Raw genomic sequence first — 57,671 nt, forward strand, 5'->3', positions numbered from 1 at the left:
GAACCAGATCCTGCGCGAGGGCGGGCGCCGGCGCATCGTCGTGCTGGCCAACACCTCCGGCGGGCGCGACGTGGCGGCGGTGGTGGCCGACATGCGTGAAGTGATCGCGGCGACCGCACTGCCGGCCGGCATCTCCGCGAGCCTCGAGGGCACCTTCGCCGCACAGGAGCAATCCATGCGCACCATCGGCGGCCTGTCCGTGGTATCGGCGCTGCTCGTCTTCGTGCTCCTCTATAGCCGCTACCGCTCGGCGCTGTTCGCCGCCATCATCATGGGGAGCGTACCGCTGGCGCTCATCGGCGCGGTGGTGGCGCTGTGGATCGCCGGGCAGCCCCTGTCGGTGGCGAGCATGATCGGCTTCGTGACGCTCACCGGCATCGCCGCGCGCAACGGCATCCTGAAGATCAGCCACATCATCAATCTCGCCATCGCCGAGGGCATGGCGTTCGGCCCCGCGCTGGTGATGCGCGGCAGCCTGGAGCGGCTGACGCCGGTGCTGATGACCGCCGCGTCCGCCGGCATCGCTTTGCTGCCGCTCATGAGCGGGGCCGAGGTGCCGGGCAAGGAGATCCTCCACCCCGTCGCCATCACCATTTTCGGCGGCCTGGTCAGTGCCACGCTGCTCGACGCCGTTCTCACCCCCGTCCTTGTCCTGCGCCATGGCCGACGCCCGCTGGAGCGGCTGGTGGCAGCGGCGTGGGAGACCGCCCCCTCCACCGCCGCCGCCCGCGCGGACGCCTTCTGACCGGAGCCTGTCATGATGTTTCGCCGCCTTCTGCCGGCCGCCCTCGCCATTTCGCTGGTTGCGCTGCCCGCCCTTGCCCACGAGCCCGGCGTGGGCGCAAATGGTGGGGTGCGGGTGGATGCCGGCCATTACCACGCGGAGCTGGTGGCCGACGGCACCCCCGCCGTCTCGCTCTATCTGAGCGACGGCGCCGACAAGCCGGTTCCAGCGGACGGCTTCAAGGCCAATGCCATCCTCGTGGTGGACGGCAAGGCCCAGCGCTTTCCCCTCTCGCCCGCCGGCGGCAACCGGCTTGCCGGTACGGCGCCGGTTGCCATCCCAAAGGGCGTGAAGGGCGTGGTCCAGATCTCCGCGCCCGACGGCACCTCCGCCCAGGCCAAATACTGAAGACCGCCCGAAACCCCTTCGCTTCGCCTCGTCTGCCCGGCGACGAGCCAAAGAGGCCGATCATGACCCGACCCATGTTCCAGTCTGTTCCTTCCCGCCGCGCCGTCCTGGCCGGTGGCGCGGCACTCGGCGCGCTCGCCCTCTCCGGCGGCTGGCAGCGCGCCCTTGCGGCTCCGCTTCTCACGGTGGAAAGCCTCACCCTCGACGTGAACGGCAAGGCGGCGAAGGTGTTCGCCGTTAAGGGGCCTTCCGGCGAGGGCCTCTTCGCCAAGGAGGGAGACCGGCTCACCGGCGCGGTGCTCAACGCCTCGCAGAGCCCTGCGGTGATGCACTGGCACGGCCAGATCTTCGCCCCGCCGGACCAGGACCGCGCCCGTCCCAATGGCGGCGAACTTGCCCCCGGGGGCATCGATCAGGTGGATTTCCGCCTTACCCCCGGCACCCACTGGATGCACTCCCACACCTTGAGCGAGCAGCAATTGCTCGCCGCGCCCCTCGTCACCCGCGAGGCGGACGCGGGCGATGTCCAGGACGTGGTGGTGATGCTGCACGACTTCTCCTTCCGCAGCCCGGAGGAGATCCTGGCCGAGCTCGGCGGCGCGAACGCACACGGCGGCCACGGTGGTCACGGCATGGGCCAGCAGATGCAAGGCATGCCGGGAATGGCGATGCCGGGAATGGGCCACTCCGGCCACGGCATGGGGGGAATGGGTGCCGGGCCGGGCGCTGGAATGGGCGCCGCGATGCAGGGGGGAGGTATGCAGGGTGGCGGCATGATGGTGCACGCCAACGATGTTGCCTACGACGCTTTCCTCGCCAACCGCCGCACCCTCGCCGATCCCGAGGTGGTGCAGGTGGAAAAGGGCGGCCGGGTGCGGCTCCGCATCATCAATGGCGGCACCGCCACCGCCTTCTTCATAACCGTGCCGGGCCTGAAGGCGACCTGCATCGCCGTCGATGGCACGCCCTGCGCCCCGTTGGCGGCGGAGGCCTTTCCGCTCGCCCAGGGACAGCGCATCGACCTCCTCGTGGAGATCCCGGCAGGGGGCGGTGCCTTTCCGGTGCTGGCGCAGGTGGAGGCCTCGCCCCGTCGCACCGGCCTCGTGCTGGCGACGGCCGGTGCCGCCATCGCCCGCCTCGAGGAGACGGCCGACAGGCCGCAGGGGCTTCTCGACCTCGCCTTCGAGGGGCGGCTTTCCGCCTTAAATCCTCTCGCGGCGCGGCGGGCGGACAAGGTCTTCCCCATCATGCTGGGCGAGGAGCCAGGCTACCGCTGGACCATCAACGGCCGCATCCATGGCGAGGATGTGCCCTTCACCGTGCAGCAGGGCGAGCGGGTGGAGATGACCTTCCTGAACCCCACCGGCATGAGCCATCCCATGCACCTGCATGGCCACCATTTCCAGGTGGTGGGCATCGGCGGGCGCCGCTTTGCAGGCGCCCTGCGCGACACGGTGATGGTGCCGCCGCACACGCCCGTGACCATCGCCTTCGATGCCGGGCAGAAGGGCGAGTGGTTCCTGCACTGCCACCACCTCTATCACATGGCCACCGGGATGATGGCGGTGGTGAAGGTGGCTTGACGATCGAGGTGGACGGGAAGCAGCAGGAAGCCTGGCGGGACGCTGCAGGTCCGCGCCGTCGGCCACGGGCACATGGACACTGCAGGAGACGCTGCAGCCTTGAGCAGGCTCAACGTGCGCGCCGACGAGGTCACGTGCGCATGGTTCCCGCTGAACCCTGATCAGGTGGGCAGGCGGGTCCTTGTTCGTCCTGCACGATCGGGCAGCTCTCGTCCTTCGCCCGGTCGGCGAAGCTCAGATAATGGACCCGGACGTCGTCATAGCCTGCCCGCAAGGCGGCGAGGGCCGAGTGAGGCTTTGTCTCACGCCAGGCGACGATTGCGTCCGGCCCCGCTCGCCGTCAACGCTCCTCCGGCGGCTTGATGTGCCGGAAGGCCCAGAGCAGCGCGAAGTCGTAGAGGATCTTCAGCACCCCGCAGAGGATGAAGGGCCATGCCTCGAAGCCGGCCTGGAACAGCGCGCCCGCGAGCACGGGGCTTACCGCCGAGGCGAGGCTGCGCGGCACGGCGGTGACACTGGCGGCCGCCGGGCGCTCGGGCGGCGTCACCACCGCCATCACGTAGGAGGAGCGCGCCGGCACGTCCATCTGCGAGAGCAGCCCGCGCATCAGCAGCAGGCCGAGGGCCACTTCGAGGTTCGGCACCAGCGCGGCGAGGATCAGGCACAGGCTGGAGGGGATGTGGGTGAACACCATGGTGTTCACGAGGCCGATGCGCCGCGACAGCCAAGCCGCCACCGGGAAGGAGAAGGCGGAAAGGACCCCCGAGGCGAAGAAGAATACACCGGCCGCCGATAGCGACAGGCCGAAGCGGGTGAACAGCCACAGGGCGACGAGGGATTGCACAGCGAGCCCACCGGCGAAGGCATCGATGCAGAACAACGCCGCCAGCCGGTAGACGATGCCCCGCGACGGGCCGAGCGCTGCCCGGGGCTTCTCCTTCGCATCAGGAGCAGCGCGCGGGATGCGAGCGTAGAACAAGCCGCCGGCGACGCCGAGCACCGCATAGAGCGCGAACATGCCCTCCAGGGCGCTCAGGCGCGAGATGCCGAGGGTTCCGAGCAGTTCCGGGCTCATGGCCGCGAGCGCTCCCAGGGCCGCAGCCAGCGCGCCCACCAGGCTGTAGCGGGCGAAGGCCGAGGTCCGCGCCTTGTCCGCCACGAGATGGGAAAGCACCGTGTGCTCCAGCGGCACGAAGATGCTGACGCTCCCGGACGAGGGATTCACGGTGCCGCAGAAGGCCACCAGCAGCACCGCGCCGAAGCTTGCCGACCGGGTGAAGGCGAGGCCCGTCGCCACCATCAGCGCGGAGGCGAGGATCAGCAGCTTGCGCTGGTCGATGCGGTGGCCGACGAAGCCGATGACGAGGGTCATCAATGCCGAGCCGAGCAGCGCCGTGGTCGCCACCACGCCGATCTCGAAGGCGTCAAGGCCGATGGCGGCGAGATAGACCGGCAGCAGCACGGCCACGAAACCATCGCCGAAATCCCTCATTGCCCGCGCCGCATAGATGGCGGAGACGGGAGAGATCGCCGTTGGGGCGGCTCCGCCCGACGGGCTCAAGGGCTGGTGCACGAGCGTTCCTCCGGGGTCATGCGGTGGCCGGCCACTTGGCGCCGGCCCCGCCGGCCCAGGCATAGAGGGCGTCGTAGATGACGAAGCCGCGCCTCAGGAGGTCGTGGTCGTCGGGCGTCACTTCGCGCAGTCCCTTGGAGATGGCGAGGAGGCCAGCGGACTGGGGCGTCAGATCCGGCCGGCCGGTGTCGGCCCCGCGCACGATCTCGGCGAGCGTGGCGACGGCGGGATCGCTCTGAAGGCCATACGCGCCCACGAAGGCGTCGAAGCTGCACTTCTCCCCCACATGGCCGAACGCCACGCCCGGCACGTCGAACGGCGTCGCTCCCGTCTCCTCGGCCCTGCGGGTCACCTCTTCGGGTGGCGCGAACAGGAATTCCGGCGCCGCGTCGATGAAGCGCGCGATCAGCCAGGGGCAGGCGATGCGGTCGATGACCGGGCGGGCGCGGGTGACCCATTTCATGAGCCGTCTCCTTGCCGGCCGCGGCGCCTTTGGATCTCCGCCAGCCAGGGGTGGACGCTACACCTGCATCACAAATGATACAATTGTTGCAATTCATATTATGGATGATACGGTTTCCTCATGAACGACGAGGACGCCACCGAACAGCGCTGGCTGCTGCTGATCCACCAGCTTCCCACCAAGCCGGCCTACTTCCGCGTCAAGATCTGGCGGCGACTGCAGGGCATCGGAGCGGTGGCGGTGAAGAGTTCGGTCTACGCCTTGCCGGCCTCGGCCGAGACCCAGGAGGATTTCCAGTGGCTCGTGAAGGAGATCGTCGCCGGCGGCGGTGAGGCCATGGTGTGCGAGGCCCGGCTCGTGGATGGTCTGAGCGACGCTCAGGTCCGCGCCTTGTTCGACTGCGCACGCGACACGGACTACAGCGCGATTGCAGAGGACGCCCGTACCATCGCCGCCGTGCTGGATGCCGACGGGAGCACCGAGAAGCGGGCTGAGGCGCGCTCCCAGAGCGGCCGATTGCGTCGCCGGCTCGCCGACATCGCCGCCCTCGATTTCTTCGGTGCCACCGGGCGCATCGTCGCCGAAGGGCTTCTAGCCGAACTGGAGGCCCGAACCGCGGAGGACAAGCCCATGATATCCCCGTCCGCACAACCGCCGGCCGATCCCGACCCGCTCGCCGCCCTCAGGGGGCATGTCTGGGTGACGCGGCGCGACGTGCATGTGGATCGCATCGCCTGCGGCTGGCTGATCCGGCGCTTCATCGATCCCGCTGCACAGATCCGCTTCGTCCCCGGCAAGGGCTATGGGCCGAAGTCCGGGGAGCTGCGCTTCGACATGTTCGAGGGCGAGATCACCCACGAGGGGGATCGTTGCAGCTTCGAGGTGCTGCTCCGCCGCGCCGGCCTGTCCGATCCCGCCCTTCAGGCGGTGGGCGAGATCATCCACGACATCGACCTCAAGGACGGCAAGTTCGGCCGCGAGGAAGCCGGTGGCATCGCTAGCCTCATCACCGGCATCACCTTGAGCGAACCCGACGATGCCCAGCGCCTCGCCAAAGGCGCCGGAGTATTCGACACGCTCTACCAGTATTTCCACGGCCGGCGTGTATGATCCGGAGGATCTCGACCATGGTCCATCTGGATCCCATGGGTGCGGTGGTGGCCCGGCGGGCATCTGGGCGGTGATGACGGGTGCGGTTTCGACGAATGGAGGGCCGGGTGGAGCGGCGTTGGCTCGACGTGGACGAGGGCTCGATCCGTTTTCCAGATACCAAAAGCGGCGCCCAAACGCGGGTCATCGGCCGCACTGCAATGAACCTTTTGCTGGAACAGCCGAATACAGCATCGCCATACTTCTTCCTGGCGGATTGGGGTGAGCACCACTTTATTGGCGTCGTTCGGGTGCTCGATCGGCTGTGTGCCAGCGCGAAACTCGACAATGTGACCCCGCACACATTGAGGCACACCTTTGCCAGCGTAGCGGCGGATCTGGGCTTTTCCGAACTGACCATTGTGGCGCTGCCGGGCCATACAGACCGGGGCTAACCCAGCGCTATATCCATATAGACGAGGCACTCAGGCTCGCGGCCGACAAGGTTGCCGGAGAGATTACCGCTATCCTGGACCAATCCGGACGCGCCGGCCGTCCGTCACGATCTGGGCATCAGGCCGAGCGCGTCGGGGACGATTGAAATCGGCAGGACGGTTCGATGAGGATGTTAGCGTTAAGCGAGGTCAGGGCGATGGCGAACGAAAGAAGGGCTTAGAGCGGGATTCTGGGCTCTGTCCATAGGACCACCGCCAGGCTTCACAAGGCCGGGCTGATCGAAGATGCGACCATGCGCGCGTTCGATCCCCTGTGCCTGACACCCGTCCAGCCGCTGACCCCGGAAGATATTCCCGCGGGAGCGTAAGCGGGTCACGCTGAGCGCAGCGCTTAGGATGCGTTTTTTCGCGGCCTGGGGCACCACTACGCCGCCGGCGCCGTGGGGATGGACCTCGTCTTCTGTGCGGCCATGAGCAGGTCCACGAAGGCTGTTACCTTGGGCGGGCGGAAGCGTGCGGTGGGATAGACCGTATAGATGCCGCCGGACGGCAGTTGCCACGCAGGCAGCACATGGATCAGTCGCCCGGCTGCCAGATCCTTCGCCACGAGAAAATCCGGCAGGATGGAAAGCCCACCGCCGGCCTTCACAGCCGCGAGCACGCCGGGTGTCGTGTCGATGGCAATTGTCGCCTGCATACGTGCGGTCTGCCGGTCGAGGTCACCGCGCGTGAAAGACCAGAGCAAGGGTTCGCGCAGGGCAAGATTGGCGATGAAGGGCAAGGAGCCCAGATCTTCCGGCGTGCGCAGCGATGCGGTGCGATCGGCGAAGACGGGGCTCGCGACCAGCAACTGATCGAACGAACCGATCTTGCGCGCCTGAAGACTGGAATCCACCAGCCAACCGACACGGATCGCCAGATCGATGCGGCCGGAGACGAGATCGACTGTGTCGTCGCTCAGCGTCAGTTCCACCCGGCAGGCGGGAAAGCGGGCGGTGAAGGCGGACGCGAGCGGGGCGACAAGGGCCGTGCCGTAGTCGTTCGGTGCCGTGATGCGTAGCGTGCCCGTCGGCGCCGCCGCGGCCTGCGCCAGTTCATCGAAGGCATCTTCCGCGTCGCGCAGGATCATCACGCACCGGGCGTGAAACAGCCGGCCGGCCTCGGTGGGCCGGACCTGCCGCGTGGTGCGCACCAGCAGGCTGGTTCCCAGATCCCTTTCCAAGTGCGCGACCTGCTGGCTCACCACCGCCTTGGTGATGCCGAGCCGCTCGGCCGCGCGGGTGAACGAGCCGGTGTCGACCACGGCGGTAAAATAGGCCAGCCGGTTGAGGTTCATGGGTTAGCAAGCTTTGCAGGTGCAGACGACTGTTCGTATTTAGCATACAGATTGTCATTTTTGTTGGTCTTTTATGGTCAGTTCTCCCGTGCCATTTCCTTGGCCCAGGAGACGGCCATGACCAAGCAGACCCGCATCACCTATCTGTTCGACCCGCTCTGTGGCTGGTGCTACGGCGCATCCGCGACGCTCGAAAGTCTGATGCGCGAGCCGGATATGGATGTTGAGCTGGCGCCCGCCGGCCTCTTCGCCGGGGCCGGCGGCCGCCCGATGGACGCGGGCTTCGCGGATTATGCGTGGAGCAATGACCAGCGCATCGCCCGCCTGACCGGCCAACCCTTCAGCGACGCCTACCGTCACAAGGTTCTGGCAGACCACACACGGCTGTTCGATTCCGGCCCGGCGACGCTGGCGATCATCGCGGTTGCCGTCGCCGCTCCGGAGCGGGCGTTCGCTGCGCTCAAGGCGATCCAGCACGCCCGCTATGTGGAAGGCCGCGACATCACCGACATCGCCGTCCTCGCTCAGGTGCTGCGTACCCTGGACATGCCGGAGATCGCCCACCGTCTCGAAACGCCCGACGAGGCGTTGATGGCGGCGTATCGCTCACGCGTCGAGACCGCACGCGGTGACATGCGACGCTTCGGTGCCGAGGGCGTTCCGGCTCTCATTGTCGGTGCGGGAGACCGCCGCCGGCTCCTGCGGGCCAACGCCCTGTTCGGCAGCATGGATATGCTGGTCACCGAACTGAAGGCGGCCTGAGCCTGCGCCATCGGCGGGGCGCCCATCTGCCCCGCATTTTCCATTCCAACGCCCCATCAGGAGACATCCATGCTCACCCGGAGATCCCTCATGAAAACCACCCTCGCGGCCGGCGCCGCCGCTGTCTTCGCGCCCGCAGGTCTTGGCCATGCCGCCGGCGGGTTGTCCTGGAAGCATTTCCCCGCCGGGGAAAAGGGCTTCTATCGCGCGCCCGTGCTCGTCACGGGCGCCTCTGAGGCGCTGCTGATCGACGGTGGCTTCACCTATGCTGACGGGCGGGCGGTGGCCGAGGCCATCAAGGCCAGCGGCAAGACGCTCACCACCATCTATGTCAGCCAGTCCGATCCCGACTATTACTTCAGCCTCAAGCCGATCAAGGAAGCCTTCCCCTCCGCGAAGGTGATCGCGGCTTCTGAGACGGTCGCCGCCATCAAGGCCAGCGTGGAGAAGAAGCTCGCGGTGTGGGGACCCCAGCTCAAGGAGAACGGCCCGCAGACGCTGGCCGACATCATCATCCCCGAGGTGTTTGATGGCCCCTCGCTCACCGTCGACGGCGAGACCGTCGAGATCGTGCCGGCCGAAGGGCTGGCTAACCGCCGTTCTCTCTTCGTGCCGTCGCTGAACGCGGTGTTCGGCGGCGTGATGATCTTCTCCGGCGTGTATGTCTGGACCGCCGACACCCCGACCAAGGAACAGCGCGCCGCCTGGATCGCCAATCTGGACAAGATCGCGGCCCGCAAGCCGGCCGTCGTCGTGCCCGGCCACATGGTGCCGAACGCCGCCACCGACCTCTCGGGCGTTGCTTATACCAAGGCCTATCTCCTCGCCTTCGAGGAAGAACTCGCCAAGGCTAAGGATTCCGCCGCGCTCAAGGCCGCGATGATCGCCCGCTTCCCGGGCCTGGGCATGGGTGTCGCGCTCGATATCGGCTCGAAGGTCGCCACCGGCGAGATGAAGTGGGGCTGAGATGGGCGCAAATCTCGATCTGATCCGCGCCACCTATGAGGGGACGTCGGAAGAGAACGGCCGGAATCTGCTGGCCGCTCTTGCTCCCGATGCTTCATGGACGGAGGCAGAAGGGTTCCCGTATGCGGGAACCTATGTCGGGCCGGAAGCGATCATCGCCGGCGTCTTCCGCCGCCTCGGCAGCGAATGGACCGGCTATCGCGCCGAGGTCCACACCTTCCTGGAGGATGGCGACCGTGTCGCCGCCTTCGGCGTCTATTCCGGCACCTACAACGCCACCGGCAAGTCCATGCGCGCTGCCTTCGCGCACCTCTATGAGGTGAAGGGCGGCAAGATCGCCACCATGACGCAATATGTGGACAGCGCTATGGTCTGGGAGGCACTTACGGCATCTGGATGACCATCTGATCCCTCGAGCCCCGACCGAGCCATCGCCCCAGAGCCCAGTCGTGGAAGCTCGTCTGCCGCATGGGTCAGATGCGGTTATCGCCCTTCGTCAAGGTTTGAACGGTCCGAGGCCAGTTCGAAATCGCGATCAGGGCCGATGGGTATGATGCCGCTAGGATTGAGCCATGCGTGGCTACCGTAATAGTGCGCCTTGATGTGATGGAAATCGACCGTCGGTCGGATGGCCGGATGTTGATACAACTCTCGCGTACAGGCCCATAGGGCCGGATATTCGGTCAGCGTCCGGCGGTTGCACTTGAAGTGCCCATGATAGACCACGTCAAATCGCACGAGGGTCGTGAACAGCCGAATGTCCGCCTCGGTCAATCGACCGCCGACCAGGTAGCGTTGCCGCGCCAGACGCGGCTCCAGCCAGTCGAGCGTCTGAAAAACCTCCCCGACAGCCGCTTCATAGGCGCCCTGCGTCGTCGCGAAGCCGGAGCGATACACACCGTTGTTCAGGGTCGTGTAGACGCGCGCGTTGAGGGCGTCGATCTCATCGCGATGGTCGGCGGGGTAATAGTCGCCGGCAGCCGCGCCGCAGCCGTCAAAGGCAGCGTTGAACATGCGCAGGATGTCGGACGATTCATTCGATACGATCCGGCCTGTCGCCTTGTCCCACAGCACCGGCACGGTGACACGTGACGTGCAGGCTGGATCCGACAGCGTGTAAATCTCGTGCAGGAACCTCGCCCCGTTGACCCTGTCGGGGACCACCCCGGCACCATCATCGAAGGTCCAGCCATCGTCGCCCATATGCCAATGGACGACGGAAACGCCGACCAGATCGCCGAGCCCCTTCAGGCTACGCATGATGAGGGTGCGGTGCGCCCAGGGACAGGCGAGCGAGACATAGAGGTGATAGCGGCCCGGAGCAGGCTTGAATGGACCATCCCCATCGGCAGTGATCCAATCGCGAAAAACCGAGGGGGGACGGCGCAATTCGCCATCGGTCAGCACACTTTCGACGCCGCCGCGTCGCCAGGTGCCGTTGATCAGCTCACCCATGGTCAGGCCTTTGTACCAGAACGGCTTTCACCGCAGGAGCAACCTCGGTGCCGAGCAACGCGATCGAGCGCTGCATGGCCTCGGTCTCCAGCATGGCGGAACTCATCTGGAAGGTCAGGCGCGAGATGCCGCCGAGCGCATCGTTTGCCGCGAGGATCTTGTCGCGCACCGTCTCCGGTTTTCCGATCAAAAAAGCGCCCTGCGGACCGCACATCGCATCGAATTGCGCCCGCGTCGCCGTCGACCACCCGCGTTCACGCCCGATCTCGGTGAACATGTGGGCCCAGCCGGGAAAGAACGCGTCTGCGGCGTTCCGATCGGTGTCGCCGACGAACCCCATGGCATGGATGCCGACCTTCAGCGTCTGCGGCGCGTGCCCTGCCCGCCGCCCGGCCTCGCGATAGAGGTCCACCAGCGGGCGGAAACGAGCAAAGCTTCCGCCGATGATCGCCACCATCAGCGGAAGACCAAGCACCCCCGCGCGAACAAAGGACTGCGGCGTGCCGCCGACACCGAGCCAGATCGGGATCCTGTCCTGATGCGGCCGGGGAAAGACGCCCTGACCGGTGAGCGCCGGCCGAAACCGGCCACGCCAGGAGATGGAGGTCGCCTCGCGCAGCTTCAGGAGCAGATCGAGCTTTTCGGCGAAGAGGGCGTCGTAGTCCTCCTTCGCAAACCCGAACAGCGGATAGGCCTCGCCAAAGGAACCACGCCCCACGACGATCTCTGCACGTCCTTTGGCGATGAGATCGATGGTGGCGAAGTCCTGGAAGACCCGCACCGGATCCGCCGCGCTCAGCACCGTAACCGCGCTGGTCAGGCGTATGTTCCTGGTGCGGGCTGCGGCCGCCGCCAGGATGACGGCCGGCGCGGAATCGAGGAACTCCTTGCGGTGATGCTCGCCGATGCCGAACACGTCGAGGCCGACGCGGTCGGCGGTTTCCACCTCCGCCAGCAAGGCCTCCATCCGGTCCGCCGCCGGCAGTGTCTGGCCGGTCGCCGGATTTGGGATAGTGGCCGCAAAACTGTCGATACCGATTTCCATGGTCATTCCATCCGGTTGCGACGGCCCCCGCCGTGGTCAGCGCGCGCGTTGGCGCCAGCCGTCGAGGCTGAGGGCACCTGCGCCGAATGCCGCCACCTGCAGGAGGCCGCCCGCAATGGCGACGTTCTTCAGGAAATGAATCATCTGATTCTGATCGGTGAAGTTGGTGTGGAAGATCACAGCAGTCGCCAGGGTGAAGGCAGCGAGTACAAGGCCTGTGATCCGGGCCTGATAACCGATCAAAATCACGATGCCTCCAGCCAGTTCGACAATGACGGCGATCAGGTAGGAGATCATCGGCAGCGGCAGGCCTGCCGACGCGATGTAGCCTTGCGTCGCACCGGGCGCGGCAATCTTGCCGAGACCGCTGGCGATGAAAATGAAGGCAATGAACAGGCGGCCGACGGCCGCAAGAAGGTTGGTCTGGGACATGGTCGTCGGCCTTGACGTCTGGAAAGGGGATGTCGAATACGTGGAGGATCAGGCCGCCAGCGCGGCGATCTGTGCCTTGGCGCCGGCCAGCGCCGCCGCCTTTGCTTCCTCGCCAAGGGCCAGGCCCTCGGCCCGGATGATCGTGACATCGGTCAGGCCGATGAAGCCCAGCGCGGTGAGCAGGTACGATTCCTGATGATCGAGAGCCGCCATCGGGCTTTCGCCGCTGTAGACACCACCGCGCGCGGACGCGAGCAAGACCTTCTTTCCGGTCACCAGTCCCTCCGGACCATTCGCACCATACTTGAAAGTACGGCCTGCCACGGCGACCCGGTCGATCCACCCCTTCAACTGTGTCGGGATCGAGAAATTGTACATCGGCGCACCGATGACGATGATGTTTGCGGCAAAGAGGTCGTCGATATAGGCGCCGCCGGTGGCAAGATCCTGGCCGAGCAGAGGATCGGTGACCTGGCCACCTTGAAACACCGCCATATGCGCACCCGACAGATGCATCGCCGCGTCGACGACGAGATCCCTCCGGATGACCTGCGCGCCCGGATGCAGCGCGAGCTGCCTGGCCACGATATCGGCTGTCAGGGAACGGGTGGCCGAATAGCCGCCGAGGATGCTGGAGTCGATATGCAGGATGGTGGTCATGGATTGATCCTCCGGCCGCCCGATGACGGGGGCTAAAGCAGTGCGGGAAAGCAACTTCTTGATCGCGTTGAGCATGAGGCGATGAGTGACATGGGCGGAAATGCCGGGGAAGCCGGTATATAACGATGCTATCCATCGGTGTGACCGATGGTAATCAATTGCGTCGCGGCGGATCGATTGTGCCGGGCCCTCGGTTCCCGACGGCAACGCGCCCCCGCGTGGCTCACGGTATTGGCCATCCGGATTTCCTGCGCGCAACAGGCCGGCGTCAGTGCCAAGCTTGTATAAACAGGGGCTGCCTTTATTTCTTGAGGGGATCCATCGGAGCGGTCGATGCAAGGAACAGGACATGCTGGACGGCGTATCGCTTGACCAATTGCGGACCTTCCTTGCCGCTGCCGACGAAGGAAGCTTTTCTGCCGCCGCACGGCGTCTCAGGCGCACCCAGTCGGCCGTCAGCGAATCCATCGCCAACCTTGAAGCCCAACTGGCGGTGGCGCTTTTCGACCGAAGCGCACGCTATCCGCGGCTGACACGCGAGGGCACGATCCTGCTCGCCGATGCCCGAGGCGTTGTCGCGGGCGTGGACGGCATGAAGGCCCGCGCCAAAGGGATTTCCGGAGGGCTCGAGGCGGAACTCGCCGCGGTCATTGATGTCTTCTTCCCCATCAGCGTGATCGCCGAAGTTGCCCGCGAATTCCGCGATCAGTATCCGGCCACGCCGTTGCGGCTCTATGTCGAGGCCCTGGGCGGCGTCGTGCAACCCGTGATCGATGGCCGTGCCAGCTTCGGCCTCGTCGTTTCCCTGCCGACGCTTCCCGCTGGGCTCGTGGCCGAGCGCGTCACCAGTATCGACTTCGTCATGGTCGCCGCCGCCGACCATCCGCTGGCCGCCCATGCCGGCCTCATTCCGCGCGAAGAGTTGGCGCGGCACGTCCAACTCGTGCTGACGGACCGATCCGACCTCTCGGCGGGTCGGGAGTTCGGTGTCATGTCGCCATCGACCTGGCGGCTGGCCGATCTCTTTGCCAAACACGCCTTTCTTCTCAGTGGCTTGGGCTGGGGCGGGATGCCGCTTCATGCCGTGGCAAAGGACATCACCGAGGGACGGCTGGTGGAGCTCTCGATCGAAGATGTGCCGCCTGGCGGATTGAAGCTGCCCATGTCCGCCGTCTACCGGAACGCGGCGCCGCCCGGTCCCGCTGGCCGGTGGATGATCGAACGGCTGAAACAGTGCCCCAAAAAAGCGCCAGACGGATAGTTGACAGGAATATATGTGTGTCGTAGTCATATCGACAAATAAAGGAAATTTGTAATGCCAACCAGTACGCGCTTTGTCGTCGCCGTCCATGTCCTGACGGCACTCGCCGTCAGCGACGGCAAGCCACTGCGTTCCGAGGATCTGGCCTATTCGGCAAACACGGGAGCGGTCGTCATCAGGGGGCTGCTGTCCCGCCTGAGTGATGCTGGACTGACACGTTCGCAGCTCGGCGCCGGCGGCGGCGCGTTATTGGCGAAGCCAGCGGAAAAGATACGGCTACTCGATGTCTATGAAGCTGTCGAAGACACCGAGCTGTTTTCCCTTCACAGAACGCCGCCTTGCGGGAACTGTGCCGTAGGTGGAAATATCATTGAGGCAATGCGGCCGACCTTGTTGCGGGCTCGCACGGCGCTCGAAGATGAGCTTGGCAAAACCACAATAGCTGACGTTGCTTCCGAGGTAGCCCGGCTCGGTAAATTCTCTATTCCGCTGGTCTGGTAATCGTTTTGCTTTTAATTGTCATAGAATCGACGACACATAATCATTTTGAGTTCCGCTGAGACCCGAAAGCGGCAGCGAGAGACCGCCCAGCCTTCGGGGGGGCACTGACGGTTCCCATCATCCCAAGCCCCCCAACTCATCAGGAGACCATCATGAGCATTGGTATCATCGGCGCTGGTGCCCTCGGCTCCAACTTCGCCCGCGCTCTTGCCCGCAAGGGGCTCACGGCCACGATTTCCAACAGCCGCGGACCGGATTCTCTGGCCGCTCTGGTCCAGGAGCTTGGGCCCTCCATCAAGGCGGGTACCGTCGCAGAGGCGGCCAGCGCCGACATCGTCCTGGCCGCCGTGCGCTGGGTCGACGCGGGCAAGGTGTTCGGCGCGTTGCCGGCCTGGAACGGACGGATCGTCATCGACGGCACTAACCCGGTGGAATTCATCGACCCGAATTCGCCGGCCGCGAAGGACCCCAGCAATCCCCTCGCGGCCTATGGTATCAAGGCGGTCGATTTGGGCGGAAAGCACTCGAGCGAGATATTCCGCCAGTACGTTCCGGGCGCTCGGGTCGTCAAGGCGTTCAACCACCTCGACGTCAACGTCTTGAATGAGCCCGAGGCGTCGGGTGGCAAGCGCGTGCTGTTCTATTCGGGCGATGATGCCGCCGCAAAGACCGAGGTTCGCACGATCATCGACGCCATCGGATTCTTCCCCGTCGATCTCGGCCCGCTCGATATCGGTGGACCGCTGGCGGCGCTGCCCTTCGGTTCGCTGTCGACCCACCAGTTCATCAAGATCTAGCTGTCCTCAGAAGGGACGTCCGCCGTCCTTGTCTTCTGGACGGCGGACGATTCCGTCACGAGGGGGAACCTCAAAAAACCCTATATCGCGCGTGCAATTCAAACGGCGATGGATGAGCGGGCGGCGCGAACAGGCGTGACGGCGGAGCGGGTGCTAGAGGAAATTGCGCGCATCGCGTTCTTTGATCTGCGCAAGGCGTTCAATGCGGACGGCAGCCTGAGGCTCATCGGCGATATGGACGGCAGCTTGGGTGTCGCTGAGCTTATGGACGCCGATGGGCTGCCCACTGGCCGCCTGAAAAAGATCCTTTTCGCCGACAAGCTCGGCGCACTGGCGCTGCTGGCGCGTCACCTGGGCATGCTGAACGACAAGGTGACCCTCAAGAGGGACGACGAGAACCCCTTGACGCTGCTGATCAAGGAAATCCAGGGCACGAGCATCAAGCCGGTCGCGACGCCAGCCACGCTCAAGACCTATGCCGAGCACTGAGCAAGGCAAGAGGTGAGTGGCTGTTTTTCCACCTTTCGTGAGAAAGATTTTTATCTTATCCTTTCTTGTGAAAGGAGGGTGCCGTGCCTAGCTTGCATGCTCATGTTCCGGTCCCAGATCGGGGGGCTATCTTAACCAAGGCGACCCTTCGCGCCGCCGAGCGTCTGGATATTTCCGGGCGTCTTCTTGCCGAAGTGTTGGGGATCTCCGAAGCGACTATCTCGCGTATGAGGAGTGGGGACTTCACACTTCCAGACGGCTCCAAGGCATTCCAGCTGGCGGCGCTTCTTGTGCGGGCTTTTCGGTCGTTGGACGCGATCACCGGAGGTGATGAAGCCGTTGCCCGAGCATGGCTGACGACATCAAATCTGGCTCTCGGCAATCGACCTGTCGAGCGCATAACCTCCGTTCAGGGTCTTGTGGATGTCGTTGCCTATCTGGACGCCCGACGCGCTCCGATCTGAAGCGCAGCCATTCAATGCGGCCGCATGGCGGTTCGTTGAGGCGCAACACCGCGTCTCGACGCTGAAGCTCGTCGATAGCCTCGTAGAACAGGAAGCGCTGGAAGACATCCTCGAAGAGGCAAAGCCACTCGTCCCCGAGGCGTGTCGCCACCTCGATTACTTGCTGTCTACGCCGTTCCGCTACCGCCCATATCCGAGTGGTTCGCGTTTTCGACGCGCCGGCCTGACGCTTGGTGTCTGGTATGGAGCCGAGCGGCCTGAGACTGCCGCCGCCGAAATGGTGTTTTACCGCTTCCTCTTTTATGCGGAGAGCCCGCAGACGCCGTTTCCGGACGATGCGGCAGATTACACAGCATTCTCGGTCGCGCTTGCTACCCCCCTAGCGATTGATCTGACAGTGGGCGCGTTTGCCGGCTTCGCCGAGTGCTGGACGCATTTGACCGACTATGGAGCCTGTCAGGCCCTAGCGGAGGCTGTCCGTCAGATCGATGGCGAGGTCATACGCTATGCTTCCGTTCGCGATCCGGAGCAGGGGGCTAACCTCGCAGTCTTGAGCTGCCGAGCCTTCCATAGCCATGTCCCCATGGAGCGCCAGACTTGGCGCATCCGTATTAGCTCGACCGGTGCGCAGGCAGTGCGTGAACATCCCCGGCTAGGAATCGAGTTTGGGCGAGACGCGTTTGCGCCGGACCCCCGCCTGCTGGACATGGCATGGGATCGGCGGCGCTCGTCGTGATCGCAGACCGCGGGGAGGGCAGTGGGGCAGCCCCGCTGTTCCCGTCCTGCATTCGGGAGGGCGCCGCGACCGGCAGCCGCCCGGCGAGGCCCTGAAGCCGTCGGCGGCACCAGCCGAGGGAGGGGTGGTTTCAGACTTTCCCTCTTCGTCGCCGGACCAGCGAGGCTCCATCGCGCAAGATGGCGATCAATTCATACTTTTTCCGTCGGGACCCACGGCTTTGCCGGCCACCGTCAATGGTTATTTCGCCGCCTCACTATGGGCCAGAGCATCGCCGCCGTCAGGCCCGAATGGACCAAGACGGCCGGCCAGAGCAGGAAGCCCGCCGCCTTGCCCGCCAGGCCGAGATAGGCAAGGCCCGCCGCAACGCAGACGCTATAGACCACCATCCCCGCCGTGGGCGGCCCGGGCCAGCAGGCGATACCGAGGCCGACGATGGCGATGCCGGCGACGCGTGCGATCACCAGCGCCTCGCCGGAAGGCACCGCGCCGAGCAGCAACCTTACGACCAGCGAGGGGGCAAGCAGCAGGGCAAGGCCCGTCGCCACCTCCCCGATCGCCGCCAACGTCAACGCCCTTGGCATAGCAACTTTCGCCCCAGTCTGCGGAGCCGCCGCCCGGAGCCTGTCTCCGGGCCGCCGCACCTATTGCTTGGCCTGAACCTCCGGCTGTAGCCGGAAGGTCAGCTTGTCGAGCTTGCCGGTGAACCTGAAGGGCACGTCGTAGCGATACTCGACCAGCGCAACGCCGGTGCGGGTATCGATCCCCACGTCGAACGTCTCATCCTCCGGGAAGGTGATGGGCGTCGTGTGCTCAAGGGTGTTGCGTGCCACTTCCTTGCCATCCACGAAGAGCACGCCCGTGCCGCCCTTGCCGAGGCCCGGCTCGCTCGGCTTGAAGTCGAACACAATGGTGTGCTTCCCTGCTTCCAGCTCCGGGCCTTCCCATACGGTGCGCTTCAGATCGAGCAGATTGTAGAGGAACACCACCCGGCCGCGGTTGAAGCCGAACTCGCCCTTGCTCAGGAACAGGCCATAGCCGCCGAACCGTCCGCCTTCGGTGACGATCATGCCTTCGGCTCCGCCTTCCGGGATCTCGACCTCGGCGGTGATGGTGTAGGCCTTGTTCAGGATGCTGGGCGCTGCGGCTGGGGGCGTGCCGGACAGTTCGCCGGAATAGGTGAACTCCGTCCGTCCGGCAGTGAGGCTTGGGCGCGGCGTGTTCCATCGCGCGAGCGTCGAGTTGTCGAGCGGCAGGACGTTGTATTTCTTCGCCTCAGCGTAGAACAGGTCCTGCATCTGCTTCAATTTCGCAGGCATCTGTCTGGCAAGGTCGTTGGACTGCGTGGGATCTTCCGCGACGTTGTAGAGCTCCCAGTCGTAGCCGGTGATGACATCCGGCGGCGTCTTGGTGCTCAATTCCCAAGGCAGGGTCACCGGCGTCGTCGCCGCCACCCAGCCGTCATGATAGAGGGCGCGGTTGCCCAGCATCTCGAAATACTGGGTGGTGTGGTGGCTGCGGGCCGCGGCGTTCGCCTTGTCCCACGTATAGGCCATGCTCACCCCCTCCATGGGGATCTGCTTGATGCCGTTGATGGTGTCCGGCTGCGGGATCCCGCTGGCCTCAAGGATCGTGGGCGCGATGTCGATGAGGTGGTGGAACTGCCGCCGGATGCCGCCAACATCCTCGATGTGGCCGGGCCAGGACATGACGACGCCCTGCGCCGTGCCTCCGAAGTGCGACGCCACCTGCTTCACCCACTTGAAGGGCGTGTCCATGGCCCAGGCCCAGCCCGCCGCGAAGTGCGGGAAGGTGCGCTCCGATCCCCAGAAGGGATACCAGAGGAACTGGTCCAGCACCGGAACCGAGACACCGTTGAAGGTGGTGAACTCGTTCGGCGTGCCGTTGAGCATGCCTTCGGCGCTCGCGCCATTGTCGCCGCCGATATAGATGATCAGGGTGTTGTCCCGCTCGCCGAGGTCTTCGACGGCCTGGATCACCCGCCCGATCTCATGGTCGGCGTAAGCGAGATAGGCGCCATAGACATCGGCTTGCCGGATGAAGAGCTTCTTCTCGTCCCAGCTGAGAGAATCCCACTCGGGCAGGCCCTTGGGCCAGGGCGTCAATTGGGCGTTCTCCGGCATGATGCCGAGCCGCTTCTGATTGGCGAAGATCTTCTCGCGCACCTTGTTCCAGCCCTCGTCAAAGAGGTGCATGGCGCTGATCTTCTTCACCCATTCGGGCGTGGGATGATGCGGCGCATGGGTCGCGCCCGGCACGTAATAGACAAAGAACGGCTTGTCGGGCGCGAGCGCCTTGTTCTGTCGCATGTACTGGATGGCCTCGTCGGCCATTGCGGTCTCAAGGTTCCAGCCCGGATTGCCGAGGAAGGGGTAGATCGCCGTTGTGTTGCGGAAGAGGTTGGGTTGCCACTGGCTGGCGTCGCCACCGACGAAGCCGAAGAAATAGTCGAACCCCATGCCATTCGGCCACTGGCTGAAAGGGCCAGCCTGGCTCGACTGGAACGACGGTGTGTTGTGGTCCTTTCCGAACCACGCCGTGCCGTAGCCATTCGCCTGCAGGATGGTGCCGACGGTGCCCTTCTCGATGGGAATAATGGAATCGTAGCCCGGATAGCCGGTCGAAATCTCGTTCACCACGCCGAAGCCCACCGAGTGGTGATTGCGGCCCGTGATGATCGCCGCCCGGCTCGGAGAGCAGAGCGAGGTCGAGTGGAAATTGGTGTAGCGCAGCCCCTCGTTGGCGATGCGATCCATGGTGGGGGTCGGGATCACGCCGCCAAAGGTGCTCGGCGCGCCGAAGCCCTGGTCGTCCGTCATGATGAGCAGGACGTTGGGTGCCCGCTTCGGGGGCACCACGCGCGGCGGCCACCAGGGTGTCGATTCGGTGGCCTTCTCCTTGATCACGCCGCCAAACTTCGGATCGGGCGGCGGGATCTGGTTGCCCTCGATGGTGGTGGTAGCCGAAGGCGAGCCCGGGGTCCCAGTGACGACCTGTGCCAGTACGGTCGAGCAGCCGAGCAGCCCGAACATCACCGCACCCGCAACAACCGCCCCGCTTATGCGGTTGATCGGCGCCCAATCCAAATGAGTGTTGCGCATCGAAGGCCCTCGCTCCCCAACCCGGTGCCCCCGGCGCAGCACGTCTGATCGGGCAAGACACAATTTCTCGCTCGCCCTTTACACGGCGCCGGGGCAAGTATTTTGAACGCTACCGCGCAGGGGACGCGCCGGATTGGCATTTGACGCCAAACCGGGTCATCGGCTTTGAACGAATGCCGGTGGCAATTGACGAGGCAGGCCGTGACGCCCATGTCGATACCGTTGATACGAGGCTTCGCGCTCCTGCCGACTTTGCGGTGGCTTTCGAGCCAGGGCGTCTCGGTTGAACGGGCGCTTCGGGACGTGGACTTGCCCGTGGGCCTGATCAGCGATTCCTTTCGCCTCGTGCCGCTGGTTCATGTGGCGTCCCTGCTGCGAAACGCATCCCACGACTTCGGCCCGGACACGCCATTTCGGATCGTGTCCACTGCCCAGGACCTCGAACTTGCCATGCTGGGAAAGGTCGCCCTCGGCGCCAGGTCGCCGGGGGAGGCGCTGGCGCGGGTGGTGGAAGCCTTGCCTTATTACTGCGCGCACGAGCAGGTGTCCTGGGAACGCAAGCCAGGCCGCTACGTGGTGCGCGAAGTCTTCGCCCATCGGTTCGATCCGGAGACCCTCCACCTGCTCCTGCAGTATGCCTCGGCCATGCTCGACCGGATTCTTGCCCCCGCAAGCCAGCCCAGTCCGCGTTTCGTCCGGCTCGAAATCCCGCCGCATCCGGTTCACGGGATCGAGCACCTGCGCCGCTGGTTCGGCGACAGCGTGGTCGCGACGAAGGCGTCGGGCATCACCATGGAGATCGAGGACCGGGTCATGGAGCGCCCCTTCAGCAAGGTGGCACGAAACCGTCTCACGGTACGCGGGCTCGACGACGGCAAGGCCATGCAGCGTGACGGGAGCGTCGCGGACTCGGTGCGAACGGTTCTCGGCTTGATGATCGAGAGCGGCGAGAAGCCATCCATCAAGCGCGTGGTGGCCACGGCGGGCGTCAGCGCCCGCACGTTTCAGCGGCAGCTTGAGGCGGAGGGCACGAGTTTTTCCGAACTGCTCACTGGCCTGCGGCAGAGCGAGACGTTGAAGCGGCTCGGCCAGGACGACGTTGCCCTGGCCGCCATCGCTACAGATCTCGGCTATTGCGACCAGGCAACCTTCACGCGGGCGTTCCGCCGATGGACCGGCAGTCCGCCGGGCCAGTTCCGGGCGCGCGCGAACTGACGCCGGACATCGACTGCTCGCCGATTTACCGGGCACTCTGACCCGAGCCTGTTTCCAGCTGCTCTTGCTCGGATCTCGTCGTCAGCGGAGAGGTCGGCACCGTCGAGAGCGAGCAGTCTTCCGGCCCGCGCTCTGTGATCGCACTGCTGCGGTGGAATCCGTCGATCAACGCCAAAAGAGCGCCCACGGACCGAGGACGAGTTTTTGGATCGCCGCACGGTCGGGAGTGCTGTCAGATAGACTGGCGTGCGGCGGTCCTCGATAAGATCGAGGCGCCCAATTCTCCCGCGCCATCGGCATCCTCGCCAAGGCCGGCTAGGGCGATGCCAACTTGGCGGGCATGAGCCAAATTTCCCCGCGTGGGTACCCGGTGGGTAATGGAGTAAAAGTTGCGACTGCCGCCCGAAGGCGACATGACTACAAGATGTTGATTTTCTTGAGAGAAACTGGAGCGGGCGATGGGATTCGAACCCACGACCCCAACCTTGGCAACGTGCCCGAGAGCCGTTCGCTGCGATATCCGGCCCTTCGCCGTAATTGTCAAAAGCACTATAAAACAGATATTTAACTCATACGCGCCCCGCCGTTCGTCGTCGCCAAGACGCCACGATTTGATTTCGGATGCTTCCATTCGGCTTCCGGAAGCGTTAAAATAGGAAGAATGGAAGCAGATTTCCTATAAGCGGTTGGACTAAAATGGAAAAGCTCACAAAGCGCCGTTTGGACGCTCTGAAACCTTCCAAGGTTGGGGTCGAAGGTTCTGAGCAGTTCCTCTGGGATGGCGAGTTGCGCGGCTTCGGCGTGCGGGTCAGCGCGGCGGGCCTCAAGAGTTTCATCGTGCAGTACCGAACGCCGGAAGGACGCCATCGCCGCAGGGTCATCGGGCGGTATGGTCTCATGACCGTGGAGCAGGCGCGGGACGCGGCAAGAGATATCCTGATGGCCGTCGCAAAGGGATGCGATCCGGAGGAGGCCGCCACGCGAACGGACGATCTAACCGTCGGTGCGGTCTGCGACTGGTATCTGGGCGAGGCGGAGGCCGGACGAATTCTTGGCAAGCGACGCCGGCCTATCAAGGCGTCGACGCTTGCCATGGATCGCAGCCGAATTGATGCGCATATCAAGCCGCTGCTGGGCAAACGGATCATAAACACGCTTAAGCTGGGCGACATCGAAGGTGCCCAGGCGGATATCGCGGCCGGTAAGACGTCCAAAGCGCGCGTCGGTAGCCGCGGCGGTGCCACCACAGGCGGCGAAGGGGTCGCTGCACGCACCATGTCGACCCTGCACTCCATTTTTGAGCACGCGGTGCGGCTGGGGAAAATCACGAGCAACCCGGCAAAGGGTGTCCGTCGCCTCGCCAGTACGCCACGCGACCGCCGGCTGAGCCGCTCCGAGATCGAGAAGCTCGGCAAGGCGATGCGGATAGCGGAGCAGGACGGCGAGCACCCGACCGGCCTTGCGGCGATCCGCTTCTTCCTGATGACGGGTCTGCGCCGCATGGAGGGGCTCGCTTTGGAGCGTGCCTGGCTCCATGACGAGGAAGGCTCGATCCGATTTCCCGACACGAAGAGCGGTGCGCAGACGCGGGTCATCGGCCGCGCCGCCGTCGACTTGCTGCTGGCTCAGCCACAGGCCGGATCGCGCTTCTTCTTCCCGGCCGACTGGGGTGAAGGGCATTTCGTCGGGATCGTGCGTGTGCTCGATCGCCTCTGCGCAATGGCGCGGCTGGAGGACGTCACCCCACATACCCTGCGCCACACCTTCGCGAGCGTCGCCGGCGACCTCGGCTTTTCCGAACTGACGATCGCGGCGCTGCTCGGCCACGCGGCGCGCGGCGTGACGCAGCGCTATATCCATATCGACGAGGCGCTGCGGCTCGCGGCCGACCGCGTCGCGGACGAGATGGCCGACATCCTCGACGGCAAGGCGGCGGCCGCGCGTCCTTCTCGACGTGGGGCGCGACAGTCGCGGGAGACGGATCAGAGGCTGCCGCAGCCAGAATCGTAAAGCGGTCCCGGCAGAGCACAGCCATGCGCCACAGACGCGATTGCGACAGGCCTCCGACCACGATGTCGACCAGCGCCGCAGCCGCTTAATTGAAAGCGCGTGCGGCAAGATCGACGCCGGCGCGCCAATTTTGTGGACCGTGTCGGCAACTGCGCCGACCATGCCGGGAAGAGCCTTGATGCTACCCATCTCGCCCATCGACGTGACGGGCGTGACCGCCTGGATTTAGGCGACGCCAAGGTGCGGCGGTTGCGGAGGGGTGGCGCCGCAGTTGTCGGGCTCGACCTCTCTTGAAACCTCCGGTAGAAATTTCCAAAGCTACTCAACACGCCGGAGCCCGGATGGCTGCGCCGTTTTCCACCTCGATCGAACTGCGCCACCTGCGCTATTTCGTGGCGGCCGCCGAGCACGGAAGCTTCCGCAAGGCGGGGGGTGCTCTTGAGGTCAAGGAATCGTCCATCAGCCGGAGCGTGCGCGACCTCGAAGACGAGATCGGCGTGTCGCTGTTCATCCGGCACTCCAGTGGGGTTAACCTCACTCTGGCGGGGCAGCGCTTTCTGAACCGCACGCGGCAGGCCCTCGATCAAATCCGAGAGGCAACCGTGGAAGCGGCCGCGCTCGGGCGTGCTGAGGAAGGCCACCTGAAAGTTGGCCTGTTCTCCAACCTGTCCTCCGGCTTTCTACGCGACCTGTTCCAGACCTATGACAGCCGCTATGCGGGCGTTCATATCGACTTTGTCGAAGCGCCTGCCGAAAATCACGCGGCCGCGATACGGCGGTTTGATCTCGACGCCGCATTCGTGCTGGGCCGGCAAAGCTGGCCGGACTGTGATGCGATGTCCTCCTGGAGCGAACCACTCCTGTTCGCGCTGCCGCGGCTTCATCCTCTGGTCCAAAGGGATGTGCTGTCCTGGCGAGATCTCGTGGATGAGACCTTTCTTGTCCGCACCGAAGGCTCCGGCAATGAGGTGCGCGGTTTTCTTGAGCGGAAGTTTCGGGAACTCGACATCTCGCCGCGCATCAGCACGCAGCAGGTCGCGCGCTATAGCCTTCTCGGTCTGGTCGCCACGGGACGCGGAATCGTGCCGGTGCTTGAGTCGGAAACGGTCATCGGTCTGCCGGAGGTGGTGTTCCGCCCTCTCGCCGGCGAGGTGATCCCGTTTTCGGTGATCTATTCCCCCAGGAATGACAACCCGGCGGTGCGCACCTTGCTCAGCCTCACACGGAAGATGGCCCGGGAGCAGGCTGCGACGCGCTGATGCTCGCAGCGTCGGCAGCCTCGCGGCGGGCCTTGGCGAATTCGCGATCGGTGGCGATGAAGCGCTCCAACATCGGCACGACGAGCTTCACGGGATCGGGAGTGGGCTGGCCGGTTTCTCGCGCGAGCACGTCGGCATAGGCGACAAGATCGCGGTGCAGCGCGCCCGGCAGTGACAGCGCCACCTTCACCGGCTTGTCGTTCGTGATGGGTCCGAGTTTCAGCTTTGCCATGGTCAGTACCTGTAGGGTTCGAGCACGAGGTCGCGCGTGACCATGACCCGCACCGGGAATCCCGGGCGGATGGTCAGGGTCGGCGCGACGTTCAACTGCCGGCGGATGATCTCCTGGCCGGCATCGTTGATGGTGTCCTGCGCCCCACTCTGCAGCGCCTGGATCAGTTCGTCTTCATCATCCATGGCGAGCTCGGCGCTGACGGAGAGCAGAGTCGAGAGGCCGATCGCCTTGGCGAGATCCCACCAGTGCATGTCGACGCCGTCTTCGAGGCCGGCATAGCCCTGAGCATCCGTACCGGGCTGGCGCTCCAGCACGATGGAGCGACCATTGGGGAAGATCAGCCGGTTCCAGACCAGCAGAATGCGGCGCTGGCCGAAGCCGACGCCATTGTCGTACTGGCCGAGCAGGCGTGTGCCCTGCGGGATGATCAGGATCCGGCCCGTCGGGCTGTCATAGACATTCTCGGTCACCTGCGCGGTGATCTGGCCGGGCAGGTCTGAGCGGATGCCGGTGATGAGCGCGGCGGGGATGACAGCGCCGGCCTGCAGCACGTAGGGCGACGCCGGCGCCATGACGCGATCGGTCGCGACGACGCGTCGATCGACAGCGGCATTGAGGAAGGCAAGCTGGCGATCCTGGGGTGAGGACGTGCCGCCCGTTCCTGCCGAGCCAGGGCCGTTGAAGCCGGAGGCACCCGTCACTGACGACGCCGGCGCGCGAGCCTGCGCAGCCTGGAAGAATACGCGACTGGTCCGCGCGGCTTCCTGTTCCGCAAGACGCCGCTGCTGCTCGGGATCGACCTGTGGCGCTGTCATTGTCGGCGGCACGACGGGCTGGCCGCGGTTCTGTGCATCAAGGATCGGCCGGCCGAGATCGCCGGGTAGAGGCGGTCCAAGGATGGGGCCAGCGTAGTCCCGCGGCAGGCCGGAAAGGCCGTCGGCGGTGGAGCGGTTCTGGGTGGAGTAGAGCTCCTCGCCGCCGGTGCCCTTGTCGCGACCCTGCAGCGCATAGATCAGGGCGCCGCCTATGCCGAGGCTGACAACCAGCCCGGCGCCGGCGAGGACCTTGCGCGAGAGACGCGTGACGCGCGGCGGCTCGGGACGCAGCCGCATCGCCGCGGCGTGATCGGTGGTCGGAGCGCCGAGATCGGCCTCGAGGTCATGATTGTCGGGGTTGCTCACGATGCCGGCCTCCCGTCCGTACGCTCGATCCGCACTTTCTGCGGACGCTCGCCGCCGCCGAGGCGGAGCTCGGCTGCGCCGAACAGGCGGTCCACGATCAGGATGTTCTGGTAGATGCGGCTGTTGACGATCTGGGCCTCACCGTCGGCTCCGATGACGAAGAGCGGCGGCATCTCGCCCTGAATGACGCCGCGCGGGAACTCGACATAAACCTTACGCCCATCGTCATAGACGGCCATTGGCCGCCAGGGCGGCGTGTCTCCGGAGAGGGAGTAGCGGTAGTTGCGAGCCGTGAAATTGGGGATGACCGGCGTTGCCGGAACACTGGGGCGCTGCGCTCCCGGAACCTGCGGATAGGCCCAGGCAACAGCCGGCATATAGGGCTTCTCGCCGGCACGCAGCTCGATCATGTAGCTGCGCCGATCGGTGGTGATGACGAGGTTGGTGGAGATGTCCGCCCGCGTCGGCTTCACCAGCACATGCACGCGCCGGCTCACCCCCTCGCCGCTCTCGGTGTCGCCGATGATCCAGCGCGCGGTATCGCCTGCCGCAATCGGCCCGCTACCGGTCAGGCTCTCGCCCGGCTCCAGTGCGATGTTGGTGATCTGGCCGGGCGCGGCATAGACCTGATAGAGCGCGCCCTCGCTCCAGGGATAGATCTGGATGGCGTTGTAATAGCCCTCGCGGCGCGGCTCGACCCGCGCGGCGGCATTGGCATTCTCCACACGGGCGACGGGCGTTTTGGCGTCCGTGCCGCCCTTGGCCGGCGTCCAGGCGGGCGGCGTGTGGAGCGGACGAGGCCGCTCATCGGTGACGACCGCTGGCACCGCAGGCAGGGCCGGCACGTCACTATCATAGCTGATCTGCGGCGGCTTCGGTGCCGATGCGCAACCGCCCAGCATCGTCGCCGAGAGCAGGAGAGCCGCAAAGGCGGATCGGCGCAGAGCCTGAGATGCGGGTTTACGGAAAGACGTTTTCACTGGCTCATCTCCCGCGACCAGCTGATGGCGTTGACATAGATGCCGAGCGGATTGGAGCGCAGGCGCTCGGCATCGCGCGGCGGCTGGATCACCAGGGTCAGGATCGCGCTCCAGCGCTCGGTGGTGGCGAGCTGGCCGTTTTCATAGCGCCGCTCGACCCAGGCGAGGCGGAAGGAATCCGGCGAGGCCCGGATGACGCTGGAGACCTCGACGGCGATCTGCTGCTTGCCCACCCGGGTGAAGGGATCATTGGCGCGGGCGTAGTCGTTGAGCGCGGCGGCGCCGCGATCGGTGGTGAACTCATAGGCCCTGAGCCAGTTCTGCCGCACGATCACCGGATCCGCTGGCAGGCTGCGCACCTGCTCGATGAAGCGGGCGAGATGCCAGGCGATCTGTGGATCGGTTGGGCGATAGTCGCCGGTGGCGGGTCCAACGGCCTGCGTCTGGCCGAGACGATCGACCTCGACCACCCAAGGCACGACGGTACCTCGCGTCGATTGCCAGATCAGCGCTGAGGCAAAGCCGGCTGAGAGAAGCAGACTACCAAAGGCCATCAGCCGCCAGTTCTTGGCCTGCACACGGGCCGAGCCGATGCGCTCATCCCAGACCTGGGCCGCTTTCTGATAGGGCGTGACCGGCTCAGGCGAGGTGCCGTAATGGGTCGCGGGTCGCTTGAAGAGGCTCATGAGCGGTCGCTCTCAGACAGGGAGACGGAAGAGCCGCCGGCATGGCTGTCACCGGAGCGCACAGCATGGGCGGCGGCGGAGACGCCGTGGCGAAGGGACTGGCTGCGCTTCATGCGCTTGGCCCAGTCGGGCACGTCACCGGCCGCGGAAGCCGAGGCAGTGCCGTTGACGGCGTTCGCCAGCGGGGTCACGGCTGCGGAGCCCGCGGCACGTGCGACGCTCCCTAGTCCCGAGGCGACACCCGCCATGCCGGACTGTCCGGCCGCACCGATGCTGTAGGCTGTCGCTCCGCCCCGCGCCGCAGCCGCCGTCGCCGAGAGGGCGGCCCCGCCGCCCCGGACTGCGAGGCTGGCGGCACCGCCCGCTGCCATCAGGGCGCCACCGGCGGCGAGGCCCGTGCCAACAGCGGCCCCCGCGCTCAGCTGCGGGCCACCGGAGACAAGGCCGGCGGCAATGCCGGGACCGAAGATGCCGAGACCAAGCAGCGAAAGGGCAGCCAGCACGATGGCCATGGCGTCATCGACGGTCGGCGTCTGGCCACCGAAGCCCGCAGTGAACTGACCAAACAGGGTCGAGCCGATGCCGATAATGACCGCGAGCACCATGACCTTGATGCCGGAGGAGACGACATTGCCGAGCACCCGCTCGGCCATGAAGGCGGTCTTGCCGAACAGGCCGAAGGGGATCAGCACGAAGCCGGCGAGCGTTGTCAGTTTGAACTCGATCAGGGTGACGAAGAGCTGGACGGCAAGGATGAAGAAGGAGAGCAGCACCAGCGCCCAGGCAAACAGCAGGCAGGCGATCTGGATGAAGTTCTCGAAGAAGGCGACCCAGCCCATCAAGTCAGAGATGGACTCAAGCAACGGCCGACCGGCGTCGAGCCCGGTCTGCGCCACCTTGCCCGGACGCATCAGGTCGCTCACGGAAAATGCCGTGCCCGATCCCTTGAGCCCCAGACCGGCGAAGCTCTCGAATACGATGCGGGCGAGGTTGTTCCAATTGCCGATGATGTAGGCGAAGACGCCGACAAACAGCGTCTTCTTGATCAGCCGGGCGATGATGTCGTCGTCCGCACCCCACGACCAGAACAGCGCCGCCAGCGTCACGTCGATGACGATGAGCGTGGTGGCGATGAAGGCGACCTCGCCGCCGAGCAGCCCGAAGCCGCTGTCGATATAGGAGGTGAAGACCCCGAGGAAAGTGTCGATGACGCCGGTGCCGCCCATCTCAGCGGCCCTCATTCGACGCGGGACGCCCGAGGAACCGATCCCGCGTCTGCGCCCAGATCTTCAGGCAAGCGGAGTCCTGCGCGGCAGCTTCTCCGAGCTGCTGACATCGCCGCTGTTCATCGCGCAGCGGATCGCGCGCGACCTCGACGGTCCGAATGAGTGAAGGCTCCGGCGCCTTCTCCTCCCGGCTCATCTCCAGAACCGCCGCCGTACCGGCGATGGCCACGAAGATCACCGCGCCGAGCCGGGCCAGCATGGCTCCGTCCATGTTCGCCTCCCCTCAGTTGCTGAACATGCGGGCATTGCCGGCCTGGTAGCCGGCGCCTGGTGTGAGGAAGCGCTGGCGCTGCTCGCGTCCCTGCTCGGCGGCGGTCGCGCGTTCCGCCTCGGACAGCGCCTCGGCGCGTCCATTGGCGGACATCACCGCGATCAGGTCGGAAAGCTGCTGCGACTGCAAAGCGAGCAATTGGTTGCCAGCCTGCGTGGCCTGAAGCGCACCCGTGGCACCCTGGCTTTGGCCGACGAGGGTCGCCATCTCAGCTCGATTGGCGTCGACATTGCCGACGACACCCGCCTGCACCCGCAGCGCATCCTGCAGCCCCCCGACCGTGGTCTGCCAGCGCGAGCGCGCACCGGCGACGAGATCGGCATCGGAGGCCGAGAGCGGGATGTTGCCGTAGCGCTGCTGGAAGGCCTGGTCGATCTGGCCGACATCGAAAGCGATGCTCTGTGCCTGTCCGAGCAACTGCTGGGTGCGCTGCACCGATTGCTGGATCTGCTGCAGCGAGGAATGCGGCAGGCTGGCGAGATTGCGCGCCTGGTTGATCAACATCTGCGCTTCGTTCTGCAGCGAGGTGATCTGGTTGTTGATCTGCTCCAGCGCCCGCGCCGCCGATATCATGTTCTCCGCGTAGTTCCACGGGTCATAGACCGTGAGAGCCTGCGCGGATGGGCACCCCAATGGTGACAGGCCGAGCGGAACGGATAGCAGCGCGACGGCGACGGTGAGCGCACGCGGACGGGACAGCGTCATGGCTGCGTCTCCAGATTGGTGAGGTTGGGAATGAGGTCGGCGGCCCAGCCGAGGCCGCGATGACGCAGCCAGGCGTCCAGGAAGCCGTCGCGGCCGTCCGCGGTGAAGACCTTGTCGATGGCCTGCTGGTCGGTCTTGGAGGATGCCGCGCACAGCGCCAGCGCGACCTCGCTGAGGCCGAGCTCGAACAGCCGGTTGCCGCGCCGCGACTGGCAGTAATAGTCCCGTTTCGGCATCGCCCGCGCGAGGATCTCGATCTGCCGGTCGTTCAGGCCGAAGCGGCGATAGATGGCGGTGATCTGCGGCTCGATGGCCCGCTCATTGGGGAGCAAGAGCCTCGTGGGGCAGCTTTCAATGATCGCGGGCGCGATCGCCGAGCCGTCAATATCTGAGAGCGATTGCGTGGCGAAGATCACGCTGGCGTTCTTCTTGCGCAGCGTCTTCAGCCATTCCCGCAGCTGGCCGGCGAAGGCCTCATCGTCCAGCGCCAGCCAGCCTTCATCGATGATGAGGAGGGTCGGCGATCCATCGAGCCGGTCCTCGATCCGATGGAACAGATAGGCGAGCACCGCAGGCGCGGCCTCTGTCCCAATCAATCCCTCGGTCTCGAAGGCTTGGACCGTGGCCGAACCCAGATACTCGTTCTCGGCGTCGAGTAACCGGCCCCAAGCGCCGCCAAGGCAATAGGGACGCAGCGCCTGCTTCAGGTCGTTGGACTGCAGGAGGACACAGAGCCCGGTAAGCGTGCGCTCCTCGACCGGCGCAGAGGCGAGCGAGGTCAACGCCGTCCAGATGTGTTCCTTCACCTGCGGCGTGATGATAACGCCTTCGCGGGTGAGGATGGCATTGAGCCAGTCGGTGGCCCAAGCGCGCTCGGCAGCCTCATTGATGCGCGCAAGCGGCTGGAGTGCGACAGTCTCCGCGCTCCCCTCGCTAAGCCCGCCACCGAGATCATGCCAGTCACCGCCCATGGCAAGCGCCGCGGCCCGGATCGAACCGCCGAAATCAAAGGCAAACACCTGCGCACCGGCGTAGCGCCGAAACTGCAGCGCCATCAGCGCCAGCAGCACGGATTTGCCGGCGCCGGTCGGGCCGACGACGAGGGTGTGGCCGACATCGCCGACATGAAGGCAGAACCGGAACGGGGTCGAGCCCTCCGTCTTGCCGAATAGCAGCGGCGGTGCATCAAAATGCGCGTCGGCACTCTCGCCGGCCCACACCGCCGAGAGCGGGATCATGTGGGCGAGATTGAGCGTGGAGATCGGCGGCTGACGGACATTGGCATAGACATGTCCGGGCAAAGATCCGAGCCAGGCGTCGACCGCATTGATGGTCTCGGTCATCACCGTGAAGTCGCGGCCCTGGATGACCTTCTCGACCCGCCGCAGTTTCTCGTCGGCGATGCGGGGATCGGCGTCCCACACCGTCACCGTCGCGGTGACATAGGCGATGCCGCCGTGATCCGCGCCAAGTTCCTGCAGCGCGAGGTCGGCATCTTCAGCCTTGTTCGCGGCATCCGAGTCCACGAGGACGGAGGCCTCGTTGGTCATCACCTCCTTCAGGATGGCGGCGATGGATTTGCGCTTGGCGAACCACTGGCGGCGGATCTTGGTGAGCAGCCGGACGGCGTCCGTCTTGTCGAGCAGGATGGCCCGGGTCGACCAGCGATAGGGAAAGGCCAGCCGGTTCAGCTCATCGAGCAGGCCGGGCGTCGTCACCGTGGGAAAGCCGGTGATGGTCAGTACCCGCAGAGACTGGTCGCCAAGGCGCGGCTCTAGCCCGCCGGTGAGCGGCTGGTCGGCCAGCAGGGCGTCGAGATAGATCGGCGTCTCCGGCACGCGGACACGGTGCCGATGCGTCGAGACGCAGCTGTGCAGATAGGTCAGCGTCTCGGCGTCATCGAGCCAGCGGCATTCCGGCATGAAGGCGTCGATGAGGTTGAGGAGCCGATCAGTTCGGTCGGCGAAGCCGCGCAACGTCTCATGGGGATCAAGGCCTGCCTGGTCCCGCCCTTCATAGAGCCAGCCTTCGGTGCGGGCGGCATCCTCGGCCGGCGGCAGGAAGGTGAAGGTCAGGAAGTAGCTCGACTCGAAATGGCTTCCGGCTTCTTCAAAGTCGGCCCGCCGCTCGGCATCGACCAAAGCGGAGGCGGCATCGGGGAAGGTGCTCGCCGGATAGGTCGCGGCGGCATGGCGCTGCGCCTCCACGAATATCGCCCAACCCGAGCCGAGGCGGCGGAAGGCGTTATTTAGCCGCCCGGCGACCGCGACGAGCTCGGCGGGCACGGCGCTGTCGAGGTCCGGGCCGCGAAAACGCGCTGTCCGCTGGAACGAGCCGTCCTTGTTCAGCACGATGCCGGGCGCGACCAGTGCCGCCCAGGGCAGGAAATCGGCGAGGCGGCGGTTACGGCTACGATACTCGGCGAGGTTCATCATCTCGGCACCCCGCTCAGACGGAGAGGTGCGCCGGGATGCGCAGATGCCGGCGCACCACCTCGACGAAAAGCGGATCGCGCTTTGCCGCCCACATCGCCGCGACATGGCCGATCATTCCGATGGCGAGGCCGACCAGCCACAGGCGGAGGCCGAGACCCACGGCCCCGGCGAGCGTGCCATTGACGATGGCGATGGCGCGTGGCGCGCCGCCGAGCAGGATCGGCTCGGTCAGCGCCCGGTGGACCGGAACGCTGAAGCCGGGAACCTCAACCGTCTCGGCCATCAGACGAGCGCTCCGCCGCCGAAGGAAAAGAACGACAGGAAGAAGCTCGAGGCAGCGAAGGCGATCGACAGGCCGAACACGATCTGGATCAGCCGGCGGAAGCCACCCGACGTGTCGCCGAAGGCCAACGCCAGCCCGGTCGAGATGATGACGATGACGGCGATGATCTTGGCGACGGGGCCTTCGATCGATTGGAGGATGGATTGCAGCGGCGCCTCCCACGGCATGGAGGAGCCAGAGGCATGAGCGCTGGCCGTGGCCATCAGACTGATGCAGGCGACAGACACGGCCAGTCGGGCCGTGCTGCCGGCGCGATGGAGCGATCGGATCATGTGGGATCTCCGGTAAGGACAGGGGTGACGCGGTAGTCGCCATCGGGACCGAGGGCCTCGACATGAGCGAGTTCTGTGAGCCGGCGTGCGGAGCCGCGCCCCGAGAGCACGGCCACGAGATTGATGGTCTCGGCGATCAGCGCGCGCGGGACGGTGACGACGGCTTCCTGGATGAGTTGCTCCATCCGGCGCAGCGCGCCGAGCGCGCTGCCGGCATGGATGGTGCCGATGCCGCCGGGATGGCCGGTGCCCCACGCCTTCAACAGGTCTAACGCTTCCGCGCCCCGCACCTCGCCGATGGGGATGCGGTCGGGACGCAGGCGCAGGGCGGAACGAACAAGATCGGAGAGCGAGGCGATGCCGTCTTTGGTGCGCAGGGCGACAAGGTTCGGAGCCGCGCATTGCAGCTCGCGCGTATCCTCAATGAGAACAACGCGATCGGAGGTTTTTGCGACCTCGGCGAGCAGCGCGTTGGTCAGCGTCGTCTTGCCTGTCGAGGTGCCGCCCGCGACGAGAATGTTGGCGCGAGAGGCAACACCTTGGCGCAGCGCGTCGGCCTGTCCGGCGGACATGATCCCGGCCCGGACATAGCCCTCGAGCGTGAACACCGCGACGGCGGGCTTGCGGATGGCGAAAGTCGGGGCCGCCACGACCGGCGGCAGCAGGCCCTCGAACCGTTCTCCCGTCTCGGGCAGCTCAGCCGAAACGCGCGGTGCTCCCGCATGCACCTCGGCGCCGACATGGTGTGCGACGAGCCGCACGATGCGCTCGCCGTCTGCAGGCAAAAGCCGCTCACTCGTGTCGGACAGTCCCTCCGAGAGACGGTCGATCCACAGCCGCCCATCCGGGTTCAGCATCACCTCGACGACGGACGGGTCTTCCAGGTGCCGGGCGATCGCCGGACCCAGCGCCGTGCGCAGCATCCGCGCGCCGCGGGCAAAACCCGGATGATGATGTGCTGCCGCCATGCGACCCCCGACGTGCCGGGGTCCTGACGATCTCATCCCGGTCGGGGATGATTAAAAGAGCCCGATATTAGGCCGGTTCAACAGGATTCGATCCGCGTCGCAGCGTGGCGTGCAATGACAGGCGAATGGCGGAACTGTTGTGTGGGGATAGGAAGCGGCATAGTGAGCTTCTGGTTCACGGCTTGAAACAATGCTCCCTTGTGCCAACGCAGGAAATGGGGATGGGGCCGCTCGATCAGCCTGCGGGGCGCGATGGCGCGGCTCTGCCATGAGCGATAGGACGGCTATCTATCAATCACGCATCCGCTATTATATGAGCGATAGAAGGAGGCTCTATCGCTCATGGCTTGGAACTGGACCCAGCACGGCTGGCCGCATTTTGCCTATGATCCGGTCGCCCTCGAACCGCTGGAGCGGCGGTTCCTGCTGCTCACCGGCGAGGTGATCGGTGCGGTCCGGCATGTGAGCGATGACGAGCGGGACCTGCTGCGGATCGAACTTCTCAGTGACGAGGCCGTCAAGACCAGCGCGATCGAAGGGGAGACACTGGATCGCCTCAGCGTGCAATCCTCCCTGCGCCGTCAGCTCGGCCTCGACACCGACAATCGCAACGTGAAGCCAAAGGAGCGGGGCATCGCGGAGATGATGGTCGATCTCTACCGGAGCTGGGCGGATCCCCTCGACGCCGATACACTGTTCCGCTGGCACCACATGCTGATGGCCGACAGTCGGCATCTGGAGACGATCGGCGGCTACCGTTGCCATGAAGACGCGATGCAGATCGTGTCCGGCCGCCAGGATCGCCCGACCGTGCATTTCGAGGCGCCGCCATCCTCCCGGGTTCCGGACGAGATGGCCGCCTATCTCGGCTGGTTCAATGGCTCGGCCCCCGACGGGGACGCGCCCTTGCCGGCACTTACCCGGGCCGGGATCGGGCATCTCTATTTCGAGAGCATCCATCCCTTCGAGGACGGCAATGGTCGCATCGGCCGAACCCTCGCTGAAAAATCCCTCGCCCAAAACATCGGACAACCGACGCTGATCGCGCTCGCCCACACCATCGAGCAGCATCGCAAGGCCTATTACGATCAGCTCGAGTTCCATCAGCGGACGCTCGATGTCACGGACTGGCTGGTCTATTTCGCGCAAACGATCATCGCGGCCCAGCAGACGACGCTTGATCGCGTCGCCTTCCATATCGCAAAGGCACATTTTTACGATCGCTTCCGCGACATGATGAACGAACGGCAGGAAAAGGTGATCGCCCGCCTGTTCCGTGAGGGCCCCGGTGGCTTCACGGGCGGCCTGAGCGCGGAAAACTACCTCGCCATCACCGGCACCTCACGCCCCACCGCCACGCGCGACCTGCACGATCTAGTGGAGAAAGGCGCCCTGGCGCGAACCGGCGAGCGCCGCTACACCCGCTACCACTTGAACCTGCCGGAGCCGGCTGCAAAATCGTGAACTGACCGCATGTGGCGCAGATGGTAGGACCGGGCTACCGGAGGGGCTGAAACCTATACAATTCAACGGGCTTGGAGCCCTGAAATCAAGCATTGAAACACGGCGATGTTACACGGTCGCGGACCCTCGCGTCGAGGGCGCCGACGGCGGTGTGGCCGGGGGCGGGCCCTGCTTGTTGAGACATTCCCAACTGTCGCGTCGATCTGCCGTCTACGATTGCCCCCGCTGGTCCCGGCACCTATGGTCGCGACCATCAGTGGTATGGTGACTCTAAATGAATTTCTCGCTTGATGCCCTGCTGGATAGCTACCGAGCCTCTGCTGCGACCGAGCGAGAAAAAGGAACTTACTACGAAAGGCTGTGTGCAGCCTTCTTGGCGCATGACCCGGTCCAGGTCGAGCAGTACGAGCATGTTACGACCTGGGCCGCTTGGGCGTTAGCGAACGGCTGGAACGCCAAGGATGTCGGCATAGACCTCGTAGCTAAGTTGCGCGGTCATGACGGCTACGCTGCCATCCAGTGCAAGTTCTATGCGGCTCAGCACAAGATCGCCAAGGCTGACATCGACTCCTTCCTATCAGCCTCCTCTAAGGCGCCGTTTGTGCGGCGGGTAGTGATGGACTCCACTGAGGTCGAGTGGTCGGACAATGCAGAGGCCATGCTGATCGGGCAGGCCATACCCGTGCTCCGCATCAGTCTGGTGGACATGCGGGCGTCGCCGATCCAGTGGGGGACGTTTGCCGCCAAGCAAGAGGTCGTACTGGAGCCGAAGAAAGAGCTGCGTCCGCACCAGCGGGATGCTTTGCAAGCGGTCCACGATGGTCTGGCCCAGCATGACCGGGGCAAGCTCATCATGGCTTGCGGTACGGGGAAGACCTTCACCGCCCTGAAGATTGCCGAGGACCTCGTTGGCGCGGACGGGGCGGTCCTGTTCCTCGTCCCGTCGCTCGCTCTCATGGCGCAGACGGTGCGTGAATGGACCAATGACACCAAGACGCCCCTGCGGTCCTTTGCCGTCTGTTCCGACGTCCAGGTCGGCAGGCGTAGGGTCGCCAAGGATGATGTGGCTGAGATCAGCACCCTGGACCTCGCCTTCCCAGCGACGACCGATCCCGCTGCATTGGCAGCAGGAGTGGGTGACCCCGCGCCCGGCAAGATGACGGTGGTTTTCGGCACCTACCAGTCCATCCAGACGATTTCGAGGGCCCAGCTTGATCACGGTATGGGGCGTTTCGGCCTCATCATCTGTGACGAGGCCCACCGCACGACCGGCGCCACCATCGACGGGCAGGAAGAGAGCAACTTTGTTCGTGTCCACCGCGACGACGTGGTCGGAGGTGCCAAGCGGCTGTACATGACAGCCACTCCTCGCATCTATGGAGACGGCGCAAAGTCCAAGGCGAACGACCTGGGCGTCACCCTTGCCACCATGGACGACGAGGCCGTCTTCGGCCCCACGCTGTTCTACAGTGGCTTCGGCTGGGCCGTGCAGGAGGGCCTCCTTACCGACTACAAGGTCATCGTTCTCACCATGGACGAAGGGCTTGTAGCTCGCTCGTTGCAGAAGAGGATCGAGGACCCCACCACCGGCCTCGTTCTCGACGATGCCACCCGCATCTTGGGCTGCTACAAGGCTCTGGCCAAGATGGACATCGAGGCTGATCTGGGTGCCGACACGCAGCCTATGCGTCGCGCGCTGGCCTTCTGCCGTGACATCGCGTCGTCCAAGCTGGTGCGAGATGAATTCTCCGGCGTCGTGTCGGATTACCTCGGATCAATCGAGGCCCAGGCCCGCGATGCCGACATCACTCGTCACGACCTGGAGTGCGAGATCAGGCATGTGGACGGCACCTTCAATGCCAAGACGCGCGGGGAACTGCTGGACTGGCTGAAGGCCGACACAGAGGAGCAGACCTGCCGCATCCTCAGCAATGCCCGCTGCCTGTCTGAAGGCGTCGACGTCCCGGCGCTGGACGCGATCATGTTCCTCCACCCCAGGAAGTCACAGATTGATGTCGTCCAGTCTGTCGGGCGTGTCATGCGCCGCGCCCCGGGCAAGCGCATGGGCTACGTCATCCTCCCGGTCGGTGTTCCGGCTGACAAGTCGCCGGAAGAGGCTCTGAACGACAATGAAAAGTACCGGGTCGTCTGGCAGATACTGAACGCGCTCCGAGCCCACGACGAGCGCCTTGAGGCGACCATCAACCAGATGTCCCTGGGTCAGGATGTCTCGGACAAGATCAAGATCATCGGCCTCGATAGCAACGAGCTTCGGGCTGTCACGGCCACTGTCGAGAAGCTGCCGACCAAGAGTGCCGCCAAACGCTCTGGCATCACCGGCTTGGGCAGTGACAGCCCAGACAGCGACCTTGTGATCGAGGACGACACTCAGCCTGAGCTTCCGGGCCTCATCCTCGACGACTTCAGCCGCGCGATCATGGCGAAGATCGTCAAGAAGTGCGGAGACCGCGAGTATTGGGACCGTTGGGCCGCGAGCCTGCGTGACATCGCGATTGCCCACATCACGCGGCTGGAGGCCATCCTCTCTGTGCTAGACAGTGCGGCACGCAGGGCCTTCGATGCCTTCCTCGCTGAAATCCGTGATGACCTCAATAGCGGCATCACCGAGAAGGAGGCGGTGGAGATGCTCGCGCAGCACATCATCACCCGCCCGGTCTTTGACGCCCTGTTCGAGGGGCATACCTTCACGCAGGAAAACCCGGTCTCACGCGCCATCCAAGGGGTCCTGGACGCCCTCGAAAGCTCTCACCTGGAGAAGGAGAGCCGCGACCTTGCCGAGTTCTACACCAGCGTGCGCAAGAAGGCGCAGGGCATCACTGACCCGGCCGCCAAGCAGGAACTGATACGGCAGCTCTATGACAACTTCTTTGGTGTCGCTTTCAAAGGTACGCGCGACAAGCTGGGCATCGTCTACACGCCCATCGAGATAGTCGACTTCATCATCCACTCCGTCAACGACGTTCTGCAAGATGAGTTCGGGCAGACCATTGGCTCCCCTGGCGTCCACATCATCGACCCTTTTACAGGCACGGGCACTTTCATCACTCGGCTCTTACAGTCGGGCCTGATCAAGCCCGAGGAGCTGGAGCACAAGTTTCGCTACGAACTCCATGCCAACGAGATCGTGCTGCTGGCCTACTACATCGCTGCCATCAACATCGAGGCTGTCTACCACGGCCTTCACGGTGGCGATTACACCCCCTTTGGAGGCATCCTCCTCACCGACACCTTCGCCATGGGCGAGGGTTGTGATGAGCTGGCGCTGGTGCTGCCCGACAACTCGGAGCGCCGCCGACGCCAGCAGGGGCTCGACATCCGCGTCATCATGGGTAACCCGCCCTACGCTATCTCACAGCACATCAGCTATCCGCATCTGGATGGCCGAATTGCAGAGACCTACGTCGCTCGTTCGTCTGCGACGAGCAGCATTGCCCTTTATGATAGCTACGTGCGCGCAATCCGTTGGGGTGCAGACCGCTTGGGCGACAGTGGCGTCTTGGCCTATGTCACAAATGGCGGCTGGATCGACGCTAACACGGCTGACGGGATGCGAAAGTCGATGGTCGACGAGTTCGCCTCGATCTACGTCTTTCACCTTCGCGGCAACCAGAGAACCAGCGGCGAGACCTCGCGTCGTGAGGGCGGGAAGATCTTCGGCGCGGGCAGCCGCGCGCCGATCGTCATCACTCTCTTCGTCAAGAACCCGGCGGCCGAGAAGCAGGGACAGGTCTTCTACCATGACATCGGCGACTACCTCAGCCGCGAGGACAAGCTGAAGATAGTCGCTGGTTTCCGCAGCATCCGAGGCATTTCGGCCGAAAAGGGTTGGCAAAAAGTTATCCCGGACGAGCATGGCGACTGGTTGAAGCAGCGCGATGAAAGCGCCTCAAATTATATCATCATCGGCGACAAAAAAGATAAGTCTAATACTTCGTTATTTGAAATTTATACGCTTGGTGTTGCCACTGCGCGCGACTCTCTGTGTTTCAATTCTTCCAAGACCAAACTGAATTACAATGTTGCTCGCGCAATATCTGACTATAGCGATCAGCTTGATGCGCTGCGTAAGGCGCGTGAGGATAACCCCACGCAGTCGAGCGAGGAACTCCTTAAAGCGGATCCTCGTGCCTTCTCTTGGCCTCGCGGCATACGGAATGACTTGGTGAAACTGAAGCCTTTGTCGTTGGATGATGGAGAGGTCGTTCCTGCAACCTATAGACCATTCTATCGTCAGTGGCTTTACTTCAGTCGAAGAATAAATGCTATGATTTATCAAGTACCAAAATTATTTCCTCATGTGGAAGTTAAAAATAGGGTGATTACGGTCAAGCAACGCCCTGCTGACGGGCAGGTAGCGCTCATGGTAGACAGAATTTTCGACTTGCAGAGTGACGGCGGATCTCAGTGTTTCCCGCACACGATCTACGAAGCACCAGATGACGAAGGCGATGATGATCTCTTCAGCGTCACTGATGACAAAAAGGCGAGCTACCGTATTCGCGATGGCATCACAGACGCTGGCCTCGCCCACTTCCAGGAAGCCTATCCCTCGGAGACGATCACCAAGGACGACATCTTCTACTACACCTACGGTCTGCTGCATTCCGAAGACTACCGCCGCCGCTTCGCCGACAACCTGACGAAGGAGCTGCCTCGCATTCCCTGCGTGAAAACGGCCGCCGACTTCTGGGCCTTTGTGGATGCTGGCCACCGCTTGGGTGACCTGCATGTGGGCTATGAGGCAGTCGAGCCCTACCCTGTGACGATCAAGCAGGGCGACCTGTCGCTGGCCTCCATCGACGATCCGGTCAAGTTCTTCCGCGTGGAGAAGATGGCCTTTGGCAAAGGCAAGGACCGCTCGGTCATCCACTACAACCCCCACATCACCATCATTGACGTGCCTCTGGCTGCATACGACTACGTCGTGAATGGGAAGTCCGCCATTGAGTGGGTGATGGAGCGGCAGGCTGTCCGGCAGGACAAAGACAGCGGGATCGTGAACGATGCCAATGACTATGCCAATGAGACGGTGGGCGACTCTCGCTATCCCTTCGACCTCCTGCGGCGGGTCATAACCGTCAGCCTGGAGACGATGAAGATCGTGAGGTCTCTTCCTCCTCTGGACATCTGAGCGGGCTCTAAACGCCGCTCGCCGCCGAGAGCCAGTCCAGGAAATGGTAGCAGGAGAGTATTATCACTGCAGCACGTACACCGGTCGCTGCTCCTCAAGAGATCTAAAGAAGGGCAAGCTTTCCGAGTTGAGCGAGATTGGACGAAAGTTGCCGCTCAACCTCGGGAGGCGACACCCCCCAAATCGATCCCAGCTCCTGGACGGCGATCGCTGCTTCCCAAGGCCAAGCAGCGCGACCGTCGATCTGTGCGAACGGGCCGTCCGACTCTGTGAGGACACGGTCTTGCGGCATGCGCTTTGCGAGCTCCCGGCCTTTCTCGCCCCGCAACATGCCGGGACCGACACTGAACCAGCAGCCCAGCTCAACCGCCCTAGCTAACTCGCGCATTGAACCGGAAAACCAGTGTAGTATCGGCAGCCCAGCGCCGGGCTGCGCTTCAAGCGCGTCGAGCACGGCAGTGGCCGCCCTTCGGCTGTGAATCGATAGGATGCGGCCGCTAGCGGCTCGGCAGATGTCCAGCGCCGTCGTGAAGACGTACAGCTGGTCTTCCCAGTAACGCTTGAACTCTGGCGCGCCGTCTAGGCCGATCTCTCCAACGTAGCGGGTCTGATCGATCAGCTTCTCGAACTGAGGGAGCTCGCCCTTGCGCTGGTGCGCGAGCTGCGGATGCAATCCGAGCGCAGTCCGTATGCGTGCAGCCCCATTCGCCAACGCGACTGTCCCGGTCCACGCCGACGGAGTTGTGGTGACAGACAGCACGTATAACCCCCGCTGCGCACAGGCACGTGCGACGCCGTGCGGATCAGGGTACAGATCGAGATGGCAATGAAAGTCGATCATTTCACACCGTGGGCTTGGTGCAGTGCGGCCAACTCCTCCATGCCACGGCGAACGAGATCCCGCAGCGGACCGGTGTCCCCCATCTTCGGATAGGCGAGCGCCGGGCCGAGCCAAGCGTCCAACCCATCGGCTCCAATCTCCGCCACGGCCATCGCGACGGATCGCACATCGTCAAAGTTCGAGTGCTCGGGGTCGTTCTTTCCGAGTGGAGCGAACTTGTAGAATGTCGTGTCCTGCTCGCCCCATGCAAGGAAAGCGGCCCGCCTCACCTGACATGGGACACACCGGCCGCAATGCTTGTAGTTGAAGACCCGGTAGCGTCCGCAACTCACCGACTGGGCCGCATGCGCCTTCAAGAGCGCCTGATCGGCGCAGGCTTTCAGCATCTCACCTTTCGTCCAATGCTCATACGGGTTCAGGATCTTTACCCGTAGTCCCGCCGCGGCAAGCACGTCGCGGATGCGGTTGAGAAACTCAGGATGCGCGGTCCTCGTGCTCAAACTGCCAAGGCGCGCCCCGGTCAGCGGCGGATTGATGGCGATGAAGCCGTTCTCGCACACATAGAACGGCACTTGTCCGCCGGCGTGATAGGCGCCCACGGACGTCGCTGCGAGCACGCCGAAAGCAAGGAAGATCAGTGAGCGAGCGCGTTGTGATGGCTCCTTGGCGCCGGGTGGGGTGGCGTTGTGGTTCAAAGCCAGATGTCGAAGACCGCCGCCGACCGCCGCCGAAAACGCGGCCTGATTGTCGCCGTCGCCGCGTACGATGTTGCTGACGGCGAACGGCTTCATCCCTTGCTGCACCAGGTCGATTGCGCCGATCAGGCTGTCCATCCCTCCGGACAGCAGCACCACGCAATCCTCATCGGGCCGAGCCGGGTCGCGCGGCGGGGCCGGCTGAAGCCCGCCGCCGACGAAGGTCAAGTGCCAGCGATCCGTCGACAGGAACTTCAGCGCGGCCTCGATCGCAGCGGATTGACCGTTCCAGAATGTCGGGTCGGCTACCGCCACCGTGAGGTCGAACTCACGAGTCCAACCGTCTGCGCTCGCCGATCGCTGTCCTGCAAGATCCGCGGTCACAACCGACAGCGCGAGCGAGAGGAAGTCCCACGCTCGGGGAGCCGCTTCTAGGCGCGCTCGAAGAAAGTCCGCCTTGGCCGCCTGACCGGCGCTGCCCCGTGCTGACCGTCCGTCCTCAGTCGCCCCTGGCTGGCCGTAAAGGACTACGTTCAGCGCGCCATCCTCGGTGAAGGCGTGATCTTCTGGAGCACATACGAGCCTCATTCAGCATACCCCTCGAACACCTCGAACGTTTCCCGTAGCGCCGCACGCACCACGGTTGTGATATGGCCGGCGGTCAGTGGGTGGCCGGCGGCGCGGAGCTTCCGAAACGCCGCCGCAACGGTCTCCTTCACGTACTCCCGAGCCTGCTTCAGCCTAGACAAGGCTGTGGCGACGCTCGGAGCCTTCTCTCGAATGGTCTGCCCCACATCGAGATCAAAACGCCGAAACACGTCGTGCGCGGTGAAGCGCTCGATGACGAACTCGCGCTCTTCGGGTGTAAGGTTGAGAAGATCAGCGTCCGGGAAGCGCGTCAGGAGTTCGGACAATGCATCGCGTATAGCGGCGCGCGAAGCCTCCGCATCCTGTGTTCCGTCCACGGGTCGCACGGCTTCAACCACGGCGCCCATGATCTCGCCCGCCGAGCGGCCAGCTAGCAGCGCGGGGTCGAGCGGACTACCAGGCTGAGCCGCTTGCCCTCCGGCGAGCCCAGCCAGCACGCCACCGAGCGCTCCCGCGGTCGCAGCCGTCCCGCCCATGCGGCGCGCTGCCGTTCCCGACCCGCCGTAGCCCGTGCGGACGTAGTGCCCGAAGCCACGCCGCATGGCGCCGGTTTCACCAGAGTTTGCGTAGTCGCCGAGGCTGCGGCTCACGCCGATCCAGCGCCTGTCAGGCGCAAGAGGAGCAGGCGGGGGTGGGGCCGCCGGAACCGGCGCTTCTTCGCCTGGAGCCGGGAGTTCGCCGGCGGGAGCTTCGGGTGGCGGATTGTCCACCCACGCGGGCACCATCGGAACGCCCGCACCGGCACCCTTGCTAGACTGCGACGTTCCCATTCTAACTCCGCTTCTTGATGGCGTTCTTGACCGGTCGGGCGACGTCGCCCTCCTCCCAAGCCCGGAATACACCGGCCGCCCAGGGTTGATCCGAAATCTTCGGCACGATGTTCGGCTCGATCTGAACCGGCGGGCGATCGCGGAGGAAAGCCGCCAAGCGTGGACCTTGCGCGGGGTCCGCCTCTGAGATCGCCAGGCAGGCTTCGAGGATCGGGGGCACGCCCCAGGCTTGCTCCTGCCGCGCGCGATCGAGCAGCCGGTCCATCATCACGGTGGTTTCTGCCCGCGCGACCTTCGCCAGTCGGTCTTTCAAGGCCGCCGCCATATCGGGGTGCTCCAGAAGGCCGGCCAGGAGGTCGGCCGCCTCGGAGGACAGGCGATCCTCGGGCGTGATCAGCGGCGCATGCTCGCGGCCTACGTAAAGGGCACCTCGCAGGTCGACCTCAGCCAAGCCGGGGGGCAGCGTCAGCCATTCCAGAACGAAGGGATCATCCCAGGGCGCCTCAAGCTTCAGCTCAACTCCAGCGTTAGCCTTCGTCTCCCAATCGGCGAGGAAGGTCGGCTTGCCGGTTTCGCTGGCGCTCGCGCCGGCGATGAGCTCAGCATAGGCGTTCGGGCTTCCCAGCCGCTCGAAGAGTAGGAGCTTGGCCAGGACTGCCTCATCCACGCCGACGCCTTGCGCCTTGGCGATGGTCATGCGGATCGCCAGCGCGTTCAGGAAGCGCTTGATAAGCCGCGGATTGCCGACGATCCCCGACGCCGTCGTCATGAGCGGCGCGAGCCGATCAGCAGTGTCGAGCTTGCCGATCAGCTCTTCCGGAAAATCGTCGTGGAGCGATTGGACGAAGGCGCGGTCGACGCGCTTGCCCTGCCAAGTCTGGCGAAGCTGCATACAAACGCCGGCCCGGATCTTCTCCTTAACGTCCTCAGTGAGCCCGCTGTTCTCGACGAACAGTAGCATCATGTACGCTCGAACCTCTTGCGTTCCGAGAGCCGGCACGCGGATCGGCACCTGGATCAACTTGTCAAAATAGTTCGTGACCAGCAGGTCGTCCGGCACACCTTCGAAGTGTTTGCGCACCGCGTGTCTGATCATGTCATTGTCGGCCGCGATGACGAACGCCGTGTGCTTCAGGAACAGGAACAGACGGATCGCTTCGAGGGTCGAGATTGTCGTGGAAGGCAGACACCGATCTAGGTCGTCGATGAGCACCACGAGGGTAACACCGAGCTCCTCTAGCGCTTCCTCGAAGCTGTCGCGCAGAGCCTGGATCTCGCGCGGAGGTGACGTATCTGCTCTGGCCGCTAAGAGACCACCAGCGGCCTCCGCCGCTTCACCGGCCTTCTTCTTCGCTTCGTCCAGTTCGGTCTGATCGACACCGTCCAAAGCGCGTTTACCCAAGCCCCATATCCCGCCGAGGAGTCCCATGGGTGGCAACCCCAGCGCGACGGCGGCTGCGTCGCTGGCTACGAGCTTCATGCCGCGGAGCCACCGGACCCGCTTCATAATCCCGGCGACTTTGTCGACCGCAGTTTCCCGCTTCTCCGCTTCGGTCTGCAGCTTGGTTGCGATCACATCCATAAGCGCCGCGCGAGCGTCGTCATAGCCCTGGTAGAGCCAAGCGTTGAACTCGACAAAGATGAACTCTCGCTCGTCCTGCACCCGGGGCCGCTTTGCGAGGGAGGCTTGTGTCAACTTGATCAGGGATGACTTGCCGATACCCCAGGCGCCGGATACCCCGATGGAAATTGGCCGCCCCCGTGCTTGAACGATGATCTCCGCTACGGTATCGGCGACTCCCGAAAAGTTCAGGAAATCGCGTTCTGTCTCGTTGTCAGCCCACATGAGCGTCCGCCTTAATTCTTTTCGGCTCTCCGCACGCGATGGTGCAGCCGGCTGCGAGCCGACCAACTTGGCAGTTCATGGCAATTAATCTAGCAGCGCTTTGATGGCGCCGACGATGGAGCGCAGACTCGAAGAATCCAGCCCTCCGCGGTCATCTTCTTCAGAAGTAAAAAGTGACCGACCTGCGACGAAACCATTGGCTTCGTACCATGCCTTCTTCCACTCCCATCCCTTCCAGTAGTCCTCGCGCCCCATCATGCCAAGGTGCTCCCAAAGGATCAGGTCGCCGTCAGCCGTGACGAATGAGAAGTCCGGACGAAGCCGGCCTGGCTCAACCTCGCCGTCGAGCACCCGCTCGTACTCGTACTCGACACCGGACTGAAACAGCATGTTGGCGATCACGAGCTCGGACTTGCTGCGAACCAGATGACCTTTTTCCGTACGATGGATCAGGTTCTCGGCGTATGGGACCTCGGTCTCGACGCGCCGGAGCACGCCCTGGAAAAGGTTTGTGTTCCGCCGCGCGGTCTCCGAACGCTCAGGCCGGGTGTAGTCGAAGAGGACCGAAGGATTGTCGCCCTCGATGAGCAGGACGAGCTGGCGGCGTGAACGGGTCAAGGCCGTGTAGAGAAGTTCGCGCGAGAGCGGCCGGCAGTTCTTGGGCAGCACGACGAACACCTTTTGGAACTCGCTGCCCTGCGACTTATGGACGGTGATAGCGTATGCGAGCTCTAGCGGCCCGGAGCCGCCTGGAAAGTCGCGGCTGCTGTACCCGAATCGAAGGTTCGGACGGCCAGCGAAGACCACATTCAGCCAAGGCGCCTTGCCGTTGCCGACGAGACCGACCTCCCCATTGGCAACATAATGGTCACCAGAATCCTGCCCATCATAGGCATCGCGCCACTGGTTCGAAACCTGGATGACCTTGTCGCGAATGACGATGCTCTCGTCACCGAGGCTGACCACCCACGGCTCGGTCGCCGCCTTGAGCTCGCTCGCACGGTAGCGACGCTGCGTCCAGCGGTTCAGGTCGTGCACGCCATGTGGATGCATGCGGACAGGTGAGAGGATCTGCCACTGCTCTGAGCCGTCGGGCTGGTCAAAGGGAACCCAGCCGCGCTCGTCGATGCCGAGCGACGCATTGAAGCCAGTGACATCACCCGCTTGCGCGAGCCCAAGGTGCTTCTGGAACGCCTCGCTAAGGCGGCTCCGCAACTCATCGGGCGTATTCCAGAAGAACAGGTCGAGGTCGTTGAAAGGCCGCCCCGTCTCCAAATCGCTGAGGACCCGATCGGCATCGACGGGTTGCGTCTCCCTTGTGAACCAGGAGGCAAGCCGAAGCGTGTCCGATGCTTGGTCCGCGCCCGCGACGGCGCGGACCTCGACGGTCAGCCTCGCCAGCGCTTCGCCGAGCGGCAGGCCGGTGTCACTCTTCGCGTCCGTCGTCTGCAGATATGACGTAAGGTCAGCGAATGGACGTCCTACCCCTATCGGAGGCAGTTGGTTGGGGTCTCCGACCAGGATGAGCCGCTGAACATGGGCGAGGTCGAGCGCCTCAAGCACCGCCGTAAGGTCGTCCATAGTGAGCATCGAGCATTCGTCGATGACCACGGTCTTCTCTTTGCGGTATTTCTCATTGCCATGGAACCGCGGACGCTGGCGGACGCGGTCATAACGTCCTAGCTCGTTCAAGAACTGCGCAACAGTCATCGCCTCGGCGTTGGCGGCCTTTCCAAGCCGGACCCGCGCCTTACCGGTCGGGGCAAGCAGCAGGATGCCGTCGCGGGCGAGCGCCCCATTGAGCAAGAGCGCGCCCATCACCGATGTCTTGCCGGTGCCAGCGCGTCCCACGAGGGCCGTCAGGCGACGAGAGGTCACCCGGGCGAGTGCCGTGGCCTGTTCGTCGATAGCGAGCACGTGTCGAGCGTTCTTCGGATCGAAGGCGCCGCCCGCCGCCTTGATCGCGTCCACCAGTAGCTTCTTCCAGTCGGCCAGGACTGCGGAAGCGGCCTTGCCCGCCCGCTTAGACAGCACGCTCCGCAGCTTATCCTCGCGCGCCTTCAGTTCGGTAAGCTGCAGCGCGGAGATCCCGGTTTGTTCGCCCTGCGTCGCAGGCAGGTCGATAAGTTCGACAACACCAGTCAACGCCGCCGCGTTCGTGGCAGGCCAATCCACCCCGATCAGGCAGGGGTGGGCCAGCTCGAGGGCAGCGACCTTCTCCACAGCTTCCGTAATGCTCAGCAGCGCGTCACCGTTCTCAGACGCGCGACGCAGCACGCCCACGATCGCCGCTCGCAGGCGGCGTGGGTCCGCCGCAGACTCAACGCGTGACGGGTCTGGCACCGGGTGTTTGGCGGCGATCGTCGCGTCAGGAAGGAGGCCGCGGTCGATCGTTCCGACCGAAACGGGCGTCTCTTTCGCGTCGCCAAGGTCGACCTCGCTAATCCGATAGGGGTTCGCGATGATTTCGGCGTCGGTCGTGGGAGCCGTGCTCGCCACCGCGCGCCTGGTTGGATCAAACCAGCGGCTCGCTTGCGCAGGGGTGAGTGCAAAGCGCGAGAGCAGCTTCAGAAGAACCCGACGCTCGTCCGCCAAATTGACCCAGGTGTCGCGGACCACCTTGAGATCCGCATCGTAGGCGGGCTGCGGCGGCTTCACCTTGCCGCGCAGCAGCGCATCGATATGAGGCCATGGATCCGCATCACTCGCCAGCGAACCCGACGCGAGCAGCTCAAGTGTCAACGCCGTGCCCAGTCGCATGCCCAGCGCCTCCAGAGTCGAGCCGAGACCCGGGAAAGCCCCTCGGTCCTTCCAGGCTAGGCCAATCTGCGTGTTGAGCCATTCCTCACGCCGTTCCCACGGTCCTTTCGCGATCCCATGGGAGCGAATCTTCCGGACCGCCTCAAGGCACCGAATCAGCGTCGAGAGTGCAATATCCGCAGGAGCCAACTCTGCGGCATAAGAGAAAACTCGCATGTGGGCCGGGTCGGCGGGGACGGCGATTTCTGCCAGAAGGTCTGCCCGGCGCGCGTCCTCGGCCACGTCGCCGGTCGGCTCGAGATAGTCGTGATACGGCAGTAAGAACCCGTCGAAGCCATCCGGCCGTATCGAATGTCGGAGCAGACGGTCCCACATCGGATAGGTATTCGCCCCCGCGGGAGCATCGTACTGCCTAATCGGGGCGATGGACTGGATGCGGCCGACGCCAACCACCAGCCGCGAAATCGTGTCGCCGAGCGGCTGGCCCTCCTTGCAATAGAAGAAGACGAGCGAGCGCACGGGGGTCAGGCGATCGAATACATGGTCGACGATTGCCGTCTGACGGGCGCGGCCAAACACCCAAGGGCTCGTGAATGGCGACTGCTCGTCTGGCGGCAAGGGCTTCGGCAGCTTTGCGTCGATGGCAGCTTGCTCGCTACGCAACATCCATCCGAACGGGACAGCAAAGGCCGCAAAGGGCGGCACCTTCACGATAGTGGGCGTGAGGTGGCCGTGGGTCGCGGCCGCTTTCTTGATGGATGCGTAGGGGTGCTCGAACCGACGGGTCCACTCTGTTTCGTTCATGAAGGCGCCGGACTCGGCTTTGCACGGCGGCAGCTGGTCTGGCGTCAGCTCATGCCAAGCCTTTCCGGCCAGAGAGCCCTCCGCGGCGTCGTCCCTTTCCTCGCGAATCCGGTCGAGCGCGACACAGAACGAATTTGAGGACGGAGCCGGACAGACCCGCCCATTCCAGCGCGAATCGTGCCACGCCACACGCATGGTAAGATGAAACACACCCGCCCCCTCGTCACCCCGGCCCCCATCGAAGTCTTTCCAGTCTAGCAGCCCCACTTGGCTACGCGAGGTTTTCCGCGCCAGGATTTCCGGCCGCGGCTCTGCGGCCAGAATAGCCTGTGCGGGCGTGGATTCACACGGCAACAGGGCCGTGTTGCCGGAGGCTCGGAGCCCAGTTGTAGGGCTGCCCACCACCGTGATGGATTGTAGAATATCCCGCAGTTGCACGCCTGAGGTGTACTGCCCTGATAGCAGGGTTGAGTAAGACGCAAGGCACGGGGCGGCGCTTTGGACGTCGCAACACATCACTCAGGCTGAGCGGATTGTTCACCCGCGCCTAGTATAATCCTCTCGATTGATTAGGGAGTGGAGAAAGACCAAATGAAGGCCGAAGCTATATCCCAAAATCGAATCATTTTCGTCGAAGTCCATCCGATTACCGACGATAGGTCGAGTATTCCTGCCTCAACGAGCGTCGCGAGTATGAGCAGCAGAGCGACGGTTACAACCACGCGGCCCGTCCGGCGCTCGGTCAGCAGGTAGTCCTCGATGGCCCCAAAAAGTGGTGTTTCAGCAAGCTCGCGATAATCGTCGTCGTCTAGGAATGCGTAGAGCTTGGTTCGCCATTTGGCCCTGCTCTGTTCGAGCGATGCGAGGAAGCGTCGGTTGATCGACGTTGTTAGCCAGAACGACGCGATGAAATAGCTGGCGACCAATAGGTAGATCATCGAGAAGGCGAAGGATGAGGGTACCGTCTTCGCGGCGTCGAGGCCGAAGCGGACGGCCATGACGCCAATCGCGACGGCGACGTCCCGCCATACGGCGCTCGATAGGTCGCGGGCCTGCTGAGCGAGCTTCTGGACATCGTCAGCCAGTGTCTTCCGCAGATCCGCCAAGGCCTTCAGGGTATCCTTGCTGCCGGCCCGGAGATGGGCCTTATAGAGCAGCCGGGCGGAATCCAACGACGATTCCAATTTTCCTTTCAAACCGTCAGCGAACGATCTGTTGGCGGGCCATTCCCGCGCCAGCTCGGCGGAAAGGAAGGTGTGCCGAACCTCGACGTCCGCCCCCTCAAGGTAAATCCATACCGCCGCCTGTTGTAAGGCGGCAAGAGGAACGTCGGTGCTGAACTCGCCGAGCTCAAGACGCCGTGGCGGTTGTCCTGCCAGGCTGACACGCTCTTCGTCGCCCTCCGTATAAAGTTCATTGGTAAGCGATCGGGCGATCATCGAGGCGGAAACGGCCACCCAAGCTCGCCAGGCCGGCCCACGACCATGGTCCCCGTCGACGACCCATGGCTCGATCTTGGACGGCGCCATCAAGGTAGACGATTGAGATCGGACCTGCCGTCTCGGACTCCCGTCGCGCGGTGAGGCAGCGTCAGCGCCGGCGACAGGTGCACCCTCCCATGGCGCGACGTTGAAAGCCCGGGTCCGGAAGCGATTGTCGTCGAAGGCGAGCCGAACCGCTGTGGTCGACGACACGAGGGCGTCGTCAAGCAGTAGCGATCGCCAGCCCTCCAGCGTGAATAGGTGAGGAGCGTTCGCGCTCGATGCGAACGTCACGGTGATACGGACCCTGTCCCCCTCGATTGCGTCACGGGGCTGAATAGGGTCGTCGGCCGGATCGATGCAGGTGAATGACAACCAGTCTGGAGTCGTGTCGGAGACGACCTGCCAGGCGTCGAGCGCGGCGCGCGTCAGTGATCCGGACAGGCCTAGCCTACCGGGGTCTTCGCCGATGCGCAGATCGGCGGCTGAGCGGCTCGCCTCAACGGCGGCGTGAACCTGTGTCGATATCGACATCGTCAACCTTCAGGCCCGTGGTGACGATCAAGATTTCCTTACGGCCGTCCTCTCGGTCGCGGACCGTGGGTTCGTGATCCTCGTCGTAAAGAATCTGCGTGCCTTCGTCCGTCTCCAGCCGGTGCTTGCGCGGCTTCTGCACTCTCTCAGGGTTGATGTCGAAGGTTTCTTCAGAGACTCCATGCTGTTTGAGGTTCCGCGTCAGGGTCCGCCGAAGCGGTGCCTCCTCGGGAACTTGGCCGAAGATCGCGGTGAGAATCGGCTCGAAGGCCTCCGGATCGAAACGATGCCCTTGACGCATGACCTCGTAGATGCGGTTCACACCGCTGCGCCTGATCTCCTCGGGGAGCGAGGTTCGGTGCTCTTTGAAGGTGGCCTTGAACGCCTCCACCAGCTTTCCGCTCATCTCGTCCGGTGAATTCACTCGGCGCACCTGGAGGAAGCGCTCAAAATAGTCGGAAATGTGGGCTGTGTTGGAGCGATCCCGCACCATCAGATGCCCGCCTGCACTGGCACCGAGGCGAACCAACGCGATCTTCTGCATCGCCTCGGGCTTGCGGACGAACGTTTCCTGGAACCGTTCGAGCCGCGGCACCTGAGGTTCGTCGCCGCTTCTGAGGATGTACCGAACCACGTCCTCGTTGTCGTACTTGATCAGTGCGTAAATCGGAATTGCCGCCCCGACCTCAAGCTCGAAGACGAAGAACACTCCTACGCTCGTCGGCGCAGAATGTTGCTTCTGGAACTCCAACGCCAAGGCTTGGCTTTGAGCTGTGAACGCGTCGGAGTTGCCGCTGATCTCCCGCAGCATGCGCTCAGCGTCGGATCGGGGCCGGAACTCGAACAGGTTGCCCCTCAGTGCCGATTTGACGCGATCGACGAAGAAATCAGTATGTTGAGGTGGCGCAATCTCCTCCAACAGGATCGGCTCCTCCAACGTTTTGCCGACGACATGAAAGATCATGCGCCGAATCTGGAGCGTGGCCTTCTCTTCGTCCGTTAGAAACCCCATGTCCCCCCCATACCCCACTCGCCACGATCAGACCGATAGCGCGGCTCTTCAGGCAGCTTCGGGCAAGGATTGACCGTACGCAACGCTAGGTTGGCTCAGGCGGAACCGAAGCTGTTGATTATCACACATATGTTCTTTATATGTTCCATTCGAGCGGACCGAATGCACGTACTGACTTGATACAAGCTGGCGAAGTGCCACCTTTGCGCCCCGGCGGCGTTCGGTCGCCATAGGTGGAGACCGATGTCGATAACTTCGCTGTCCTCCGAGATCTCGCGTCTGACACGCGATATCGCCGACCTCCAAAAGAAGCGCGGCGATATCGCGCGTAAGCGCAGCGACATCATGGCGAAAGTCGACAGGGCCCAGCGTGCGATGGCATCTGCCAAAGATCTCCGCAAAGCCGCCGATCAAGCAAAGGCGTTGTCGGGCCTCTTTCGCGAAGGTGGCGACGGAGGAGCCAGAATACGACTTCTTCATCTCGCATGCATCGGAAGACAAGGATGAAGTGGCACGACCACTCGCGGAGGCGCTCGGCGTGTTGGGCTGTAGTGTCTGGTACGACGAGTTGACGTTGAATGTCGGGGACAGCTTGCGACGTTCCATCGACAAGGGCATCGCCCGCTCCCGTTTCGGTGTGGTGGTGCTATCGGAAATCTTCTTCAAGAAGGATTGGACACAACGAGAGTTGGACGGGCTGACGCAACAGGAAATTGCCGGCGAGAACCGCATCTTGCCACTCTGGCATAGGGTGACCGCCGCCGAGGTAAGGAAATTCAGCCCCTCGCTCGCCGATAAGGTCGCTCTGAGCACAGCCACGAAAACTATCGGCGAGATTGCTAGTCTACTGGGGAGTATGAGCGGAGCCGCGACCTCGTAGATGATCCTTAAAAGCACTGCGCCTGGGACATTTATGCGGCCACATTCGACATAGGGATATGCGCTCTGGTGGCAACACCACCATTCTTGGAACAGGTTTTTAAATCAGACGCAGAAATATGTGGCTGCAATTCAATCTAACAGACTGCTTGCAAATCACCATACGCCAATAAAGTAAAATCCCGGCAATCCCTGCGCCAGGCTCTACGTACAAGTGCGGCGGGCCTTTTGGCGAAATGGCCATTCTCTCGTCTTTGGCGCGAGACTTAATAAGAGATAATTCCTAAGTTTGTTGTTCAATATACAGTCGAGCCACTAGTGGCCATGGCCATTTCTGCCCCCCCGAAAGCCGACGCTAGCAAGGTCCGAATTGGGTCAACTCCGACCGCTCCCTTCCTTCTCTGATCCTCCAACATCATCCACGATCTCCTGCCGCAGCTGCGGTCCCTTGGCGAGACGCCGGCCGAGCGCGGTGGTGTAAGCGGAATAGCGCTCGGAGAGCTTGGCCCGCGTGGCCTGGGCGGCGGGTTCTGGCAGCGCGGGGGTGGTGGCGAGCCAGAAGCGGATGAAGGTGGCGAAGGCCTCGGTCGAGATGCCGAGGTCGCGCTCCAGCCGCGCGAGACGGCGATCGATCTGGCCGAGGCGCCGGGCAAGAGCGGCCTCCTGACGCTCGGCACTGTCGGGCGACAGGAAGGAGGCGATCGCGGCCTGGGCGACCAGGGACATGGACTGGTCGCGCTGGGCGGCGTAGTGCGCCAGCAGTCCCATGATGTCGGGCTCGAGATAGACGGAGATCTGCGCTTTCTTCGTGCGACCTGCCATGGCGATCACAGCTCCATGCCGTCATTGGGATTGAGGCTGACCTGCCGCGCCACACCTTGCATCAGTCCGGTCATACGGCGGTTCCGGGTGGCGACGTCCTCCATCTCGTCGTCGCGATCCCTGTCGAACTCGAACTCGTTCTCGATGGGCTGGCTTTTCTCGACCGGCTTCACGCGGCTGAGCTCGGGCTGATGCCGGTGCTCCGACCCGGTCGGGTCATCGTCTCGACCTTCGTCCGCGGCGCTCCTGCTCGCGCCCTCCTGCGGTCTGAGCAACGGCAGCGCGGTCCAGTCATCGTGTTGGACGGTCGGGCCACGAGAGGGCGTTGGCGGCGGCAGGACCCGGTCCCGGAAGCGCGCATCCTCGTAGTAGCGAGCCTTCTTCGCCCGGATCGGCGGGGTGCCGGCGACCATGACGATCTCGTCCGTGGGTGGCAGCTGCATGACCTCGCCGGGGGTGAGCAACGGGCGGGCGGTTTCCGAACGCGACACCATGAGATGACCCAGCCACGGCGATAGCCGGTGCCCGGCATAATTCTTCATCGCCTTCATCTCAGTGGCGGTGCCGAGCGCATCGGAGACGCGCTTGGCGGTGCGCTCGTCGTTGGTCGCGAAGCTCACCCGGACATGGCAATTGTCGAGGATCGAGTTGTTCGGCCCATAAGCCTTCTCGATCTGGTTCAGCGACTGGGCGATGAGGAAGGCTTTCAGGCCATAGCCGGCCATGAAGGCGAGAGCCGATTCAAAGAAGTCGAGCCGCCCCAGCGCGGGGAACTCGTCGAGCATGAGCAGCAGACGGTGGCGTCCGCCCTTGGCCTGCAGGTCCTCGGTGAGGCGCCGACCGATCTGGTTGAGGAGCAGGCGGATCAGCGGCTTGGTGCGATTGATGTCGGAGGGCGGCACCACGAGGTAGAGGGTCGAGGGAGCCTTCCGGCCGACAATATCGGCGATGCGCCAGTCGCAGCGCCGCGTCACCTCGGCGATCACCGGATCGCGGTAGAGGCCGAGGAACGACATGGCGGTGGAGAGCACGCCCGAGCGTTCATTGTCGGATTTGTTGAGCAGTTCGCGGGCAGCGCTGGCGATGACAGGGTGCGGGCCCGCCTCGCCCAGATGGGCGGTCTTCATCATGGCGTCGAGCGTGGTCTCGATCGGCCGCTTCGGATCGGAGAGGAAGGCGGCGACGCCGGCGAGCGTCTTGTCCGTCTCGGCATAGAGAACGTGGAGGATGGCGCCGACCAGCAGCGCGTGGCTGGTCTTCTCCCAGTGGTTTCGCTTTTCCAGCGAGCCTTCGGGGTCCACCAGGATGTCGGCGATGTTCTGGACGTCACGCACTTCCCATTCGCCGCGACGCACCTCAAGCAGCGGATTATAGGCGGCGGACTTTGCATTGGTCGGGTCGAACAGGAGCACGCGTCCATGCTGGGCGCGGAAGCCAGCGGTGAGCTGCCAGTTCTCGCCCTTGATGTCATGGACGATGGCCGATCCCGGCCAGGTCAGCAGCGAGGGCACCACCAGGCCCACGCCCTTGCCGGAGCGGGTTGGCGCGAAGCACAGCACATGCTCGGGCCCGTCATGGCGCAGATAGGCACGGTCGAAGCGGCCGAGCACGACGCCATCCGTGCCGAGCAGCCCGGCGGCCCGGACTTCCTCCCTCTCGGCCCAGCGCGCCGAACCATAGGTCTCGACCCTGGAGGCCTCGCGCGCCCGCCAGACCGAAAGGGCGATGGCGACTGCGATGGAGAGGAAACCGCCGGAGGCGGCGATCAGTGCGCCCCGGAAAAATACGTCCGGCGCATAGGCATCGAAAAAGTACCACCACCAGAAGAAGGCCGGCGGATAGTAGATGGGCAGCCCGAGAAGCGCGAACCACGGCGCGCCCAACTGCGCCTGATAGCCGAGGCTCGAGGCCACATATTGTGTCGCGCCCCAGATGGCAGCCAACACGATGAGGAGCACGGAGAGGATCTGCCCCCAGAGGATGTTCGTCGCCGGCATGGTGATGATCCCTCTCTCAGGTCAGAGGCCAAGGCCGCGCTTGCGACCGAAGCTCCAGTCGACGCCACCATCGTCACGGGCGACCCCGGAGACGTGCTTGCCGAGCTGGCGCTCCAGCGAGGGCGACCAGGGCACGAGCTGGAAGCCGAGCCCATCATCGAGCATGGCGAAGCGACCGGAGGCGAGCACAAGGCGCTGGCGATACGTGCCGGCGATATACTCGCCGGTGCCGGCCTTGTTGAATGGCAGGCCGGTCTCGGCGGCGAGCTTCTCGCCGACGGCCTCCAGTTCCCGGCGGCGGAGCGTCTCGATGAGGTTGCGGGCGAAGACGACGCGCCGTCCCTGCCGCTCGGCCATGCCCTCGCGGATGAGATGGTCGGCACGCCGGTCAAGCGCCTGGCTCACCTCCGCGCCGAAGCCGCCGTCCGACAGAGCAACGGGGTCACGCGCAATGGCCTGCCGGTCGAGCCAGGTGGCGCCGGTGGCCGTGACCTGATGGGCGAGATCCAGATCGGAGCGCACGGCGAGTGCCACACGTCGCTTGCCGTGCGCATCGTCGAAAGTCCGGAGCTCGACGATGGAGCCAGGCGCGCCGTCACCGGCGGCATCGAGATTGGGCAGCCGGATGTGATGGGAGCGCCCGTCCACGCCATCGACGATGGCATAAGCGGAGCCGTGGAGTTCATCATCAAGACCGCGCGCAACCAGCCGTCCGATCACCGGCACGTCGAGGCTCTCGGCAGCGAGGACGTAGCTGGCCGTGCCGCGCTCAATACCGCGTTCGGTCAGGGCGCGGTGCATCCGCTTGATGATGTCGCCGCGCTCCCCCAGCCCGCGCAGGGTGGCTTCCGCTTCCGGCTCCATCACCCATTGCGCGTTGCCGATCTCGGTGGCGAGGCCAAGCGCTTCGAGCTTTCTCAGGCGCCCAATCTTCAGCGTATGGTGCTCGTCCGGCTGTCGGCCGGGAACCAGCGCCATGTCGATGATGCCGCTCTCGCGGGTCTCGCGGAGAAGCTGGCGGTCGAGCTCGGTCCAGCGCTCGGCCTCGATCTGGCGTTCCAAACTCCGGCGGATATCGAGCTCGGTGCGCGGGCCGAGTTCCTGGGTGATCAGGTCACGGGCGCGATCGCGCATGCCCTCGCTGATGTAGTCGCGGGAGATCACGAGATCCTGGCCATCGTCGCGGCGGCCGCGGACGATCAGATGCACATGGGGATGCTCGGTGTTCCAGTGATCGACGGCGACCCAGTCGAGACCGGTGCCGAGGTCCTTTTCCATCTGGCGGGCGAGGTCCCGGGTGAAGGCCCGCAGATCCTCCATCTCCAACGCGTCGTCAGGCGAGACGATGAAGCGGAAATGGTGACGGTCATCGCGGCAGCGCTCGGTGAAGGCGTCGACATCCACGCTCTCGATCTCGGGACCAAACATCCGTGCCTTTTCGCCGTCGCGGGTCACCCCCTCGCGGCGAAGATAGGTCAGGTGTTGACTGAGGGAGCCCGCACGGGCGGTGTGTCGGACGACGCGGGCCTTCACCACGGCGCCACGCGAGTTCGGCGTGATCCGGCGGCTGGCCTGAAGGCTGGCAACCTGCCCGCTGCCGAAACGTGAGCGGTTGCCGGAGACGATCTTGCCCGAGCGAGTGACCCCGCCGCCCGCCTTCCGGGCCGCGGCAAGCGCCTGGGCGACGAAGGGCCGCGCCTGCTGGGCGCGGGTCGAGCGGATGCGGCCGGGACGGACACGGAACTCGCGTTCATCGCTCATGGCGAAACCTCGAAATGTGCCGAAAATCGTTGATGCGG

Annotated in this window: 51 protein-coding genes; 20 read left to right on the top strand and 31 right to left on the bottom strand. The window is 64.3% G+C overall.

The genetic code is table 11. The annotated features are described in order from the left end of the window. The 3 genes from FZ033_RS15410 to FZ033_RS15420 all read left to right on the top strand — a co-directional run. Nucleotides 1-745: efflux RND transporter permease subunit (locus tag FZ033_RS15410; RefSeq protein ID WP_149577011.1), on the top strand; the 745-nt coding region annotated here is incomplete at its 5' end. A gap of 12 nt (nt 746-757) precedes the next feature. After that, nucleotides 758-1,132, top strand: coding sequence for a hypothetical protein (locus FZ033_RS15415; RefSeq protein ID WP_149577012.1), 375 nt, complete (start codon nt 758-760; stop codon nt 1,130-1,132). 62 nt (nt 1,133-1,194) lie between these two features. After that, nucleotides 1,195-2,715 (top strand): multicopper oxidase family protein, encoded by a 1,521-nt coding sequence (locus FZ033_RS15420; protein ID WP_232847501.1) that lies wholly within the window; start codon nt 1,195-1,197, stop codon nt 2,713-2,715. A 340-nt stretch (nt 2,716-3,055) separates the two neighbouring features. Here the strand turns inward: FZ033_RS15420 and FZ033_RS15430 are convergent, their stop codons facing one another. After that, nucleotides 3,056-4,207: an MFS transporter gene (locus FZ033_RS15430; RefSeq protein WP_232847530.1), complete on the bottom strand. Its 1,152-nt coding sequence runs from the start codon at nt 4,205-4,207 to the stop codon at nt 3,056-3,058. A 97-nt stretch (nt 4,208-4,304) separates the two neighbouring features. Further along, on the bottom strand, nt 4,305-4,751 hold the full coding sequence (locus tag FZ033_RS15435; RefSeq protein ID WP_149577014.1) for a chromate resistance protein ChrB domain-containing protein: 447 nt from the start codon (nt 4,749-4,751) through the stop codon (nt 4,305-4,307). Nucleotides 4,752-4,871: 120 nt separating this feature from the next. On the opposite strand from FZ033_RS15435, the gene FZ033_RS15440 reads away from it, so the two are divergent. Further along, complete coding sequence (locus FZ033_RS15440; RefSeq protein WP_188079521.1) at nt 4,872-5,861, top strand: chromate resistance protein ChrB domain-containing protein; 990 nt, start codon at nt 4,872-4,874, stop codon at nt 5,859-5,861. A gap of 107 nt (nt 5,862-5,968) precedes the next feature. Next, nucleotides 5,969-6,295 (top strand): site-specific integrase, encoded by a 327-nt coding sequence (locus FZ033_RS15445; protein ID WP_210247909.1) that lies wholly within the window; start codon nt 5,969-5,971, stop codon nt 6,293-6,295. Nucleotides 6,296-6,719: 424 nt separating this feature from the next. Here the strand turns inward: FZ033_RS15445 and FZ033_RS15450 are convergent, their stop codons facing one another. Beyond that, nucleotides 6,720-7,631 (bottom strand): LysR family transcriptional regulator, encoded by a 912-nt coding sequence (locus tag FZ033_RS15450; protein ID WP_149577015.1) that lies wholly within the window; start codon nt 7,629-7,631, stop codon nt 6,720-6,722. Nucleotides 7,632-7,748: 117 nt separating this feature from the next. Between FZ033_RS15450 and FZ033_RS15455 the strand changes: the two genes are divergently transcribed. From FZ033_RS15455 to FZ033_RS15465, 3 genes are all read left to right on the top strand, one after another. Continuing rightward, nucleotides 7,749-8,393: a DsbA family protein gene (locus tag FZ033_RS15455; RefSeq protein WP_149577016.1), complete on the top strand. Its 645-nt coding sequence runs from the start codon at nt 7,749-7,751 to the stop codon at nt 8,391-8,393. Between the two features lie 69 nt (nt 8,394-8,462). After that, on the top strand, nt 8,463-9,359 hold the full coding sequence (locus FZ033_RS15460) for an MBL fold metallo-hydrolase (RefSeq protein WP_188079522.1): 897 nt from the start codon (nt 8,463-8,465) through the stop codon (nt 9,357-9,359). A 1-nt stretch (nt 9,360) separates the two neighbouring features. Continuing rightward, the gene (locus FZ033_RS15465) at nt 9,361-9,759 is read left to right on the top strand and encodes a nuclear transport factor 2 family protein (RefSeq protein WP_149577018.1); all 399 of its coding nucleotides are present in this window, start codon (nt 9,361-9,363) and stop codon (nt 9,757-9,759) included. 83 nt (nt 9,760-9,842) lie between these two features. On the opposite strand, the gene FZ033_RS15470 is transcribed toward FZ033_RS15465, so the two are convergent. The 4 genes from FZ033_RS15470 to FZ033_RS15485 are packed head-to-tail and all read right to left on the bottom strand — an operon-like array spanning nt 9,843 to nt 12,951. Continuing rightward, complete coding sequence (locus FZ033_RS15470; protein ID WP_149577019.1) at nt 9,843-10,814, bottom strand: glutathione S-transferase family protein; 972 nt, start codon at nt 10,812-10,814, stop codon at nt 9,843-9,845. Continuing rightward, nucleotides 10,807-11,859: an LLM class flavin-dependent oxidoreductase gene (locus FZ033_RS15475; RefSeq protein WP_149577020.1), complete on the bottom strand. Its 1,053-nt coding sequence runs from the start codon at nt 11,857-11,859 to the stop codon at nt 10,807-10,809. Before FZ033_RS15475 ends, FZ033_RS15470 begins: the two co-directional genes overlap by 8 nt. A 36-nt stretch (nt 11,860-11,895) precedes the next feature. Next, nucleotides 11,896-12,291: a DoxX family protein gene (locus FZ033_RS15480; RefSeq protein WP_149577021.1), complete on the bottom strand. Its 396-nt coding sequence runs from the start codon at nt 12,289-12,291 to the stop codon at nt 11,896-11,898. Nucleotides 12,292-12,339: 48 nt separating this feature from the next. Next, nucleotides 12,340-12,951, bottom strand: a complete 612-nt coding sequence (locus FZ033_RS15485) for an FMN-dependent NADH-azoreductase (protein ID WP_232847502.1) — start codon at nt 12,949-12,951, stop codon at nt 12,340-12,342. A 349-nt stretch (nt 12,952-13,300) separates the two neighbouring features. On the opposite strand from FZ033_RS15485, the gene FZ033_RS15490 reads away from it, so the two are divergent. The 6 genes from FZ033_RS15490 (at nt 13,301) to FZ033_RS15515 (ending at nt 17,199) form a co-directional block, all read left to right on the top strand. Beyond that, complete coding sequence (locus FZ033_RS15490; RefSeq protein WP_149577023.1) at nt 13,301-14,212, top strand: LysR family transcriptional regulator; 912 nt, start codon at nt 13,301-13,303, stop codon at nt 14,210-14,212. 54 nt (nt 14,213-14,266) lie between these two features. Beyond that, nucleotides 14,267-14,713 carry an Rrf2 family transcriptional regulator gene (locus FZ033_RS15495; RefSeq protein WP_149577024.1) on the top strand — a complete coding sequence of 149 codons (447 nt, stop codon included), beginning with the start codon at nt 14,267-14,269 and terminating at the stop codon, nt 14,711-14,713. A gap of 152 nt (nt 14,714-14,865) precedes the next feature. Then, a complete protein-coding gene (locus FZ033_RS15500) occupies nt 14,866-15,510 on the top strand; it encodes an NADPH-dependent F420 reductase (protein ID WP_149577025.1) in 645 nt (214 codons plus the stop codon). After that, nucleotides 15,511-15,999: a terminase small subunit gene (locus FZ033_RS15505; protein WP_149577026.1), complete on the top strand. Its 489-nt coding sequence runs from the start codon at nt 15,511-15,513 to the stop codon at nt 15,997-15,999. Nucleotides 16,000-16,082: 83 nt separating this feature from the next. Next, nucleotides 16,083-16,463, top strand: coding sequence for an antitoxin Xre/MbcA/ParS toxin-binding domain-containing protein (locus FZ033_RS15510; RefSeq protein ID WP_149577027.1), 381 nt, complete (start codon nt 16,083-16,085; stop codon nt 16,461-16,463). Further along, nucleotides 16,423-17,199, top strand: coding sequence for an RES family NAD+ phosphorylase (locus FZ033_RS15515; protein ID WP_149577028.1), 777 nt, complete (start codon nt 16,423-16,425; stop codon nt 17,197-17,199). The genes FZ033_RS15510 and FZ033_RS15515 overlap by 41 nt, the downstream gene beginning before the upstream one ends. A 233-nt stretch (nt 17,200-17,432) precedes the next feature. Here the strand turns inward: FZ033_RS15515 and FZ033_RS15520 are convergent, their stop codons facing one another. Continuing rightward, nucleotides 17,433-17,765 (bottom strand): hypothetical protein, encoded by a 333-nt coding sequence (locus FZ033_RS15520; RefSeq protein ID WP_232847504.1) that lies wholly within the window; start codon nt 17,763-17,765, stop codon nt 17,433-17,435. 78 nt (nt 17,766-17,843) lie between these two features. After that, complete coding sequence (locus FZ033_RS15525) at nt 17,844-20,252, bottom strand: arylsulfatase (RefSeq protein ID WP_149577030.1); 2,409 nt, start codon at nt 20,250-20,252, stop codon at nt 17,844-17,846. 279 nt (nt 20,253-20,531) lie between these two features. Between FZ033_RS15525 and FZ033_RS15530 the strand changes: the two genes are divergently transcribed. After that, nucleotides 20,532-21,536, top strand: a complete 1,005-nt coding sequence (locus tag FZ033_RS15530; RefSeq protein ID WP_269149874.1) for an AraC family transcriptional regulator — start codon at nt 20,532-20,534, stop codon at nt 21,534-21,536. A 232-nt stretch (nt 21,537-21,768) separates the two neighbouring features. On the opposite strand, the gene FZ033_RS15535 is transcribed toward FZ033_RS15530, so the two are convergent. Then, the gene (locus tag FZ033_RS15535; RefSeq protein WP_149577032.1) at nt 21,769-22,167 is read right to left on the bottom strand and encodes a hypothetical protein; all 399 of its coding nucleotides are present in this window, start codon (nt 22,165-22,167) and stop codon (nt 21,769-21,771) included. A gap of 65 nt (nt 22,168-22,232) precedes the next feature. On the opposite strand from FZ033_RS15535, the gene FZ033_RS15540 reads away from it, so the two are divergent. Both FZ033_RS15540 and FZ033_RS15545 read left to right on the top strand, forming a co-directional pair. Continuing rightward, entirely contained in the window at nt 22,233-23,546 is a 1,314-nt protein-coding gene (locus FZ033_RS15540) for a site-specific integrase (protein ID WP_149577033.1), read from the top strand. Nucleotides 23,547-23,887: 341 nt separating this feature from the next. Further along, nucleotides 23,888-24,805: a LysR family transcriptional regulator gene (locus FZ033_RS15545; protein WP_149577034.1), complete on the top strand. Its 918-nt coding sequence runs from the start codon at nt 23,888-23,890 to the stop codon at nt 24,803-24,805. Here FZ033_RS15545 and FZ033_RS15550 read toward each other — a convergent pair. Genes FZ033_RS15550 through trbB form a run of 11 tightly spaced genes read right to left on the bottom strand, consistent with a single transcriptional unit; the run spans nt 24,765 to nt 34,167 of the window. Further along, nucleotides 24,765-25,037, bottom strand: coding sequence for a DUF2274 domain-containing protein (locus FZ033_RS15550; RefSeq protein ID WP_149577035.1), 273 nt, complete (start codon nt 25,035-25,037; stop codon nt 24,765-24,767). The two genes, FZ033_RS15545 and FZ033_RS15550, sit on opposite strands and share 41 nt — an antisense overlap. Before the next feature lie 2 nt (nt 25,038-25,039). Further along, the gene (locus FZ033_RS15555) at nt 25,040-26,221 is read right to left on the bottom strand and encodes a TrbI/VirB10 family protein (RefSeq protein ID WP_149577036.1); all 1,182 of its coding nucleotides are present in this window, start codon (nt 26,219-26,221) and stop codon (nt 25,040-25,042) included. Further along, nucleotides 26,218-27,201, bottom strand: a complete 984-nt coding sequence (trbG, locus tag FZ033_RS15560; protein WP_149577037.1) for a P-type conjugative transfer protein TrbG — start codon at nt 27,199-27,201, stop codon at nt 26,218-26,220. Before trbG ends, FZ033_RS15555 begins: the two co-directional genes overlap by 4 nt. Continuing rightward, complete coding sequence (trbF, locus tag FZ033_RS15565) at nt 27,198-27,887, bottom strand: conjugal transfer protein TrbF (RefSeq protein ID WP_149577038.1); 690 nt, start codon at nt 27,885-27,887, stop codon at nt 27,198-27,200. The genes trbG and trbF overlap by 4 nt, the downstream gene beginning before the upstream one ends. Continuing rightward, the gene (gene trbL / locus FZ033_RS15570) at nt 27,884-29,113 is read right to left on the bottom strand and encodes a P-type conjugative transfer protein TrbL (RefSeq protein WP_149577235.1); all 1,230 of its coding nucleotides are present in this window, start codon (nt 29,111-29,113) and stop codon (nt 27,884-27,886) included. The genes trbF and trbL overlap by 4 nt, the downstream gene beginning before the upstream one ends. 1 nt (nt 29,114) lies before the next feature. Continuing rightward, entirely contained in the window at nt 29,115-29,384 is a 270-nt protein-coding gene (gene trbK-alt / locus FZ033_RS15575; protein ID WP_149577039.1) for a putative entry exclusion protein TrbK-alt, read from the bottom strand. Nucleotides 29,385-29,396: 12 nt separating this feature from the next. Then, complete coding sequence (gene trbJ, locus FZ033_RS15580) at nt 29,397-30,149, bottom strand: P-type conjugative transfer protein TrbJ (RefSeq protein ID WP_149577040.1); 753 nt, start codon at nt 30,147-30,149, stop codon at nt 29,397-29,399. Next, a complete protein-coding gene (gene trbE, locus FZ033_RS15585) occupies nt 30,146-32,584 on the bottom strand; it encodes a conjugal transfer protein TrbE (RefSeq protein WP_149577041.1) in 2,439 nt (812 codons plus the stop codon). The genes trbJ and trbE overlap by 4 nt, the downstream gene beginning before the upstream one ends. 13 nt (nt 32,585-32,597) lie before the next feature. Next, nucleotides 32,598-32,867 (bottom strand): VirB3 family type IV secretion system protein, encoded by a 270-nt coding sequence (locus tag FZ033_RS15590; RefSeq protein ID WP_149577042.1) that lies wholly within the window; start codon nt 32,865-32,867, stop codon nt 32,598-32,600. Continuing rightward, a complete protein-coding gene (locus FZ033_RS15595) occupies nt 32,867-33,199 on the bottom strand; it encodes a TrbC/VirB2 family protein (RefSeq protein ID WP_149577043.1) in 333 nt (110 codons plus the stop codon). The genes FZ033_RS15590 and FZ033_RS15595 overlap by 1 nt, the downstream gene beginning before the upstream one ends. Beyond that, nucleotides 33,196-34,167 (bottom strand): P-type conjugative transfer ATPase TrbB, encoded by a 972-nt coding sequence (gene trbB / locus FZ033_RS15600; RefSeq protein ID WP_149577044.1) that lies wholly within the window; start codon nt 34,165-34,167, stop codon nt 33,196-33,198. The genes FZ033_RS15595 and trbB overlap by 4 nt, the downstream gene beginning before the upstream one ends. Before the next feature lie 342 nt (nt 34,168-34,509). On the opposite strand from trbB, the gene FZ033_RS15610 reads away from it, so the two are divergent. Both FZ033_RS15610 and FZ033_RS15615 read left to right on the top strand, forming a co-directional pair. Then, on the top strand, nt 34,510-35,631 hold the full coding sequence (locus tag FZ033_RS15610) for a Fic family protein (RefSeq protein ID WP_149577045.1): 1,122 nt from the start codon (nt 34,510-34,512) through the stop codon (nt 35,629-35,631). Between the two features lie 274 nt (nt 35,632-35,905). Further along, nucleotides 35,906-40,783, top strand: a complete 4,878-nt coding sequence (locus tag FZ033_RS15615) for a DEAD/DEAH box helicase (RefSeq protein WP_149577046.1) — start codon at nt 35,906-35,908, stop codon at nt 40,781-40,783. A 103-nt stretch (nt 40,784-40,886) separates the two neighbouring features. On the opposite strand, the gene qatD is transcribed toward FZ033_RS15615, so the two are convergent. From qatD to FZ033_RS15650, 7 genes are all read right to left on the bottom strand, one after another. Continuing rightward, nucleotides 40,887-41,624: a Qat anti-phage system TatD family nuclease QatD gene (gene qatD, locus FZ033_RS15620; RefSeq protein WP_149577047.1), complete on the bottom strand. Its 738-nt coding sequence runs from the start codon at nt 41,622-41,624 to the stop codon at nt 40,887-40,889. After that, on the bottom strand, nt 41,621-42,907 hold the full coding sequence (qatC, locus tag FZ033_RS15625; protein WP_149577048.1) for a Qat anti-phage system QueC-like protein QatC: 1,287 nt from the start codon (nt 42,905-42,907) through the stop codon (nt 41,621-41,623). Before qatC ends, qatD begins: the two co-directional genes overlap by 4 nt. Continuing rightward, entirely contained in the window at nt 42,904-43,557 is a 654-nt protein-coding gene (qatB, locus tag FZ033_RS15630; protein ID WP_232847506.1) for a Qat anti-phage system associated protein QatB, read from the bottom strand. Before qatB ends, qatC begins: the two co-directional genes overlap by 4 nt. 181 nt (nt 43,558-43,738) lie before the next feature. After that, nucleotides 43,739-45,583 (bottom strand): KAP family P-loop NTPase fold protein, encoded by a 1,845-nt coding sequence (locus FZ033_RS15635; RefSeq protein ID WP_149577050.1) that lies wholly within the window; start codon nt 45,581-45,583, stop codon nt 43,739-43,741. A gap of 84 nt (nt 45,584-45,667) precedes the next feature. Continuing rightward, nucleotides 45,668-49,357 carry an AAA family ATPase gene (locus tag FZ033_RS15640; RefSeq protein WP_188079524.1) on the bottom strand — a complete coding sequence of 1,230 codons (3,690 nt, stop codon included), beginning with the start codon at nt 49,355-49,357 and terminating at the stop codon, nt 45,668-45,670. A 359-nt stretch (nt 49,358-49,716) separates the two neighbouring features. Beyond that, nucleotides 49,717-51,162, bottom strand: coding sequence for a hypothetical protein (locus FZ033_RS15645; RefSeq protein WP_149577052.1), 1,446 nt, complete (start codon nt 51,160-51,162; stop codon nt 49,717-49,719). Then, a complete protein-coding gene (locus FZ033_RS15650) occupies nt 51,128-52,174 on the bottom strand; it encodes a nucleoid-associated protein (RefSeq protein WP_149577053.1) in 1,047 nt (348 codons plus the stop codon). Before FZ033_RS15650 ends, FZ033_RS15645 begins: the two co-directional genes overlap by 35 nt. 370 nt (nt 52,175-52,544) lie before the next feature. On the opposite strand from FZ033_RS15650, the gene FZ033_RS15655 reads away from it, so the two are divergent. Continuing rightward, entirely contained in the window at nt 52,545-53,054 is a 510-nt protein-coding gene (locus FZ033_RS15655; protein WP_210247910.1) for a toll/interleukin-1 receptor domain-containing protein, read from the top strand. Nucleotides 53,055-53,428: 374 nt separating this feature from the next. Here FZ033_RS15655 and FZ033_RS15660 read toward each other — a convergent pair whose 3' ends face one another. From FZ033_RS15660 to FZ033_RS15670, 3 genes are read right to left on the bottom strand one after another with little or no spacing between them, the layout of a single operon-like run. Next, nucleotides 53,429-53,875 carry a CopG family transcriptional regulator gene (locus FZ033_RS15660; protein WP_149577055.1) on the bottom strand — a complete coding sequence of 149 codons (447 nt, stop codon included), beginning with the start codon at nt 53,873-53,875 and terminating at the stop codon, nt 53,429-53,431. Nucleotides 53,876-53,880: 5 nt separating this feature from the next. After that, on the bottom strand, nt 53,881-55,872 hold the full coding sequence (locus FZ033_RS15665) for a conjugal transfer protein TraG (protein ID WP_149577056.1): 1,992 nt from the start codon (nt 55,870-55,872) through the stop codon (nt 53,881-53,883). A gap of 21 nt (nt 55,873-55,893) precedes the next feature. Continuing rightward, nucleotides 55,894-57,633, bottom strand: a complete 1,740-nt coding sequence (locus FZ033_RS15670; protein WP_149577057.1) for a relaxase/mobilization nuclease domain-containing protein — start codon at nt 57,631-57,633, stop codon at nt 55,894-55,896. Between the last annotated feature and the right edge of the window lie 38 nt (nt 57,634-57,671).

This window comes from Xanthobacter oligotrophicus, assembly GCF_008364685.1.
Taxonomy (GTDB): Bacteria; Pseudomonadota; Alphaproteobacteria; order Rhizobiales; family Xanthobacteraceae; genus Xanthobacter; species Xanthobacter oligotrophicus.

Bases quoted from the DNA above. Each gene is read 5' to 3' on its own strand.
- FZ033_RS15415 (WP_149577012.1), top strand. From the start codon at position 758: ATGATGTTTCGCCGCCTTCTGCCGGCCGCCCTCGCCATTTCGCTGGTT.
- FZ033_RS15420 (WP_232847501.1), top strand. From the start codon at position 1,195: ATGACCCGACCCATGTTCCAGTCTGTTCCTTCCCGCCGCGCCGTCCTG.
- FZ033_RS15430 (WP_232847530.1), bottom strand. From the start codon at position 4,207: ATGAGGGATTTCGGCGATGGTTTCGTGGCCGTGCTGCTGCCGGTCTAT.
- FZ033_RS15435 (WP_149577014.1), bottom strand. From the start codon at position 4,751: ATGAAATGGGTCACCCGCGCCCGCCCGGTCATCGACCGCATCGCCTGC.
- FZ033_RS15440 (WP_188079521.1), top strand. From the start codon at position 4,872: ATGAACGACGAGGACGCCACCGAACAGCGCTGGCTGCTGCTGATCCAC.
- FZ033_RS15450 (WP_149577015.1), bottom strand. From the start codon at position 7,631: ATGAACCTCAACCGGCTGGCCTATTTTACCGCCGTGGTCGACACCGGC.
- FZ033_RS15455 (WP_149577016.1), top strand. From the start codon at position 7,749: ATGACCAAGCAGACCCGCATCACCTATCTGTTCGACCCGCTCTGTGGC.
- FZ033_RS15460 (WP_188079522.1), top strand. From the start codon at position 8,463: ATGCTCACCCGGAGATCCCTCATGAAAACCACCCTCGCGGCCGGCGCC.
- FZ033_RS15465 (WP_149577018.1), top strand. From the start codon at position 9,361: ATGGGCGCAAATCTCGATCTGATCCGCGCCACCTATGAGGGGACGTCG.
- FZ033_RS15470 (WP_149577019.1), bottom strand. From the start codon at position 10,814: ATGGGTGAGCTGATCAACGGCACCTGGCGACGCGGCGGCGTCGAAAGT.
- FZ033_RS15475 (WP_149577020.1), bottom strand. From the start codon at position 11,859: ATGGAAATCGGTATCGACAGTTTTGCGGCCACTATCCCAAATCCGGCG.
- FZ033_RS15480 (WP_149577021.1), bottom strand. From the start codon at position 12,291: ATGTCCCAGACCAACCTTCTTGCGGCCGTCGGCCGCCTGTTCATTGCC.
- FZ033_RS15485 (WP_232847502.1), bottom strand. From the start codon at position 12,951: ATGACCACCATCCTGCATATCGACTCCAGCATCCTCGGCGGCTATTCG.
- FZ033_RS15490 (WP_149577023.1), top strand. From the start codon at position 13,301: ATGCTGGACGGCGTATCGCTTGACCAATTGCGGACCTTCCTTGCCGCT.
- FZ033_RS15495 (WP_149577024.1), top strand. From the start codon at position 14,267: ATGCCAACCAGTACGCGCTTTGTCGTCGCCGTCCATGTCCTGACGGCA.
- FZ033_RS15500 (WP_149577025.1), top strand. From the start codon at position 14,866: ATGAGCATTGGTATCATCGGCGCTGGTGCCCTCGGCTCCAACTTCGCC.
- FZ033_RS15515 (WP_149577028.1), top strand. From the start codon at position 16,423: ATGTCGTTGCCTATCTGGACGCCCGACGCGCTCCGATCTGAAGCGCAG.
- FZ033_RS15525 (WP_149577030.1), bottom strand. From the start codon at position 20,252: ATGTTCGGGCTGCTCGGCTGCTCGACCGTACTGGCACAGGTCGTCACT.
- FZ033_RS15530 (WP_269149874.1), top strand. From the start codon at position 20,532: ATGTCGATACCGTTGATACGAGGCTTCGCGCTCCTGCCGACTTTGCGG.
- FZ033_RS15535 (WP_149577032.1), bottom strand. From the start codon at position 22,167: ATGGAAGCATCCGAAATCAAATCGTGGCGTCTTGGCGACGACGAACGG.
- FZ033_RS15540 (WP_149577033.1), top strand. From the start codon at position 22,233: ATGGAAAAGCTCACAAAGCGCCGTTTGGACGCTCTGAAACCTTCCAAG.
- FZ033_RS15545 (WP_149577034.1), top strand. From the start codon at position 23,888: ATGGCTGCGCCGTTTTCCACCTCGATCGAACTGCGCCACCTGCGCTAT.
- FZ033_RS15550 (WP_149577035.1), bottom strand. From the start codon at position 25,037: ATGGCAAAGCTGAAACTCGGACCCATCACGAACGACAAGCCGGTGAAG.
- trbF (WP_149577038.1), bottom strand. From the start codon at position 27,887: ATGAGCCTCTTCAAGCGACCCGCGACCCATTACGGCACCTCGCCTGAG.
- trbL (WP_149577235.1), bottom strand. From the start codon at position 29,113: ATGGGCGGCACCGGCGTCATCGACACTTTCCTCGGGGTCTTCACCTCC.
- trbK-alt (WP_149577039.1), bottom strand. From the start codon at position 29,384: ATGGACGGAGCCATGCTGGCCCGGCTCGGCGCGGTGATCTTCGTGGCC.
- trbJ (WP_149577040.1), bottom strand. From the start codon at position 30,149: ATGACGCTGTCCCGTCCGCGTGCGCTCACCGTCGCCGTCGCGCTGCTA.
- trbE (WP_149577041.1), bottom strand. From the start codon at position 32,584: ATGATGAACCTCGCCGAGTATCGTAGCCGTAACCGCCGCCTCGCCGAT.
- FZ033_RS15590 (WP_149577042.1), bottom strand. From the start codon at position 32,867: ATGGCCGAGACGGTTGAGGTTCCCGGCTTCAGCGTTCCGGTCCACCGG.
- FZ033_RS15595 (WP_149577043.1), bottom strand. From the start codon at position 33,199: ATGATCCGATCGCTCCATCGCGCCGGCAGCACGGCCCGACTGGCCGTG.
- trbB (WP_149577044.1), bottom strand. From the start codon at position 34,167: ATGGCGGCAGCACATCATCATCCGGGTTTTGCCCGCGGCGCGCGGATG.
- FZ033_RS15610 (WP_149577045.1), top strand. From the start codon at position 34,510: ATGGCTTGGAACTGGACCCAGCACGGCTGGCCGCATTTTGCCTATGAT.
- FZ033_RS15615 (WP_149577046.1), top strand. From the start codon at position 35,906: ATGAATTTCTCGCTTGATGCCCTGCTGGATAGCTACCGAGCCTCTGCT.
- qatD (WP_149577047.1), bottom strand. From the start codon at position 41,624: ATGATCGACTTTCATTGCCATCTCGATCTGTACCCTGATCCGCACGGC.
- qatC (WP_149577048.1), bottom strand. From the start codon at position 42,907: ATGAGGCTCGTATGTGCTCCAGAAGATCACGCCTTCACCGAGGATGGC.
- FZ033_RS15635 (WP_149577050.1), bottom strand. From the start codon at position 45,583: ATGTGGGCTGACAACGAGACAGAACGCGATTTCCTGAACTTTTCGGGA.
- FZ033_RS15645 (WP_149577052.1), bottom strand. From the start codon at position 51,162: ATGTCGATATCGACACAGGTTCACGCCGCCGTTGAGGCGAGCCGCTCA.
- FZ033_RS15650 (WP_149577053.1), bottom strand. From the start codon at position 52,174: ATGGGGTTTCTAACGGACGAAGAGAAGGCCACGCTCCAGATTCGGCGC.
- FZ033_RS15660 (WP_149577055.1), bottom strand. From the start codon at position 53,875: ATGGCAGGTCGCACGAAGAAAGCGCAGATCTCCGTCTATCTCGAGCCC.
- FZ033_RS15665 (WP_149577056.1), bottom strand. From the start codon at position 55,872: ATGCCGGCGACGAACATCCTCTGGGGGCAGATCCTCTCCGTGCTCCTC.
- FZ033_RS15670 (WP_149577057.1), bottom strand. From the start codon at position 57,633: ATGAGCGATGAACGCGAGTTCCGTGTCCGTCCCGGCCGCATCCGCTCG.